This window comes from Pseudomonas gozinkensis (genome assembly GCF_014863585.1).
GTDB lineage: Bacteria > Pseudomonadota > Gammaproteobacteria > Pseudomonadales > Pseudomonadaceae > Aquipseudomonas > Aquipseudomonas gozinkensis.
The window spans coordinates 1,063,062-1,118,237 of record NZ_CP062253.1; the positions used below are offsets into that span (position 1 = coordinate 1,063,062).

59 protein-coding genes (2 of these 59 running past the window's edge) are annotated in these 55,176 nt (G+C 60.0%); 32 read left to right on the top strand and 27 right to left on the bottom strand.

Translation table 11 applies throughout. The features are described 5' to 3' along the window. The 3 genes in view from IHQ43_RS04575 to IHQ43_RS04585 are tightly spaced (at most 30 nt apart) and all read left to right on the top strand, a layout consistent with a single transcriptional unit that may run on beyond the window. Positions 1-297, top strand: the 3' portion of a protein-coding gene (locus IHQ43_RS04575; protein ID WP_007953590.1) for a hypothetical protein. 144 nt of this gene lie to the left of the window's left edge; only the last 297 of its 441 coding nucleotides appear in the window; its start codon lies beyond the left edge, outside the window; it ends in the stop codon at positions 295-297. Between the two features lies 1 nt (position 298). Continuing rightward, complete coding sequence (locus IHQ43_RS04580; RefSeq protein WP_011332468.1) at positions 299-910, top strand: superoxide dismutase; 612 nt, start codon at positions 299-301, stop codon at positions 908-910. 30 nt (positions 911-940) lie between these two features. After that, on the top strand, positions 941-1,834 hold the full coding sequence (locus IHQ43_RS04585; RefSeq protein WP_085608078.1) for a ZIP family metal transporter: 894 nt from the start codon (positions 941-943) through the stop codon (positions 1,832-1,834). 38 nt (positions 1,835-1,872) lie between these two features. Here the strand turns inward: IHQ43_RS04585 and IHQ43_RS04590 are convergent, their stop codons facing one another. The 10 genes from IHQ43_RS04590 to IHQ43_RS04635 form a co-directional block, all read right to left on the bottom strand. Next, entirely contained in the window at positions 1,873-2,148 is a 276-nt protein-coding gene (locus tag IHQ43_RS04590) for an HPr family phosphocarrier protein (protein ID WP_192563532.1), read from the bottom strand. A gap of 15 nt (positions 2,149-2,163) precedes the next feature. Continuing rightward, positions 2,164-3,021: an RNase adapter RapZ gene (rapZ, locus tag IHQ43_RS04595; protein ID WP_192563533.1), complete on the bottom strand. Its 858-nt coding sequence runs from the start codon at positions 3,019-3,021 to the stop codon at positions 2,164-2,166. 2 nt (positions 3,022-3,023) lie between these two features. Next, on the bottom strand, positions 3,024-3,488 hold the full coding sequence (gene ptsN / locus IHQ43_RS04600) for a PTS IIA-like nitrogen regulatory protein PtsN (RefSeq protein WP_007953580.1): 465 nt from the start codon (positions 3,486-3,488) through the stop codon (positions 3,024-3,026). An 11-nt stretch (positions 3,489-3,499) separates the two neighbouring features. Next, complete coding sequence (gene hpf, locus IHQ43_RS04605) at positions 3,500-3,808, bottom strand: ribosome hibernation-promoting factor, HPF/YfiA family (protein ID WP_007953578.1); 309 nt, start codon at positions 3,806-3,808, stop codon at positions 3,500-3,502. 73 nt (positions 3,809-3,881) lie between these two features. Further along, positions 3,882-5,375: an RNA polymerase factor sigma-54 gene (locus IHQ43_RS04610; protein WP_192563534.1), complete on the bottom strand. Its 1,494-nt coding sequence runs from the start codon at positions 5,373-5,375 to the stop codon at positions 3,882-3,884. 459 nt (positions 5,376-5,834) lie between these two features. Continuing rightward, entirely contained in the window at positions 5,835-6,560 is a 726-nt protein-coding gene (gene lptB / locus IHQ43_RS04615) for an LPS export ABC transporter ATP-binding protein (protein ID WP_007953572.1), read from the bottom strand. Beyond that, on the bottom strand, positions 6,560-7,105 hold the full coding sequence (lptA, locus tag IHQ43_RS04620) for a lipopolysaccharide transport periplasmic protein LptA (protein ID WP_192563535.1): 546 nt from the start codon (positions 7,103-7,105) through the stop codon (positions 6,560-6,562). Before lptA ends, lptB begins: the two co-directional genes overlap by 1 nt. Continuing rightward, a complete protein-coding gene (gene lptC, locus IHQ43_RS04625; protein ID WP_007953568.1) occupies positions 7,092-7,664 on the bottom strand; it encodes an LPS export ABC transporter periplasmic protein LptC in 573 nt (190 codons plus the stop codon). Before lptC ends, lptA begins: the two co-directional genes overlap by 14 nt. An 8-nt stretch (positions 7,665-7,672) precedes the next feature. Further along, positions 7,673-8,197 (bottom strand): KdsC family phosphatase, encoded by a 525-nt coding sequence (locus IHQ43_RS04630; RefSeq protein ID WP_039769294.1) that lies wholly within the window; start codon positions 8,195-8,197, stop codon positions 7,673-7,675. Next, positions 8,198-9,172 (bottom strand): KpsF/GutQ family sugar-phosphate isomerase, encoded by a 975-nt coding sequence (locus IHQ43_RS04635; RefSeq protein WP_011332477.1) that lies wholly within the window; start codon positions 9,170-9,172, stop codon positions 8,198-8,200. A gap of 275 nt (positions 9,173-9,447) precedes the next feature. Between IHQ43_RS04635 and IHQ43_RS04640 the strand changes: the two genes are divergently transcribed. The 10 genes from IHQ43_RS04640 to hisC all read left to right on the top strand — a co-directional run bounded on the left by IHQ43_RS04640 (position 9,448) and on the right by hisC (position 17,400). Next, positions 9,448-10,260: an ATP-binding cassette domain-containing protein gene (locus IHQ43_RS04640; protein ID WP_007953564.1), complete on the top strand. Its 813-nt coding sequence runs from the start codon at positions 9,448-9,450 to the stop codon at positions 10,258-10,260. Further along, positions 10,260-11,057: a lipid asymmetry maintenance ABC transporter permease subunit MlaE gene (gene mlaE / locus IHQ43_RS04645; protein WP_007953561.1), complete on the top strand. Its 798-nt coding sequence runs from the start codon at positions 10,260-10,262 to the stop codon at positions 11,055-11,057. Before IHQ43_RS04640 ends, mlaE begins: the two co-directional genes overlap by 1 nt. Further along, the gene (gene mlaD / locus IHQ43_RS04650) at positions 11,057-11,524 is read left to right on the top strand and encodes an outer membrane lipid asymmetry maintenance protein MlaD (RefSeq protein WP_007953559.1); all 468 of its coding nucleotides are present in this window, start codon (positions 11,057-11,059) and stop codon (positions 11,522-11,524) included. Before mlaE ends, mlaD begins: the two co-directional genes overlap by 1 nt. A gap of 11 nt (positions 11,525-11,535) precedes the next feature. Beyond that, the gene (locus tag IHQ43_RS04655; RefSeq protein WP_007953558.1) at positions 11,536-12,186 is read left to right on the top strand and encodes an MlaC/ttg2D family ABC transporter substrate-binding protein; all 651 of its coding nucleotides are present in this window, start codon (positions 11,536-11,538) and stop codon (positions 12,184-12,186) included. Next, positions 12,183-12,488, top strand: coding sequence for an STAS domain-containing protein (locus IHQ43_RS04660; RefSeq protein ID WP_085698468.1), 306 nt, complete (start codon positions 12,183-12,185; stop codon positions 12,486-12,488). Before IHQ43_RS04655 ends, IHQ43_RS04660 begins: the two co-directional genes overlap by 4 nt. 115 nt (positions 12,489-12,603) lie before the next feature. Next, positions 12,604-12,843, top strand: a complete 240-nt coding sequence (locus IHQ43_RS04665) for a BolA family protein (RefSeq protein WP_192563536.1) — start codon at positions 12,604-12,606, stop codon at positions 12,841-12,843. Positions 12,844-12,865: 22 nt separating this feature from the next. Further along, positions 12,866-14,131, top strand: coding sequence for a UDP-N-acetylglucosamine 1-carboxyvinyltransferase (murA, locus tag IHQ43_RS04670; protein WP_192563537.1), 1,266 nt, complete (start codon positions 12,866-12,868; stop codon positions 14,129-14,131). Positions 14,132-14,258: 127 nt separating this feature from the next. Next, positions 14,259-14,894 carry an ATP phosphoribosyltransferase gene (hisG, locus tag IHQ43_RS04675; RefSeq protein WP_007953554.1) on the top strand — a complete coding sequence of 212 codons (636 nt, stop codon included), beginning with the start codon at positions 14,259-14,261 and terminating at the stop codon, positions 14,892-14,894. 125 nt (positions 14,895-15,019) lie between these two features. Beyond that, positions 15,020-16,345, top strand: a complete 1,326-nt coding sequence (hisD, locus tag IHQ43_RS04680) for a histidinol dehydrogenase (protein ID WP_007953552.1) — start codon at positions 15,020-15,022, stop codon at positions 16,343-16,345. A 2-nt stretch (positions 16,346-16,347) separates the two neighbouring features. Further along, positions 16,348-17,400: a histidinol-phosphate transaminase gene (hisC, locus tag IHQ43_RS04685; protein WP_192563538.1), complete on the top strand. Its 1,053-nt coding sequence runs from the start codon at positions 16,348-16,350 to the stop codon at positions 17,398-17,400. A gap of 48 nt (positions 17,401-17,448) precedes the next feature. Here hisC and IHQ43_RS04690 read toward each other — a convergent pair whose 3' ends face one another. From IHQ43_RS04690 to algW, 3 genes are all read right to left on the bottom strand, one after another. After that, the gene (locus IHQ43_RS04690) at positions 17,449-18,168 is read right to left on the bottom strand and encodes a DUF4198 domain-containing protein (RefSeq protein WP_192563539.1); all 720 of its coding nucleotides are present in this window, start codon (positions 18,166-18,168) and stop codon (positions 17,449-17,451) included. Between the two features lie 12 nt (positions 18,169-18,180). Then, the gene (locus tag IHQ43_RS04695) at positions 18,181-20,286 is read right to left on the bottom strand and encodes a TonB-dependent siderophore receptor (protein WP_192563540.1); all 2,106 of its coding nucleotides are present in this window, start codon (positions 20,284-20,286) and stop codon (positions 18,181-18,183) included. Positions 20,287-20,374: 88 nt separating this feature from the next. Then, entirely contained in the window at positions 20,375-21,532 is a 1,158-nt protein-coding gene (gene algW, locus IHQ43_RS04700) for a Do family serine endopeptidase AlgW (RefSeq protein WP_192563541.1), read from the bottom strand. Positions 21,533-21,635: 103 nt separating this feature from the next. Between algW and IHQ43_RS04705 the strand changes: the two genes are divergently transcribed. The 3 genes from IHQ43_RS04705 (at position 21,636) to cysN (ending at position 25,369) form a co-directional block, all read left to right on the top strand. Continuing rightward, entirely contained in the window at positions 21,636-22,394 is a 759-nt protein-coding gene (locus IHQ43_RS04705) for a Nif3-like dinuclear metal center hexameric protein (protein WP_192563542.1), read from the top strand. 149 nt (positions 22,395-22,543) lie between these two features. Continuing rightward, positions 22,544-23,461 (top strand): sulfate adenylyltransferase subunit CysD, encoded by a 918-nt coding sequence (cysD, locus tag IHQ43_RS04710; RefSeq protein WP_007912374.1) that lies wholly within the window; start codon positions 22,544-22,546, stop codon positions 23,459-23,461. 9 nt (positions 23,462-23,470) lie between these two features. Further along, positions 23,471-25,369, top strand: coding sequence for a sulfate adenylyltransferase subunit CysN (cysN, locus tag IHQ43_RS04715; RefSeq protein ID WP_192563543.1), 1,899 nt, complete (start codon positions 23,471-23,473; stop codon positions 25,367-25,369). A 198-nt stretch (positions 25,370-25,567) separates the two neighbouring features. On the opposite strand, the gene IHQ43_RS04720 is transcribed toward cysN, so the two are convergent. From IHQ43_RS04720 to IHQ43_RS04730, 3 genes are read right to left on the bottom strand one after another with little or no spacing between them, the layout of a single operon-like run. Continuing rightward, on the bottom strand, positions 25,568-26,473 hold the full coding sequence (locus tag IHQ43_RS04720) for an acyltransferase (RefSeq protein WP_192563544.1): 906 nt from the start codon (positions 26,471-26,473) through the stop codon (positions 25,568-25,570). Between the two features lie 4 nt (positions 26,474-26,477). Continuing rightward, a complete protein-coding gene (gene pta / locus IHQ43_RS04725) occupies positions 26,478-28,577 on the bottom strand; it encodes a phosphate acetyltransferase (RefSeq protein ID WP_192563545.1) in 2,100 nt (699 codons plus the stop codon). 60 nt (positions 28,578-28,637) lie between these two features. Continuing rightward, entirely contained in the window at positions 28,638-28,976 is a 339-nt protein-coding gene (locus IHQ43_RS04730) for a DUF3565 domain-containing protein (RefSeq protein WP_230735472.1), read from the bottom strand. Here IHQ43_RS04730 and IHQ43_RS04735 point away from each other — a divergent pair. The 3 genes from IHQ43_RS04735 (at position 28,945) to IHQ43_RS04745 (ending at position 31,295) form a co-directional block, all read left to right on the top strand. After that, on the top strand, positions 28,945-29,430 hold the full coding sequence (locus tag IHQ43_RS04735) for an FKBP-type peptidyl-prolyl cis-trans isomerase (protein WP_085698479.1): 486 nt from the start codon (positions 28,945-28,947) through the stop codon (positions 29,428-29,430). The genes IHQ43_RS04730 and IHQ43_RS04735 overlap by 32 nt on opposite strands. Before the next feature lie 122 nt (positions 29,431-29,552). Then, positions 29,553-30,035, top strand: a complete 483-nt coding sequence (locus IHQ43_RS04740) for a glutathione peroxidase (protein WP_007959082.1) — start codon at positions 29,553-29,555, stop codon at positions 30,033-30,035. Positions 30,036-30,191: 156 nt separating this feature from the next. Further along, positions 30,192-31,295: an NADH:flavin oxidoreductase gene (locus IHQ43_RS04745; RefSeq protein WP_192563546.1), complete on the top strand. Its 1,104-nt coding sequence runs from the start codon at positions 30,192-30,194 to the stop codon at positions 31,293-31,295. On the opposite strand, the gene IHQ43_RS04750 is transcribed toward IHQ43_RS04745, so the two are convergent. Then, complete coding sequence (locus IHQ43_RS04750) at positions 31,264-32,484, bottom strand: glycosyltransferase family 4 protein (protein WP_192563547.1); 1,221 nt, start codon at positions 32,482-32,484, stop codon at positions 31,264-31,266. The genes IHQ43_RS04745 and IHQ43_RS04750 overlap by 32 nt on opposite strands. 86 nt (positions 32,485-32,570) lie before the next feature. Between IHQ43_RS04750 and IHQ43_RS04755 the strand changes: the two genes are divergently transcribed. Continuing rightward, complete coding sequence (locus IHQ43_RS04755; RefSeq protein ID WP_192563548.1) at positions 32,571-33,434, top strand: DUF5677 domain-containing protein; 864 nt, start codon at positions 32,571-32,573, stop codon at positions 33,432-33,434. 25 nt (positions 33,435-33,459) lie between these two features. Here IHQ43_RS04755 and cysZ read toward each other — a convergent pair whose 3' ends face one another. Then, positions 33,460-34,191 carry a sulfate transporter CysZ gene (gene cysZ / locus IHQ43_RS04760; protein ID WP_192563549.1) on the bottom strand — a complete coding sequence of 244 codons (732 nt, stop codon included), beginning with the start codon at positions 34,189-34,191 and terminating at the stop codon, positions 33,460-33,462. Positions 34,192-34,501: 310 nt separating this feature from the next. Between cysZ and trxB the strand changes: the two genes are divergently transcribed. Further along, positions 34,502-35,464, top strand: coding sequence for a thioredoxin-disulfide reductase (gene trxB / locus IHQ43_RS04765; RefSeq protein ID WP_007957204.1), 963 nt, complete (start codon positions 34,502-34,504; stop codon positions 35,462-35,464). 185 nt (positions 35,465-35,649) lie between these two features. Here the strand turns inward: trxB and IHQ43_RS04770 are convergent, their stop codons facing one another. The 6 genes from IHQ43_RS04770 to IHQ43_RS04795 all read right to left on the bottom strand — a co-directional run bounded on the left by IHQ43_RS04770 (position 35,650) and on the right by IHQ43_RS04795 (position 38,637). Continuing rightward, positions 35,650-35,988: a HopJ type III effector protein gene (locus IHQ43_RS04770; protein ID WP_192563550.1), complete on the bottom strand. Its 339-nt coding sequence runs from the start codon at positions 35,986-35,988 to the stop codon at positions 35,650-35,652. After that, on the bottom strand, positions 35,981-36,277 hold the full coding sequence (locus tag IHQ43_RS04775; protein ID WP_192563551.1) for a DUF1244 domain-containing protein: 297 nt from the start codon (positions 36,275-36,277) through the stop codon (positions 35,981-35,983). The genes IHQ43_RS04770 and IHQ43_RS04775 overlap by 8 nt, the downstream gene beginning before the upstream one ends. A gap of 68 nt (positions 36,278-36,345) precedes the next feature. Continuing rightward, the gene (gene folX / locus IHQ43_RS04780; RefSeq protein WP_090281808.1) at positions 36,346-36,717 is read right to left on the bottom strand and encodes a dihydroneopterin triphosphate 2'-epimerase; all 372 of its coding nucleotides are present in this window, start codon (positions 36,715-36,717) and stop codon (positions 36,346-36,348) included. Beyond that, positions 36,718-37,278: a GTP cyclohydrolase I FolE gene (gene folE, locus IHQ43_RS04785; protein ID WP_007957209.1), complete on the bottom strand. Its 561-nt coding sequence runs from the start codon at positions 37,276-37,278 to the stop codon at positions 36,718-36,720. 22 nt (positions 37,279-37,300) lie between these two features. Next, positions 37,301-38,011, bottom strand: a complete 711-nt coding sequence (gene folM, locus IHQ43_RS04790; RefSeq protein ID WP_192563552.1) for a dihydromonapterin reductase — start codon at positions 38,009-38,011, stop codon at positions 37,301-37,303. Positions 38,012-38,067: 56 nt separating this feature from the next. After that, on the bottom strand, positions 38,068-38,637 hold the full coding sequence (locus IHQ43_RS04795) for an antibiotic biosynthesis monooxygenase (RefSeq protein ID WP_192563553.1): 570 nt from the start codon (positions 38,635-38,637) through the stop codon (positions 38,068-38,070). A gap of 225 nt (positions 38,638-38,862) precedes the next feature. Between IHQ43_RS04795 and IHQ43_RS04800 the strand changes: the two genes are divergently transcribed. Continuing rightward, positions 38,863-39,822 (top strand): MerR family transcriptional regulator, encoded by a 960-nt coding sequence (locus tag IHQ43_RS04800; protein WP_192563554.1) that lies wholly within the window; start codon positions 38,863-38,865, stop codon positions 39,820-39,822. Between the two features lie 3 nt (positions 39,823-39,825). Here the strand turns inward: IHQ43_RS04800 and IHQ43_RS04805 are convergent, their stop codons facing one another. Continuing rightward, positions 39,826-40,431, bottom strand: a complete 606-nt coding sequence (locus IHQ43_RS04805) for a hypothetical protein (RefSeq protein WP_192563555.1) — start codon at positions 40,429-40,431, stop codon at positions 39,826-39,828. A gap of 54 nt (positions 40,432-40,485) precedes the next feature. Further along, positions 40,486-40,962 carry a PAS domain-containing protein gene (locus IHQ43_RS04810; RefSeq protein ID WP_192563556.1) on the bottom strand — a complete coding sequence of 159 codons (477 nt, stop codon included), beginning with the start codon at positions 40,960-40,962 and terminating at the stop codon, positions 40,486-40,488. A gap of 153 nt (positions 40,963-41,115) precedes the next feature. Here IHQ43_RS04810 and IHQ43_RS04815 point away from each other — a divergent pair, with 153 nt between their 5' ends. Continuing rightward, entirely contained in the window at positions 41,116-41,571 is a 456-nt protein-coding gene (locus IHQ43_RS04815; RefSeq protein ID WP_192563557.1) for a flavodoxin, read from the top strand. Here the strand turns inward: IHQ43_RS04815 and IHQ43_RS04820 are convergent. After that, complete coding sequence (locus tag IHQ43_RS04820; RefSeq protein WP_192563558.1) at positions 41,561-42,448, bottom strand: LysR family transcriptional regulator; 888 nt, start codon at positions 42,446-42,448, stop codon at positions 41,561-41,563. The genes IHQ43_RS04815 and IHQ43_RS04820 overlap by 11 nt on opposite strands. Positions 42,449-42,543: 95 nt before the next feature. On the opposite strand from IHQ43_RS04820, the gene IHQ43_RS04825 reads away from it, so the two are divergent. The 9 genes from IHQ43_RS04825 to IHQ43_RS04865 form a co-directional block, all read left to right on the top strand. Next, positions 42,544-42,930 carry a CidA/LrgA family protein gene (locus IHQ43_RS04825; RefSeq protein WP_074691777.1) on the top strand — a complete coding sequence of 129 codons (387 nt, stop codon included), beginning with the start codon at positions 42,544-42,546 and terminating at the stop codon, positions 42,928-42,930. After that, on the top strand, positions 42,920-43,606 hold the full coding sequence (locus IHQ43_RS04830; protein WP_192563559.1) for an LrgB family protein: 687 nt from the start codon (positions 42,920-42,922) through the stop codon (positions 43,604-43,606). The genes IHQ43_RS04825 and IHQ43_RS04830 overlap by 11 nt, the downstream gene beginning before the upstream one ends. 132 nt (positions 43,607-43,738) lie before the next feature. Then, positions 43,739-44,521 (top strand): class II aldolase/adducin family protein, encoded by a 783-nt coding sequence (locus IHQ43_RS04835; protein WP_192563560.1) that lies wholly within the window; start codon positions 43,739-43,741, stop codon positions 44,519-44,521. Then, positions 44,521-45,423, top strand: a complete 903-nt coding sequence (locus IHQ43_RS04840; protein ID WP_192563561.1) for an alpha/beta fold hydrolase — start codon at positions 44,521-44,523, stop codon at positions 45,421-45,423. The genes IHQ43_RS04835 and IHQ43_RS04840 overlap by 1 nt, the downstream gene beginning before the upstream one ends. Before the next feature lie 152 nt (positions 45,424-45,575). Continuing rightward, positions 45,576-46,487: an SDR family oxidoreductase gene (locus IHQ43_RS04845; RefSeq protein ID WP_192563562.1), complete on the top strand. Its 912-nt coding sequence runs from the start codon at positions 45,576-45,578 to the stop codon at positions 46,485-46,487. A 544-nt stretch (positions 46,488-47,031) separates the two neighbouring features. After that, entirely contained in the window at positions 47,032-48,825 is a 1,794-nt protein-coding gene (locus IHQ43_RS04850; protein ID WP_192563563.1) for a DUF1302 domain-containing protein, read from the top strand. A 23-nt stretch (positions 48,826-48,848) separates the two neighbouring features. Beyond that, on the top strand, positions 48,849-50,216 hold the full coding sequence (locus IHQ43_RS04855) for a DUF1329 domain-containing protein (protein WP_192563564.1): 1,368 nt from the start codon (positions 48,849-48,851) through the stop codon (positions 50,214-50,216). Positions 50,217-50,355: 139 nt separating this feature from the next. Next, positions 50,356-52,911, top strand: a complete 2,556-nt coding sequence (locus IHQ43_RS04860) for a LuxR C-terminal-related transcriptional regulator (RefSeq protein WP_192563565.1) — start codon at positions 50,356-50,358, stop codon at positions 52,909-52,911. A gap of 141 nt (positions 52,912-53,052) precedes the next feature. Continuing rightward, a protein-coding gene (locus IHQ43_RS04865; protein ID WP_192563566.1) for a dermonecrotic toxin domain-containing protein crosses the window boundary here: on the top strand, positions 53,053-55,176 show its 5' portion. The gene runs 1,308 nt beyond the window's last position; only the first 2,124 of its 3,432 coding nucleotides appear in the window; the start codon lies at positions 53,053-53,055; its stop codon lies beyond the right edge, outside the window.

The window sequence follows — 55,176 nt, forward strand, 5'->3', positions numbered from 1 at the left end:
GCGGCCTGCGTCATCTCCCACCACAACCTGGCGGATCTGCATCTGCGTCTGAATCAGCCGGAGGAGAGCGCCGAATACCTGTGCGCGATCCATCAACGGCTGTTGCAGACCATGCAGGACGAACGCCTGCGCCCGGCGCTGCGTGAAGCGGCGCTGCGCCAGAGCAGCAAGACCTACGTCGAGTTGCTCAATTTCATCAGCGAACACGGCGAATACCCGCGCACCCAGCGCTTGCTGCACCCGGATACCGGCAATGCGCGCCGCGCGCCTGCCCCACATCACCATGGAGTCCACTGAAATGGCTTTTACCCTGCCAGCCTTGCCTTACGCCTACGACGCACTGGAACCACACATCGATGCGCAGACCATGGAGATCCACTACACCAAGCATCACCAGACCTACATCAACAACCTGAACGCAGCGGTCGAGGGCACTGAGTTCGCGGAGTGGCCAGTGGAAAAACTGGTCGCCAGCGTCCAGCAACTGCCGGAAAAACTTCGCGCGGCGGTAATCAATCAGGGCGGCGGTCACGCCAACCATTCGCTGTTCTGGGAAGTGATGGTGCCTGGCGGTGGCGGCAAGCCGGACGGCGCGCTGGCCAAGGCGATTGATGAGCAACTGGGTGGCCTCGACAGCTTCAAGGAGGCCTTCACCAAAGCCGCGCTGACCCGTTTCGGCAGTGGCTGGGCATGGCTCAGTGTCACTCCGGACAAGAAACTGGTGGTGGAAAGCAGCGGCAACCAGGACAGCCCGCTCATGAACGGCAACACGCCGATTCTCGGGCTCGACGTTTGGGAGCACGCCTACTACCTGCGTTATCAAAACCGCCGTCCGGAGTACATCAGCGCGTTCTACAACGTGATCAACTGGCCGCAAGTCGCTGCGCGCTATCAGGCCGCGCTGGTTTGAGTCTCCAATAAAAACAATCCAAGGCTGACTATGGGCACTGAAACACTGGCGATCGGAAGTGGGCGTATGTTTCGTTACGCAATCGGATCGTTGCTGCTGTTGGCGGGCATGACCTTGTTGGTCGCCCACGGACTGGAATGGCTGAATCTGGAACCAAGGCTGTCGCGGGCGTTGCAGGGCGGTGCGATTTGCGCCCTCGGTACCGCGCTCGGCGCAGTTCCGGTGCTGGTGATCCGCAACATGCCTCAGGCGTTGGGCGATACGCTGTTGGGTTTTGGCGCCGGTGTGATGCTGGCGGCGACCGCGTTTTCGCTGATCGTGCCGGGAATCGCCGCCGCCGAAAGTCTGGGGCTGAGTCCATGGGGCGCCAGCGGCCTGATCTGCTTCGGCATCATGCTCGGGGCGTTCGGCCTGTATCTGGTTGATCGCCGGGTGTCGGGCGCCTCGCCGGAAATGCTCATCGGCACGGTCGAGCATCCGGTGATTCCGCCGCGGATCTGGTTGTTCGTGTTCGCCATTATTGCCCATAACATCCCGGAAGGTATGGCGGTCGGAGTATCTGCCGGCGGTGGAATGCCCGATGCAGACAGTCTGGCGATGGGCATTGCCTTGCAGGATGTGCCGGAAGGGCTGGTGATTGCACTGGTGCTGGCAGGGGCCGGGATGTCGCGGGTCAAGGCGTTCTTGATTGGCGCAGCTTCAGGGCTGGTCGAACCGGTGTTCGCGCTGCTCTGTGCGTGGCTGGTCAGTCTTGCCGAACTGTTGTTGCCTTTGGGATTGGCGTTGGCGGCAGGTGCGATGCTGCTGGTGGTGACGCACGAGGTCATCCCGGAGTCGCGACGCAATGGTCACGAGAAGCTGGCAAGCCTGGGATTGTTGATCGGCTTCTGTCTGATGATGGTGATGGATACGGCGTTGGGTTGAACCGGAGGAGGGAGCGGGCTCCCTCGCCTCAAGCGTGTTCAACCACCTTCATCGAAGTAGTTATTGATCAGCGCGACCAGCGCGTCCATGGCTTCCTGTTCCTGATGGCCATCGGTACTCAGGTGGATTTTGGTGCCCTTGCCGGCAGCGAGCATCATCATCGCCATGATGCTTTTGCCATCAACCGTGGTTTCCGGGGTGCGGCCCACTCTGATCGTGCAGTCGGGATACTGACCCGCCACGCCAACGAACTTTGCAGACGCACGGGCATGCAGGCCCAGCTTGTTGATGATTTCTATTTCCCGAGCAGGCATCGCGGTGTAAATCCTTTAGCTGAGGTCGCGGTGGCGAACCTGGACGTTCTTCAGGGTCTTCTGCAGCGCCTGGCCAAGACGTTCGGTCAGGTAAACGGAACGGTGATGCCCGCCGGTGCAGCCTATGGCAATGGTGACGTAAGCACGGTTGCTCGCCGCAAAGCGGGGCAACCATTTGTGCAGATAAGCGTAAATATCCTGGTACATCTCCTCGACCTCCGGCTGGGCCGCCAGATATTCGGCGACCGGCTGATCGAGACCGGATTGCGCGCGCAGTTCCGGTTTCCAGTAGGGGTTCGGCAGGCAGCGTACATCGAACACCAGATCTGCATCTACCGGCATGCCGCGTTTGAAACCGAAAGACTCCACCAGAAACGCGGTGCCCGGCTCCGGCTGGTTCAGCAGGCGTAACTTTATCGTGTCACGTAGCTGGTACAGGTTGAGATTGGTGGTGTTGATCTTCAGGTCGGCGAGATCGGCAATCGGCCCGAGTAGGGCGCTTTCATCCTGAATGGCTTCTGCCAGCGAACGATTGGCGTTGCTCAGTGGATGGCGGCGGCGCGTTTCAGAGAAACGCTTGAGCAGGGTTTCCTCGTCGGCATCCAGATACAGAACATCGCATTGAATGTGCTTGGCGCGCGCGTCTTCAAGCAGTTCAGGAAAACGGGTCAGATGGCTGGGCAGATTGCGTGCATCGATCGAAACTGCCACTAGCGGCTGCGCCAGCTCGGTATGGATCAGCGCGCGTTCGGCCAGCTCTGGCAGCAGGCCTGCCGGCAGGTTATCGATGCAGTAGTAGCCGTTGTCCTCAAGGACATCCAGGGCGGTACTTTTACCCGAGCCGGAACGGCCACTGACAATGATCAAGCGCATGATTACGGCCTGTTCTGTTCTTCCAGTACAACCTGGTACAAGGCTTCGTTGCTTGGTGCGCTGCGCAGTCTGTCGCGCACGTCCTTGCGGTCGAGCATGCTGGCGATCTGGCGTAACAGCTCCAGGTGCGCATCGGTGGCGGCTTCCGGTACCAGCAGGACGAACAGCAGGTCCACAGGCGCGCCGTCGATAGCGTCGAAATCGATAGGGGCATCAAGGTGCATCAGCGCACTGATCGGCGCTTCACAGCCCTTGAGGCGGCAGTGAGGAATGGCGATGCCGTTGCCAAAACCGGTGGAACCCAGTTTTTCACGGGCAATCAATGCCTCGAAGACATCTTGCATCTCCAGATCCGGGACTTCCCGGGCGATCAGGTTGGCAATTTGTTCGAGGGCTTTCTTTTTACTGCCGCCCGGCACGTTCACCAGGGAACGGCCGGGGGTCAGGATACTTTCAAGTCGGATCATGGGGGTGGGCGTTATCGACCGGTAGCGCCCTGAAGCAGGCTCTGGGTCTTTTCCTTATGCTTTTTGAGTTGTTTATCAAGCTTGTCGGTCAGCGCGTCGATCGCAGCGTACATGTCGGTATGTTCCGCATTTGCGACGACCTCATTGCCGGGAATATGCAGCGTGGCTTCGATTTTCTGCTTCAGCTTTTCGACGCACATCGTGACTTGCACGTTGGTGATCTTGTCGAAATGTCCCTCAAGCCTCTTGAGCTTTTGCTCAACGTACTCACGGAGAGGTTGGGTAACTTCCAGTTGGTGTCCACTGATGTTGACTTGCATACAGCTTCTCCTTCGTTGCCAGTGCATAAAGCGGCAGGCCGAAGAGCCTGCCACTGGAACGCTGTAACGTGGCTTACATCAACCGCTTGCGTTCGCTCGAAGGCGCGATCCCAAGGGATTCGCGGTACTTGGCGACGGTGCGGCGAGCCACCTGAATGCCTTGTGCCTCCAGTAAACCAGCGATCTTGCTGTCACTCAACGGCTTTTTCTGATTTTCCGCGGCAACCAGTTTCTTGATGATCGCGCGGATCGCCGTGGACGAGCATTCACCGCCTTCGGAGGTGCTCACATGACTGGAGAAAAAGTATTTCAGTTCATATATGCCCCGCGGGGTATGCATGAATTTCTGCGTGGTCACCCGGGAAATCGTCGACTCGTGCATGCCAACCGCTTCGGCGATGTCATGCAGGACCAGCGGCTTCATGGCTTCGTCGCCGTACTCCAGAAAACCGCGCTGATGTTCGACGATCTGGGTGGCCACTTTCATCAGGGTTTCGTTGCGGCTCTGCAGGCTCTTGATGAACCAGCGGGCTTCCTGCAACTGATTGCGCATGAAGGTGTTGTCGGCGCTGGTGTCTGCGCGGCGCACGAAACCGGCGTATTGGGCGTTGACCCGCAGACGGGGCACCGACTCCTGGTTCAGCTCAACCAACCAGCGTTCGTTGTCCTTGCGCACGATCACGTCAGGCACTACGTATTCGGCTTCGGTGGACTCGATCTGCGAGCCAGGTCGCGGGTTCAGGCTCTGTACCAGTTCGATGACCTGGCGCAGTTCGTCTTCCTTGAGCTTCATGCGCCGCATCAGCTGGCTGTAGTCACGGCTGCCGAGCAGGTCGATGTAATCGGTGACCAGGCGCTTGGCTTCGGTCAGCCAAGGGGTCTTGGCCGACAGCTGGCGCAATTGCAGCAACAGACATTCGCCCAGGTTGCGAGCACCAATGCCGGCCGGTTCGAACTGCTGAATGCGGTGCAGGACAGCTTCAATCTCGTCCAGCTCGATGTCGAGTTCCGGATCGAAGGCGTCGAGGATTTCTTCGAGGGTTTCGTCGAGGTAGCCCTGATTGTTGATGCAATCGATCAGGGTCACGGCGATCAGGCGATCGGTGTCGGACATCGGTGCCAGGTTCAACTGCCACAGCAGATGACTTTGCAGGCTCTCGCCGGCGGAGGTGCGGGTGGTGAAGTCCCACTCGTCATCGTCGCTGCTCGGCAGGCTGCTGGCGCTGGTCTGGTAGACATCTTCCCAGGCGGTGTCGACGGGCAGTTCGTTGGGGATTCGTTCGTTCCATTCGCCGTCTTCGAGATTATCGACGGTCGGCGCGGTTTCCTGGTAGGAGGGTTCCTGAATCTCGGTGTTGGGCTTCTGTTCGGCGTTGTCGGCCATGGGATCGGAGTTGTCGAAGTCGTCGCCGTCTTCCTGGCGTTCGAGCATCGGATTGGATTCCAGAGCCTCCTGGATTTCCTGTTGCAGATCCAGGGTCGACAATTGGAGCAGGCGGATGGCCTGTTGCAGCTGCGGTGTCATCGTCAGCTGCTGGCCCATTCTCAAGACTAGCGATGGTTTCATGGCAGGGGCTTAACACCTTATTCGCCGGCGCTATGCGCCATCCACTACAGGGCGCCGGAGCGCCAAACTTAAGCAAATTATATGCCCGAAACCGAAGTGTTTGCCTAGAGCGCTGTAACAATAAAAAGCGATAAAACTTTGTTGACGCGGCGATCCGGGCAGTGGTGAAAACCTTTGGAGCGTCGTGTTTGCCTAGAGCGCTGTAACAATAAAAAGCGATAAAACTTTGTTGACGCGGCGATCCGGGCAGTGGTGAAAATCTTTGGAGCGTCGTGTTTGCCTAGAGCGCTGTAACAATAAAAAGCGATAAAACTTTGTTGACGCGGCGATCCGGGCAGTGGTGAAAATCTTTGGAGCGTCGTGTTTGCCTGGAGCGCTGTAACAGTAAAAAGCGATAAAACCTTGTTGACCCATCCCGCTGGGTGGCGCCCGATCGAGCCGATCGGGCATCTGCGTGGCTTACAGGCGGAACTCGTGACCCAGATAAACTTCCTTCACCAGATCGTTGGCGAGGATGGTCGCGGAGTCGCCTTCGGCAATCAATTGGCCGTCGTTGACGATGTAGGCGGTTTCGCAGATATCCAGCGTCTCGCGGACGTTGTGGTCGGTGATCAGTACACCGATGCCCTTGGCCTTGAGGTGGTGGATGATCTGCTTGATGTCGCCGACCGAGATCGGGTCGACACCGGCGAACGGTTCGTCGAGCAGGATGAATTTCGGTGCGGTGGCCAGAGCGCGGGCAATTTCCACGCGGCGGCGCTCACCACCGGACAGGCTCATGCCGAGGTTGTCGCGGATGTGGCTGATGTGGAACTCCTGCAGCAGGCTTTCCAGCTCCTTGCGACGGCCGGCCTTGTCGAGCTCCTGACGGGTCTCGAGGATAGCCATGATGTTGTCGGCCACCGACAGTTTGCGGAAGATCGACGCTTCTTGCGGCAGATAGCCGATACCGGCCTTTGCACGACCGTGCATCGGCTGGTGACTGACGTCCAGGTCGTCGATCAGTACGCGACCCTGATCGGCCTGAACCAGGCCGACGATCATGTAGAAGCACGTGGTCTTGCCGGCGCCGTTCGGGCCGAGCAGGCCGACGATCTGGCCGCTGTCGATCGACAGGCTGACGTCACGCACAACCTGGCGGCTTTTATAGGCCTTGGCCAGGTGCTGAGCTTTCAGAGTTGCCATTACTGGGTTTTCTCGTCGGTTTTCTTCTTCGGCTGGATCACCATATCAATGCGCGGACGCGCTTCGGTGACCTTGCTGCCGGTGGCTCGACCGGCGCTGGCCAGTTTTTTCACCGTGTCATAGACGATCTTTTCGCCTTGAGTGGTGTTGTTGTCCTTGTCGACGACTTTTGCCTTGTCGATCAGTACAACGCGGTTTTGCTGTGCGTGGTACTGAATGGTCACGCCCCAGCCCTGTACGGGTTTGGCATCGCCGGCAGTCTGCAATTGCTCGAAGTAGGCCAGGTTGCCCACCGAGGTCACGACGTCGATGTCGCCGTTGGGCGCACGGGTCATGGTCACGGTATTGCCTTTGACGATCATCGAACCCTGGGTGATGATCACGTCGCCCTTGTAGGTCGCGATGCCATTCTTGTCATCGAGCTGAGCGTCGTCGGCCTGGATGCGGATCGGTTGCTGACTATCGTTCGGCAGAGCCCAGGCGCTCACGCTTCCCAGTGCTGCGCCCAGACCGAGCAAAATAGGGAGGGTTTTAACGAGCCTCATACTGTCCTCTTACGTTCGATAGCAGGTGTATCCTGCTTTCCTTCAAATACGCTTTCATTCCCACGCCGGTCGATACACCGCCAGCGCCGTCGATTCTAACGGGTTGCTGGGTCTGCGCATATTGCTGCTGTGGGAACACGGTCATGCGTGTGCTGGTAATCAGGGTGTCGCGGTTCTTTTCATCGGTGCGCTTGACCCGAACCGAATCGATCAGCTCGACTTCGGTGCCGCCAGAGTTCACTTCGCCGCGCTCGCTGGTCACGTGCCATGGGAAATCGGTGCCACGGAACATGTTCAGGTCGGGTTTGGTGACCAGTGTAATGTCGGTCGCCTTGACGTGCTCAGCCTTGTCGGACGTCATTTCGTACTGCACTTTGCCGTCTTCGAGGTACTGGATCGTGTGGGTATTGGTCGCATACCAGTCGATCGGGCTTTCCTCTGCCGAAACCGGCGGTTTGTCGAGGAAGCGTTCCGGACTGATGTTCCAGTAGCCGACCGCACCGAAAATCGCTGCGATGCAACCGAACAGCAGGATGTTGCGAAACTTTTTGCTAAACATGGTTGGACTCACAGGTACGCGTTGTTGGCGGCGTCGAGGCTGCCTTGGGCGCGCAGGATCAGTTCGCAGAATTCGCGGGCGGCACCTTCGCCGCCACGGGCCTGAGTGACACCGTGAGCGTGTTCGCGCACGAAGGGGGCGGCGTTGGCGACGGCCATGCCCAGCCCTACGCGGCGGATCACCGGCAAGTCAGGCAGGTCGTCACCGAGGTAAGCCACTTGTTCATAGCTTAGGCCCAGTTGCTCCAGAAGGCCGTCAAGAACCACCAGTTTGTCCTCGCGTCCCTGAAACAGGTGCGGGATGCCCAGGTTTTTTGCTCGACGCTCGACCACCGGGGTCTTGCGACCGCTGATGATGGCGGTCTGTACGCCGGCATTCATCAGCATCTTGATGCCCTGGCCATCGAGCGTGTTGAAGGTCTTGAACTCGCTGCCGTCTTCAAGGAAGTACAGGCGTCCGTCGGTGAGGACACCGTCGACGTCGAAAACCGCCAGTTTGATGGCTTTGCCGCGTTGCAGCAGATCGGTGCTCATTTACATCACTCCTGCGCGCAGCAGGTCGGAGAGGTTGAAGGCGCCGATCGGGCGATCCTCTTCGTCCACGACAACCAGCGCGTTGATTCGGTGGTCTTCCATGATTTTCAGGGCTTCGGCGGCGAGCATCTCGGCGCGGGCGGTCTTGCCGTGCACGGTCATCACCTGGTCGATGGTGGCGCTGTGAATATCAATGCTGCGATCCAGGGTGCGACGCAGGTCGCCGTCAGTGAAGATCCCGGCCAGTTTGCCGTCGGCTTCAAGAATGACGGTCATGCCCAGACCCTTGCGGGTCATTTCCATCAGTGCGTCCTTGAGCAGGGTGCCACGCTGTACCTGCGGCAGTTCCTGCCCGGCGTGCATGACGTTTTCCACTTTCAGCAGCAGGCGTCGGCCCAGTGCGCCGCCCGGGTGGGAAAAGGCGAAGTCTTCTGCGGTGAAACCGCGTGCTTCCAGCAGCGCCACGGCCAGAGCGTCGCCCATGACCAGCGCAGCGGTGGTCGAGGAGGTCGGCGCCAGGTTCAGTGGGCAGGCTTCGTGCTCGACGTGAACGTTGAGATTGACCTCGGCGGCCTTGGCCAGTGGCGATTGCGGGTTGCCGGTCACGCTGATCAGCTGGATGCCCAGGCGCTTGATCAGTGGCAGCAGGGTGACGATTTCGTTGGTGGAGCCGGAGTTCGACAGGGCCAGGATGACGTCGTCACGGGTGATCATGCCCATGTCACCGTGGCTGGCCTCGGCCGGGTGCACGAAAAACGCCGGTGTGCCGGTGCTGGCCAGGGTCGCGGCGATTTTGTTGCCGATGTGCCCTGACTTGCCCATGCCGACCACGACGACACGGCCCTTGCTGGCCAGAATCATCTCGCAAGCGCGTACGAAATCGGCGTCGATATGGGGCAACAAGCCTTGTACGGCTTCCACTTCGAGGCGGATGGTGCGTTGTGCCGATTGAATCAGGTCGCTGGTTTGGCTCATGTCAGAAATCGTATAGCCCGATGAAAAGGCGGCGATTATAGCGGTTATGTTGAAAAGCCTCACGCAAGTTCGTCGTGCTTTGTCATTCCTGGTTACCAAAACTCTGCAAATAAGGCTTCAAGCCCTTCAACTCGCAGAATGCGGGCCCGTGCAGGCCTTGGGCGCTTGCCCTTTGCAGTGATATAGTTCGCCGCCAGTTCGGCCTGCCCGGGATGTAGGGGCTTTCCCAAGAAAGCCAGGCGTCCGAGTGAGAGGCTGCATCGCAAGGAGTTTAGATGAGTGCCGATAACGCCTACGCGGTCGAGCTGAAGGGAGTCTCCTTCAAGCGCGGTGCGCGGAGCATTTTCAATAACGTCGATATCCGCATCCCGCGCGGCAAGGTCACCGGCATCATGGGGCCTTCCGGGTGTGGCAAGACCACGCTGTTGCGCCTGATGGGCGCCCAGTTGCGGCCATCCAAAGGCGAGGTCTGGGTCAACGGCCAGAACCTGCCGAAGCTGTCGCGCAGCGATCTGTTCGATGCGCGCAAGCACATGGGCGTGCTGTTTCAGAGCGGTGCGCTGTTCACCGATCTCGACGTGTTCGAGAACGTCGCCTTCCCGCTGCGTGTTCATACCGACCTGCCGGACGAGATGATCCGCGACATCGTGCTGCTCAAATTGCAGGCAGTGGGTCTGCGCGGTGCCATCGAATTGATGCCCGACGAGCTGTCCGGCGGCATGAAACGCCGTGTCGCGCTCGCCCGGGCCATTGCCCTCGATCCGCAGATCCTCATGTACGACGAACCGTTCGTCGGCCAGGATCCGATCGCCATGGGCGTGCTGGTTCGCCTGATCCGCCTGCTCAACGATGCCCTGGGGATCACCAGCATCGTGGTGTCCCACGACCTCGCCGAAACCGCGAGCATCGCTGACTACATCTATGTGGTCGGTGATGGCCAGGTATTGGGGCAGGGCACGCCGGACGAACTGATGAGCTCGGATGATCCGCGTATTCGTCAATTCATGACCGGTGAACCCGATGGCCCGGTGCCGTATCACTTTCCAGCGCCGGATTACCGCGCAGATCTTCTGGGGAAGCGCCGCTGATGCGCAGAATTACTTTAATGGAGCGTGTGCGCCGTTTCGGCCTGGCCGGGATCGACAGCGTTGCGGTGTTCGGGCGTTCGACACTGTTCCTGTTTCATGCCTTGCTCGGGCGTGGCGGCATCGGCGGCGGTTTTGGTCTGCTGGTCAAGCAGTTGCATTCCGTCGGCGTGATGTCGCTGGTGATCATCGTGGTGTCCGGGATCTTCATCGGCATGGTGCTGGCGCTGCAGGGCTTCAACATCCTCTCGAGCTACGGCTCGGAACAGGCTGTCGGGCAGATGGTGGCGCTGACCCTGTTGCGTGAACTGGGGCCAGTCGTGACCGCGCTGTTGTTTGCCGGGCGTGCCGGTTCGGCGCTGACGGCGGAAATCGGCAACATGAAATCCACCGAACAGCTGTCCAGTCTGGAAATGATCGGGGTCGACCCGCTCAAGTACATCATCGCTCCGCGTCTGTGGGCCGGTTTCATTTCCCTGCCGGTCCTGGCGATGATCTTCAGCGTGGTCGGCATTTGGGGCGGCTCGTGGGTCGCTGTCGACTGGCTGGGTGTCTACGAAGGTTCCTACTGGTCGAACATGCAGAACAGCGTGAGCTTCGGTGACGATGTGCTCAACGGCATCATCAAAAGTGCAGTATTCGCTTTTGTCGTCACCTGGATCGCCGTATTTCAAGGCTATGACTGCGAACCCACTTCCGAGGGGATCAGCCGTGCCACCACCAAGACCGTGGTTTACGCCTCGCTGGCAGTCCTCGGCCTGGACTTTATTCTGACCGCTTTGATGTTTGGAGATTTCTGATGCAAAACCGCACCCTGGAAATCGGTGTCGGCCTGTTCCTGCTGGCAGGGATCCTGGCTTTGTTGCTGCTGGCCCTGCGGGTCAGTGGCCTGTCTCCGACTTCGACCACCGATACCTACAAGCTTTACGCGTATTTCGACAATATCGCCGGTTTGACGGTCAGAGCCAAAGTGACCATGGCGGGTGTGACCATCGGCAAGGTCACCGCGATCGACCTGGATCGCGACAGCTTCACCGGTCGGGTGACCCTGCAAGTGGATAAAAGCGTCGACAATCTGCCGACCGACTCCACAGCATCTATCCTGACAGCGGGTCTGCTGGGCGAGAAGTACATCGGTATCAGCGTGGGCGGGGAAGACACCCGGCTCAAGGATGGTGGAACCATCCACGACACCCAGTCGTCTCTGGTACTGGAAGACCTGATCGGTAAATTCCTGCTCAATACCGTTAGCAAAGACGCCAAATGAGGAGCTTTTGAATGATCTCTACCTTGCGACGTGGCCTGTTGGTGTTGCTTGCAGCGCTGCCGCTGGTGGCCAATGCCGTGGCGGCGCCTTCGGCGCATGACCTGGTTCAGGACACCACCAACCGGATGCTGGCTGATCTGGCCGCCAACAAAGAGAAGTACAAGCAGGATCCGGCTGACTTCTACACCGCGTTGAACACCATCGTCGGGCCGGTCGTGGATGCCGAAGGCATTTCCAAGAGCATCATGACGGTCAAGTATTCGCGCAAGGCAACTCCGGCGCAGATGAAGACCTTCGAGGAAAACTTCAAGCGCGGTCTGTTCCAGTTCTATGGCAACGCGTTGCTCGAGTACAACAACCAGGGCATCACCGTCGATGCGCCCAAGGACGAGTCGGGCGACCGTACCAGCGTCGGCATGACCGTCAAAGGCAACAACGGCGCGATCTATCCGGTTTCGTACACCCTGGAGAAGATCAACGGCGAGTGGAAACTGCGCAACGTGATCATCAACGGCATCAACATCGGCAAGCTGTTCCGTGACCAGTTCGCCGACGCCATGCAGCGCAATGGCAACGACCTGGACAAGACCATCAACGGCTGGGCCGGGGAAGTCGCCAAGGCCAAGCAGTCGGCCGAGCAGAACGAGAAGCCTGCCCAATGACCGAGTCGGCCATTCGTCTGGACGAAGCCAGTGAACTGCAGCTCAGCGGCGTGCTGGATTACCGCACTGCCCCGGACCTGCGCGAGCAGGGCCGGGCGCTGATCAAGTCGTGCAATGCCCCGGCATTGGTGATCGACTGTTCGGCGGTGGAGAAGTCCAGCAGCGTCGGTCTGTCGCTGCTGCTGTGCTTCATTCGCGATGCAAAGGCCGCCGGAAAGGCTGTCAGCATTCGCGGGATGCCCGAAGACATGCGCGAAATTGCTCAGGTCAGCGAACTGACCGAGCTGTTGGCGCAACCCTGAACCCGCATCAATAGAGAAGCCCCCCGTCAGAGTCCTGCGCAGCGGGGTTCGCAGGCGCGGGGCTTTTTTGTATGATGTCCGACCCGTGCGCACAGGGCGCCGATTGAGGTTGAGCATGCAGGCCGTAGAAGTGAAGAGCTTCCTTGAAGGAAAGCTGCCCGGAACCCGGGTGGAAGTTGAAGGCGAAGGCTGCAACTTTCAGCTGAACGTGATTAGCGATGAACTGGCGGCGTTGAGCCCGGTCAAGCGTCAGCAAAGCATCTATGCCCATTTGAACCCATGGATCGCCGATGGCAGCATCCACGCGGTCACTATGAAATTTTTCAGCAGCGCGGCCTGGGCCGAGCGCACCTGAGCCCTAGGGCGTCGAGATTGTTATGGATAAATTGATTATTACCGGTGGCGCTCGTCTTGATGGCGAGATCCGCATTTCCGGGGCGAAGAACTCCGCCCTGCCGATCCTGGCCGCCACCCTGCTGTGCGATGGCCCGGTGACCGTTGGCAACCTGCCGCACCTGCACGACATCACCACCATGATCGAGCTGTTCGGTCGCATGGGCATCGAGCCTGTGATCGACGAGAAGCTCAGCGTCGAAATCGACCCGCGCACCATCAAGACCCTGATCGCTCCGTACGAACTGGTGAAAACCATGCGTGCCTCGATCCTGGTGCTGGGCCCGATGGTTGCGCGTTTCGGTGAAGCCGAAGTCGCACTGCCTGGCGGTTGCGCCATCGGTTCGCGCCCGGTCGATCTGCACATCCGTGGCCTGGAAGCCATGGGCGCGGTCATCGATGTCGAAGGCGGTTACATCAAGGCCAAGGCCCCTGAAGGCGGCCTGCGCGGCGCACAATTCTTCTTCGATACCGTCAGTGTGACCGGTACCGAGAACATCATGATGGCTGCCGCTCTGGCCAAGGGCCGCAGCGTGCTGCAGAACGCCGCCCGCGAGCCTGAAGTGGTGGACCTGGCGAACTTCCTCAATGCCATGGGCGCCAAGATTTCCGGCGCCGGCACTGACACCATCACCATTGATGGCGTCGAGCGTCTGGGTTCGTGCTTCTACAAAGTCATGCCTGACCGCATCGAAACCGGCACCTACCTGGTGGCCGCTGCGGTCACCGGTGGCCGTGTGAAGGTCAAGGACACCGATCCGACCATTCTCGAAGCCGTTCTGGAAAAACTCCGTGAAGCCGGCGCAGAAATCACCTGTGGTGAAGACTGGATCGAGCTGAACATGCACGGCAAGCGCCCGAAAGCGGTCAACGTGCGCACTGCGCCGTACCCGGCGTTCCCGACCGACATGCAGGCGCAGTTCATCTCGCTCAACGCCATTGCCGAAGGCACTGGCGCGGTCATCGAGACGATCTTCGAAAACCGCTTCATGCACGTGTACGAACTGCACCGCATGGGCGCGCACATCCAGGTCGAAGGCAACACCGCCATCGTGACCGGCATCGAAACACTCAAGGGCGCGCCAGTGATGGCAACCGACCTGCGTGCTTCGGCGAGCCTGGTGATTTCGGCACTGGTGGCACAGGGCGATACCCTGATCGACCGCATCTACCACATCGATCGTGGTTACGAGTGCATCGAGGAAAAACTGCAGATGCTGGGCGCCAGGATCCGTCGCGTTCCGGGCTAATCGCTGCATCTGGACACAGGGAAGTGTCCGTTGAATTCGTTTTGATCGGGGGGGGCAACGCCCTCGAAGTATGTCCGGCGCCGATTGCGACCGGACATGAGTACCTTGATAAGGACTGACGTTTCCCATGTTGACCATCGCACTGTCCAAGGGCCGCATCCTTGACGACACCCTGCCGCTTCTCGCCGAAGCGGGCATCGTGCCGACCGAGAATCCGGACAAGAGCCGCAAGCTGATCATCCCCACGACCCAGGAAGACGTTCGCCTGTTGATCGTGCGGGCCACCGACGTGCCGACCTATGTCGAGCATGGTGCGGCCGACCTCGGCGTTGCCGGTAAAGACGTGCTGATGGAATACACAGGGCAAGGCCTGTACGAGCCGCTGGATCTGCAGATTGCCCAGTGCAAGCTGATGACCGCCGGCAAGGTCGGTGCTGTCGAGCCCAAGGGCCGTCTGCGCGTCGCCACTAAATTCGTCAACGTCGCCAAGCGTTACTACGCCGAACAGGGCCGTCAGGTCGACATCATCAAACTGTACGGCTCGATGGAACTGGCACCGCTGATCGGTCTGGCCGACAAGATCATCGACGTGGTCGACACCGGCAATACCCTGCGAGCCAACGGCCTGGAACCCCAGGAGCTGATCGCCACGATCAGCTCGCGTCTGGTGGTCAATAAAGCTTCGATGAAAATGCAACACGCCCGAATCCAGGCGTTGATCGACACCCTGCGCAAGGCAGTGGAGTCTCGACACCGCGGCTGATGTACCTGCGCGACGTTAAGTCGCGCCCGTCTATCCGCCTCATAGCCAGAATCTCAGGTGCCCAAGCGGAAACGACTGCTAAGTTAGGGCGCCTGAGTTTTTGCCATTCCTATGAGGCTCTCGCTATGACCGCACCGACTGCAATTCGCCGACTCAACGCTGCTGACCCGGATTTCGCGCATCATCTGGATCATCTGCTGAGCTGGGAAAGTGTGTCTGACGACTCGGTCAATCAGCGGGTGCTGGACATCATCAAGGCTGTGCGCGAGCGCGGTGACGCGGCGCTGGTCGAGTTCACCCAGAAATTCGACGGCCTCGAAGTCGCCTCGATGGCGGACCTGATCCTGCCGCGCGAGCGTCTGGAACTGGCCCTGACCCGCATCACTGTCCCACAACGCGAAGCGCTGGAAAAAGCCGCGGCCCGCGTGCGCAGCTATCACGAGAAACAGAAGCAGGACTCCTGGAGCTACACCGAAGCCGACGGCACGGTGCTGGGCCAGAAAGTCACGCCACTGGATCGCGCCGGTCTGTATGTACCGGGCGGAAAGGCGTCGTACCCGTCGTCGGTGTTGATGAACGCGATTCCGGCCAAGGTTGCCGGCGTGACCGAAGTGGTCATGGTGGTGCCGACCCCGCGCGGTGAAGTCAACGAGCTGGTGCTGGCGGCGGCGTGCATCGCCGGCGTCGACCGGGTGTTCACCATCGGTGGTGCGCAAGCAGTTGCCGCATTGGCCTATGGCACCGAAAGCGTGCCGCAGGTGGACAAGGTCGTTGGTCCGGGCAACATCTATGTCGCCACGGCCAAGCGTCACGTGTTCGGTCAGGTCGGCATCGACATGATCGCCGGCCCGTCGGAAATCCTCGTGGTGTGCGACGGCCAGACCGATCCGGACTGGATCGCCATGGACCTTTTCTCTCAGGCCGAGCACGACGAAGACGCTCAGGCGATTCTGGTCAGCCCGGACGCCGAGTTCCTCGACAAGGTCGCCGCGAGCATCGACAAACTGCTGCCGACCATGGATCGCGCGACCATCATCGAAACCTCGATCAATGGCCGAGGCGCCCTGATTCACGTGCGGGACATGGCCCAGGCCATCGAAGTCGCCAACCGCATCGCGCCGGAACACCTTGAGCTGTCGGTCGCAGACCCGCAGGCTTGGCTGCCGCAGATCCGCCACGCCGGCGCGATCTTCATGGGGCGTCACACTTCCGAAGCGCTGGGCGACTACTGCGCCGGTCCGAACCACGTGTTGCCGACCTCCGGCACCGCGCGTTTCTCCTCGCCGCTGGGCGTTTATGACTTCCAGAAACGCTCGTCGATCATCTTCTGCTCCGAGGCCGGCGCTTCGGAGCTTGGCAAGACCGCATCGATCCTGGCCCGTGGCGAATCGCTGAGCGCCCACGCGCGCAGCGCCGAATACCGCATCAAAGACGAAGTGAAGGGGAACTGAACATGAGCAAATTCTGGAGCCCGTTCGTCAAGGATCTGGTGCCTTACGTGCCGGGCGAGCAGCCGAAGCTGACCCGCCTGGTCAAGCTCAACACCAACGAAAACCCGTACGGCCCGTCGCCAAAAGCCCTGGCGGCGATGCAGACCGAACTCAACGACAACCTGCGTCTGTACCCGGATCCGAACAGCGACCTGCTGAAAAACGCCGTCGCCAAGTACTACGGCGTACAGAGCAATCAGGTGTTCCTCGGCAACGGTTCGGACGAAGTGCTGGCGCACATCTTCCACGGCCTGCTGCAACACGATCAGCCGATCCTGTTCCCGGACATCAGCTACAGCTTCTATCCGGTCTACTGCGGCCTTTACGGCATCAAGTTCGACGCGGTACCGCTGGACGCACAGTTCCGGATCAACCCGGCCGACTACGCCAAACCGAACGGCGGGATCATCTTCCCCAACCCGAACGCACCGACCGGTTGCCTGCTGGCGCTGGAAGCCGTCGAGCAGATTCTCAAGGCCAGCCCGGATTCGGTCGTGGTGGTCGACGAGGCCTATATCGACTTCGGCGGCGAAACCGCGATCACTCTGGTGGATCGTTATCCGAACCTGCTGGTGACCCAGACGCTGTCCAAGTCCCGTTCGCTGGCGGGCCTGCGGGTCGGTCTGGCGGTCGGGCATCCGGAGCTGATCGAGGCGCTGGAGCGGATCAAGAACAGCTTCAACTCCTACCCGATCGACCGCATGGCGAATGTCGGCGCGGCGGCGGCGTTCGAGGATCGCGAGTACTTCGACAAGACCTGCGCGCTGGTCATCGAAAGTCGCGAATGGGTGGTCGCGCAGTTGCAGGCAAAGGGTTTTGAAGTGCTGCCGTCAGCGGCGAACTTCATCTTCGCCCGGCATCCGCAACACGATGCGGCGGGGCTCGCGGCCAAACTGCGTGAGCAGGGTGTGATCGTGCGCCACTTCAAGCAGGAACGAATTGCCCAGTTCCTGCGGATCTCGATCGGTACGCCGGAGCAGAATCAGGCGTTGATCGACGGTCTCGGCGAGCTCTGAAACGACGCTGATCCCTGTGGGTTCAGTCCCGCAGGGATCAGCGTTGGTTTATTCGTGATGCGGTTCGCCCAGGAACGTCAACGAACTGAACAACCCCCTGCTGTTCACTTCAGCACTGTCCTTCACCGGCACTTCCACCTGCGCCGCAATCACATTCAACCCTTCATTACGCACCAGCACCTGCGCGCGACCGTCCTTGTCGGTTTCAGTGCTCAAGGTATTCGGCGCGCTGCGGTAATCACCGATCAACTTCACGCCCGCTGCCGGTTTGCCATCGATCAATACTCGCACCGGCAATGATTTCCCCGGGCCAACGTTCAGCGGATCGACCTCTGGCAGGATCAGCAATTTGATCTGATCCAGTTTCGGCAACTTCGCCCCCGGCTGGTAAATCGCCAGACTGTATTTGAAGGTCTCCGTCGCCTCGACAGCCCCTGGCACTTCGCTGCGCCCCTTGTTGATCCACTTCTTGTCAGACGTCTGCGCCCACATGCCGTTGTTCAGCGCAACGGCCATTACCGCAGGCGACCTCAAGGGTTTCAAGCGGGCGTGATCCGCGAGGCGTTCAACGCTGACCGGAATCATTTTGCCGCTCGCGTCATAAGCCCACGCGCCGCCGATCTTCTGCGCCTTGAACGCGTTATCTTCGGCGCCGTGGCCATAGACCACTTCGATATTGCCGCGGCGTTGCTCAGTCCACAGGCCATGCGCCGAGACCTGGCCGGCGAACAGCGCGGCGAAGAGTACAAGGGTTTTGCCGTATTGCATGGTGACGTCCTTTTACAGGTTGAGTGTCAGGCTGACGGTGAAATTGCGCGGCTCGCCGGGGTTGACCCAGTAGTTGCTGTAGGAGCGCTCGTAATATTTTTCGTCGAAGAGGTTGTTCAGATTCAGACCGACCGTGACGTTGTCGCTGGCCTTGTAATGGGCCAGCAGGTCGACGGTGTGATAGGCCGGCAATTCGAAATCGCCACCGGCTTCACCGGAGCGGTCGCCGACGTAGGTGAACGCGGCGCCTACGTCCGAGCCGCGCAGATGGCCAACCTGAAATTCATAGACCCCAAGCAGGCTGCCGCTGCGCTTGGCTACGCCGAGGATGCGGCTGCCAGTGGGAATCACCACGTCGCCTTGGGTCACTTCGGCATCGATCCAGGCGAAGGCGCCTATGACCCGCACCGCGTCGGTCACTTGCCCGGTCACTTGCAGGTCGAAACCGCGACTGCGCGCCTTGCCCATGGCGCGGCTGTTGTCGGTGGCCGGGTCGAGGGCGAGAACGTTTTCCTTGTCGATGTGGAAGAAGGCGAGGGTGCTGCTCAGGCGTTCGTCGAACAGTTCGTTCTTGATGCCGACTTCGTAACCGACACCCTCTTCGGGGTCGAAGGATTTGCCAGAGGCGTCGAGACCGTTGTTCGGTTTGAATGAGGTCGAGGCGTTGGCGAATACGCCGGTGTTCGGCGTCAGTTGATAGAGCAGACCAGCGCGTTGGGTGAGGGCGTCGTGACGCTGGCTGCTCCTGGCGTTACGGCTGTGGTCGTCGATGCGCTGGTCGAAATGCTCGAAACGTGCGCCGATCATGCCGCGCAGTTTGTCGGTGAAGACAATCTGATCCTGCAGGTTCAACGCGTGGCTTTCGACGTGTTCGAAAAAATCCGTGCCCGAGCGAGCGCCGTTGGGTTTCGGCTGGCCGTAGATCGGTTTGTAGATGTCGATGGCGTAAGGCCCGCCGGCAATGGTGGTGACGCGCTCGTTCTTGCGGAAGTTTTCGTATTCGCTGCCGATCAGCAGTTCGTGCTGCCACGGGCCGAGGTCGAACAGGCCGCGCAGTTCCAGTTGCGTGATGCTGTCGTGCCAGTTGGTATCGCGTTCGCGATAGCGGCGGTTGACGGTGTGGCCGTCGGCGTTCAACGGGCGGTTTTCGGAAGCGTCGCCCCAGAGTTTGCCTTCCTTGTAATGGCTGGCCAGACGCAGCTTCCAGTTGTCGTTGAGATGATGTTCGAGGGTCGCTTGCAGCAAGTTGTTGTGGTTATCGATGTTGCCGTCGTTGGGCTCGCCGAGAAAGGTCGAGCGCGAGACGCCGCTCCACGTGTTGTTCGGTGCGACGATGCCACGGTCGAAAGTGGAGTTGTGGCGGACGATTTCGCTTTCCACCAGCAGCGATGTGTCCGGGTTCAGTTGCCAGCTGATTGAGGGCGCGACGAATACCCGGTGGCTGTCGACGTGATCGCGGAAGCTGTGGTTGTCCTCTACGGCAAGGTTGATTCGTGAGAGCACATTGTTCTGATCATCCAGCGGCGTGTTGACGTCGAGTGCGGTGCGATAGCGATCCCAACTGCCGGCGCTGGTTTGCAGGGTGGTGAAGGCTTCCGGCTGCGGCTTTTTGGTGACGATGTTCACCGTGCCACCGGGATCGCCCCGGCCATAAAGACTCGCTGCCGGGCCCTTGAGCACTTCGATGCGCTCGACATTGGCGGTATCCGGCGTGCTGGGATAACCCCGGTTGGCGCTGAAACCGTCCTTGTAAAATTCGGAGGTGGTAAAGCCGCGCACGCTGTACTCGTAGAGCGTCAGGCCTCCGAAGTTGTTCTGCTTCGACACGCCGCCAGCAAAATCCAGTGCGCGCTCGACGCTGGTGCTGCCCAGGTCCTTGAGCACGCTGGCGGGTACCACGCTGATCGCTTGGGGAATATCACGAATCGCTGTATCGGTTTTGGTCGCGCTGGAGGAACGTGTTGCGCGATAACCCTTGACCGGGCCTGTCGGTGACTCGTAGTCGGAAATGACGCTGATGGCGTCGAGTTCGAGTGGGGTGGGTTCTTCGGCGAAGGCTGGATCGACCAGCAAACCGAGACTCAGGCCGAGGAGGGAGGCCTTTGTTCGAGACGACATGTTATGTTGTTCCAATTGTCATAATTGAAACAATATAACATGCCTGTTGAGAATGTCTTTTATTCGTGCCCCTGGCGCGAACGAAGTTTTATTCTTCTTTTTCTTTCATCGGCGCGGGTGGTGGACGCAGACCAATCTCAGCCGTCAGCTTCAACTCCTTGCCATTGCGCATGACCTGAATCGTGACCTTGTCGGTCGGCTTGATCCGCGCCACCTGGTTCATCGACTTGCGACCATCACCGGCCGGTTCGCCGTCGATGCTCAGAATCACGTCACCCAGTTGCAGGCCGGCTTTCTGTGCCGGGCCGTCGCGGAAAATGCCCGCCACCACGATCCCCGGACGGCCGGACAGGCCAAACGACTCGGCCAGTTCCTGGGTCAGCGGTTGCACTTCAATCCCCAGCCAGCCACGAATGACTTGTCCGTGCTCGATGATCGACTTCATGACTTCCATCGCCAGTTTTACCGGGATCGCAAAACCGATGCCCTGGGAGCCGCCGGACTTGGAGAAGATCGCGGTGTTGATGCCGGTCAGGTTGCCGTTGGCGTCGACCAGCGCACCACCGGAGTTGCCCGGGTTGATCGCCGCGTCGGTCTGGATGAAGTCTTCGTAGTTGTTCAGGCCCAACTGGTTGCGGCCGGTGGCGCTGATGATGCCCATGGTCACGGTCTGGCCGACGCCGAACGGGTTGCCGATGGCCAGTGCGACGTCGCCGATGCGGATGTTGTCGGAGCGGCCGACGGTGATCGACGGCAGGGTTTTCAGGTCGATCTTCAGGACGGCGAGGTCGGTTTCCGGGTCGCTGCCGATCACCCGCGCCAGTGTTTCACGACCGTCCTTGAGCGCCACGACGATCTGGTCGGCACCGCTGGTGACGTGGTTGTTGGTCAGGATGTAGCCTTCCGGGCTCATGATCACGCCGGAGCCGAGGCTCGATTCCATGCGCTTCTGCTTCGGCGAATTGTCCCCGAAGAAACGGCGGAACTGCGGATCCTCGAACAGCGGATGGCTCGGCTTGTTGATGACTTTGGTGGTGTAGAGGTTGACCACCGACGGCGCGGCGATGGTCACCGCGTCGGCATAGGACACCGGCCCCTGCTGCACACTGGTGGTTTGCGGGGCCTGTTGCAGGTTGACGTCGAGGCTCGGAAGCCCGACCCACTGCGGGTAACGCTGAATAATCAACAGAGCGATAAGCACGCCGGCCAACAACGGCCAGCCGAAAAAACGCAGCGCCTTGAGCATTAAGCACGTCCTGGAAAAGTTGCAGGCGGGGTCAGACCGCCCATAATGTCGCGCATTATACGAGGCCGCGCGCGCCTCTGAACGGGATTTTCAGGAGTCTTTCATGGCCGTTGCCCTCAGTACCCTGGTCGAAGAAGCCGACCGTTACCTCGGCAGTGCGAAAATTGCCGATTATTGCCCCAACGGCCTGCAGGTCGAGGGCCGTCCGCAGGTGATGCGCATCGTCAGTGGCGTTACCGCCAGTCAGGCGTTGCTCGATGCCGCCGTCGAGGCCGACGCCGATCTGGTGCTGGTGCATCACGGTTATTTCTGGAAGGGCGAGAACCCGTGCATTACCGGGATGAAGCAGCGCCGATTGAAGACGCTGCTCAAGCACGATATCAGTCTGCTCGGTTATCACCTGCCGCTGGATCTGCACCCGGACGTCGGCAACAACGTGCAACTGGCCCGTCAGTTGGATATCACCGTCGAAGGGCCGCTGGATCCGGATAATCTGAAGATCGTCGGTCTGGTCGGTTCCCTGAGCGAACCGATGACCCCGCGTGACTTCGCCCGCAAGGTGCAGGAGGTCATGGGTCGTGAACCGCTGCTGGTCGAAGGCAGCGCGATGATCCGTCGGGTTGGCTGGTGCACCGGTGGCGGTCAGGGTTACATCGACAATGCGATCGCGGCCGGTGTCGATCTGTTCCTCAGTGGCGAAGCCTCCGAGCAGACGTTCCACAGCGCCCGGGAAAACGACATCAGCTTCATCGCCGCCGGTCACCATGCCACCGAACGCTATGGTGTGCAGGCGCTGGGTGACTATCTGGCGAAGCGCTTTGCCCTGGAGCATATCTTCATCGACTGCCCGAATCCGATCTGACTTTTCCTTCAAGAGAACCCGAACGGGCAGGCATATTCATATACCCTTTCGATCTAGTTGGCGTCCTGATTAGAAGGGGGCGCTGTGCTAGGATTCCCCGCTCGAACACGGCCCGCTGGCCGTTCATAAGAAAGCTTTCGTGAGTAGCCATGGTCGACAAACTGACGCATCTGAAACAGCTGGAGGCGGAAAGCATCCACATCATCCGCGAGGTGGCCGCCGAGTTCGACAACCCGGTGATGCTGTACTCCATCGGTAAAGACTCCGCCGTGATGCTGCATCTGGCACGCAAGGCGTTCTTCCCGGGCAAACTGCCGTTTCCGGTGATGCACGTCGACACCCGCTGGAAATTCCAGGAAATGTACAAGTTCCGCGACAAGATGGTCGAAGAGCTTGGCCTGGACCTCATCACTCACATCAACCCCGATGGCGTGGCGCAGAACATCAACCCGTTCACCCACGGCAGCGCCAAGCACACCGACATCATGAAGACCGAGGGCCTGAAGCAGGCACTCGACAAGCATGGTTTCGACGCAGCTTTCGGTGGTGCCCGTCGCGATGAAGAGAAGTCCCGCGCCAAGGAGCGCGTCTACTCGTTCCGCGACAGCAAACACCGCTGGGACCCGAAGAATCAGCGTCCCGAGCTGTGGAACGTCTACAACGGCAAGGTCAACAAGGGCGAATCCATTCGTGTGTTCCCGTTGTCGAACTGGACCGAGCTGGACATCTGGCAGTACATCTACCTCGAGGGCATCCCGATCGTGCCGCTGTACTTCGCCGCCGAACGCGAAGTGATCGAGAAGAACGGCACGCTGATCATGATCGACGACGAGCGCATCCTCGAGCACCTGTCTGATGAAGACAAAGCGCGCATCGTCAAAAAGAAAGTGCGTTTCCGTACCCTTGGCTGCTACCCGTTGACGGGCGCGGTGGAGTCCGAGGCCGAAAGCCTGACGGACATCATTCAGGAAATGCTCCTGACGCGAACTTCCGAGCGCCAGGGCCGGGTCATCGACCACGATGGCGCAGGCTCGATGGAAGACAAGAAACGTCAGGGTTATTTCTAAGGGGTTGTCATGTCGCACGCATCTGATTTGATCAGCGAGGACATCCTCGCCTACCTGGGCCAGCACGAACGTAAAGAGCTGCTGCGCTTTCTGACCTGCGGTAATGTCGATGACGGCAAGAGCACCCTGATCGGGCGCCTGCTGCACGACTCGAAGATGATCTACGAAGATCACCTCGAAGCCATCACCCGCGATTCGAAAAAAGTCGGCACCACCGGTGACGACATCGACCTGGCATTGCTGGTCGACGGTCTGCAGGCCGAGCGTGAGCAGGGCATCACCATCGATGTCGCCTACCGCTATTTCTCCACCGCCAAGCGCAAATTCATCATCGCCGACACCCCCGGCCATGAGCAGTACACCCGCAACATGGCCACGGGTGCGTCCACCTGTGACCTGGCGATCATCCTGGTCGACGCCCGTTACGGCGTACAGACCCAGACCCGTCGCCACAGCTTCATCGCCTCGTTGCTGGGCATCAAGCATATCGTTGTCGCCATCAACAAGATGGACCTCAAGGGCTTCGATCAGGGCGTGTTCGAGTCGATCAAGGCCGACTACCTGAAGTTCGCCGAAGGCTTGAAAATGAAGCCGACGAGCATGCACTTCGTGCCGATGTCCGCTCTGAAGGGCGACAATGTGGTGAACAAGTCCGAGCGCTCGCCGTGGTACACCGGCCAGTCGCTGATGGAAATTCTCGAGACCGTGGAAGTGGCGGGCGATCGCAACTTCACCGATCTGCGTTTCCCGGTGCAGTACGTCAACCGTCCGAACCTGAACTTCCGCGGTTTCGCCGGCACTCTGGCCAGCGGCATCGTCAAGAAGGGCGACGAAGTCGTGGTCCTGCCGTCGGGCAAGAGCAGCCGCGTGAAATCCATCGTCACCTTCGAAGGTGAACTGGAACACGCAGGCCCGGGTCAGGCGGTGACGCTGACCATGGAAGACGAAATCGACATCTCCCGTGGCGACCTGCTGGTTCACGCCGACAACGTTCCGCCGGTCACCGACAGCTTCGAAGCGATGCTGGTGTGGATGGCTGAAGAGCCGATGCTGCCGGGCAAGAAATACGACATTAAACGCGCCACCAGTTACGTGCCGGGCTCCATTGCCAGCATCGTCAACAAGGTCGACGTCAACACGCTCGAAGAGGGCCCGGCGAGCGCGTTGCAGCTCAACGAAATCGGCAAGGTGAAGATTGCGCTCGACGCGCCGATCGCCCTCGACGGTTACGACAGCAACCGCACCACCGGCGCGTTCATCGTCATCGACCGTTTGACCAACGGCACCGTCGGCGCCGGCATGATCGTCGCTCAGCCGGTGACCCATGGCACGGCTACGCACCACGGTAAGCAGGCCCATGTAGCGACCGAAGAACGCGCTCAGCGTTTCGGCCAGCAACCGGCCACCGTACTGTTCAGCGGCCTGTCGGGCGCTGGTAAGAGCACGCTGGCCTATGCGGTCGAGCGCAAGCTGTTCGACCTTGGTCGTGCGGTGTTTGTACTCGACGGTCAGAACCTGCGTCACGATCTCAACAAAGGTCTGCCGCAGGATCGTGCCGGCCGCACCGAAAACTGGCGTCGTGCCGCGCACGTGGCTCGTCAGTTCAACGAAGCCGGCCTGCTGACGCTTGCTGCGTTCGTGGCGCCGAGTGCCGAAGGCCGTGAGCAGGCCAAGGAACTGATTGGTAAGGAGCGTTTGCTGACGGTCTATGTCCAGGCTTCGCCGACCGTGTGCGCCGAGCGTGATCCGCAAGGTCTGTACGCTGCCGGTGGCGACAACATTCCGGGCGAGTCCTTCCCGTACGATGTGCCGCTGGACGCCGATCTGGTGGTCGACACCCAGTCGCTGTCGCTGGATGAAAGCGTCAAGCAAGTGCTGGATCTGCTGCGCAAGCGTGGCGCGATCTAAGCGCTGAGCAGAAGTGAAAAACCCGCCGATGAGTGATCATCGGCGGGTTTTTTATTGGGCTGTGATCGTTCCCACTCTCTGCGTGGGAATGCCTCATTGGACGCTCCGCGTCCGCTTCGGCAGGGACGCAGAGCGTCCCGGGCTACATTCCCACGCAGAGCGTGGGAACGATCAGTGCCTCGACGTGTGGACGATCACTTAGCGGCGATCCGGATACTCGCGGTGCATCTGCGCAAGCAGCGCATCCTTGTCCTGCCACAGCTGATTGATCCAGCCCTGGAATTGCAGGCGGTATTCGCCGTCCTGGTCGTAGTTCTTGCCGATGAACTGCGGCGGGATCTTCAATTCTTCAAAGTGCACCACTACGTCCCGCACATTGCCGCACAGCAGATGCCAGAAACCAGGGCGCCCGCCGGGGTAGTGGATGGTCACGTTGACGATCGATTCCAGCTGTTCGCCCATCGCATCCAGCACGAACGCAATGCCGCCGGCCTTGGGCTTGAGCAGGTATTTGAACGGTGATTGTTGCTGCGCATGCTTGCCTTCGGTGAAGCGTGTGCCTTCGACGAAGTTGAAGATGCCTACCGGGTTGTCGCGGAATTTCGCGCAGGTCTTGCGGGTGGTTTCCAGGTCCTTGCCTTTCTTTTCCGGGTGCTTTTCCAGGTACGCTTTCGAATAGCGCTTCATGAACGGAAAGCCCAGGGTCCACCACGCCAGACCGATCACCGGCACCCAGATCAGTTCCTGCTTGAGGAAGAACTTCAGCGGCTGAATGCGGCGGTTGAGCACGTATTGCAGCACCAGAATGTCAACCCAGCTCTGGTGGTTGCTGGTGATCAGGTATGAGTGTTGATAGTCCAGGCCTTGCAGACCGCTGAGGTGCCAGCGGGTGCGGCGCACCAGGTTCATCCAGCCCTTGTTGTTGCTGATCCAGGCTTCGTGGGTGTGGCTCATCAGCCAGCGCGAGGCACGGCGTGCGAGGTCGAGCGGCAGCACTTTGATCAGCGCCACGAGAAACAGGAACGAGCACAGCAGAATGGTGTTCAGCGCCAGCAACAGCGCCGCGATCACGCCGCGCAGAGGGGCAGGTAGAAAAGCCAGCATCGGGTCAGATATCCAGAGGTCGGTTGGCAGCCTGAATCGCGGTCAGGGCGATGGTGTAGACGATGTCGTCGACCTGCGCGCCGCGCGGCAGATCGTTCACCGGTTTGCGCAGGCCTTGCAGCATCGGGCCGAGGCTGACGCAATCGGCGCTGCGCTGCACGGCTTTGTGCGTGGTGTTGCCGGTGTTCAGGTCGGGGAACACGAACACCGTGGCGCGACCGGCCACCTGGCTGTTCGGCGCCAGTTGCCGGGCCACGGTTTCGTTGGCAGCAGCGTCGTACTGCAACGGCCCGTCGATCAGCAGCGAGTGTTGTTGTTCGTGGGCGAGCAGGGTGGCCTCGCGGACTTTCTCGACTTCTTCGCCGGTGGCCGATTCGCCGCTGGAGTAGCTGATCATCGCCACGCGCGGAGTGATGCCGAACGCGGCGGCCGAGTCGGCGCTTTGCAGGGCGATCTCGGCCAGTTCGCTGGCGCTCGGATGCGGGTTCATCACGCAGTCGCCGTAGACCAGCACTTCCTCGGGGAACAGCATGAAAAACACCGACGACACCAGCGTGCAGCCCGGTGCCGTCTTGATCAGTTGCAAGGCCGGGCGGATGGTGTTGGCGGTGGTGTTGATGACGCCGGACACCAGACCGTCCACCTCATCGAGCGCCAGCATCATGGTGCCGATCACCACGGTGTCTTCCAGTTGCTGTTCGGCCATCGGCGCGTTGAGGCTTTTGCTCTTGCGCAGGGCGACCATCGGTTCGACGTAACGCTCGCGAATCAGGTCCGGATCGAGGATTTCCAGCCCCGGTGGCAACACGATGCCCTGGGCCCGAGCCACGGCTTCGACGTCTGCCGGTTTGGCCAGCAGCACGCAACGGGCGATCCCGCGCTCCTGACAGATCGCCGCCGCCTGCACGGTGAACGGCTCACTGCCTTCGGGCAGGACGATACGTTTGTTGGCGGCTTGGGCGCGTTGAATCAATTGATAACGGAACACCGCCGGCGACAGGCGCATTTCCCGTGGTGTGCCGCAACGCTGGTGCAGCCATTTGGCATCCAAGTGGCTGGCGACGAAGTCGGTGATGATCTCCGCGCGTTCGCGGTCATCGACGGGAATTTCCTTGTTCAAGCCGTTGAGCAGGTTGGCGGTGTCGTAGGAACCGGTGCTCACCGACAGTACCGGCAGACCGGCCTGCAGCGCACCACGGCACAGGTCCATGATGCGCGGGTCCGGCAAGGTGTCGCTGGTCAGCAGCAGGCCGGCCAGCGGTACGCCGTTGATGGCTGCGAGGCTGACGGCGAGGATGATGTCGTCACGATCGCCGGGGGTCACCACCAGTACGCCAGGCTTGAGCAGATCCACGGTGTTGCGCATGGTGCGCGCGCAAATGATGGTTTTGGTCATGCGCCGGGTTTCGTAGTCGCCGGCGTTGAGCACCTGGGCGCCCATCAGGTCGGCGACGTCGCGGGTGCGCGGGGCGTTGAGTTCCGGCTGGAACGGAATGCAGCCGAGCAGACGGAAGTCACCGCTGCGCAGCAATGGCGAATGCTCTTTCAGACGCGCGGCGAAGGCGTCCATGCTCTCGTCGGTCTTGACCTTGTTGAGAATCACGCCGAGGACTTTCGGGTCTTTCGGCCCCCCGAACAATTGCGCCTGCAACTCGACGCGGCCGGACAGTTCGGTCAGCACTTCGTTTTCCGGGGCCGAGACCAGTATCACCTCGGCATCCAGGCTCTTGGCCAGGTGCAGGTTGACCCGCGCGGCATAGCTGGCGCTGCGGGTCGGCACCATACCTTCAACGACCAGCACGTCTTTGCCGATGGCGGCCTGCTGGTAGAGGGTGATGATTTCTTCGAGTAACTCGTCAAGCTGACCGTCGCCGAGCATCCGCTCGACGTGGGCCAGGCCCAATGGCTGCGGCGGCTTCAGGCCGTGGGTGCGGGCCACCAGTTCAGTGGAACGCTCAGGGCCGGTGTCGCCCGGATGCGGCTGGGCAATCGGTTTGAAGAAACCGACTTTCAGCCCGGCCCGCTCCAGCGTACGCACCAGCCCGAGGCTGATGGAGGTCAGACCCACACCAAAGTCGGTGGGCGCGATAAAAAAAGTTTGCATGCGGATTCTCTAAGGGTGCATGGCAATGGCGATCGTCTCTGTGTGCCGATCTGCCGAAATTCAGTCGCCAAGGTTATCGCTAACCGAGCCTTGTGCGCACCAACCGCAAGCAAAGGGTTGGCCTATTTTTTCAATACGTTGCGCGGCGTCCAGGACCCATGCCCGGGACTGCCAGGGCGGGAGGTGGCGCAGATGCTGCGTGTGGCCGCAGGACAGCTCGGCGACCCAGTGGCCGTCCTCGTCCTGATGGAATCCGGTGACGGTCACGGGCGCCAATCCGTCCCGTCTGTCCGGGTTCTGTTCGCTTTCGGGCAAATCCTTGTTTAGACTTGTCCGTTCTTCATTCTTATGCAAAAGGTCTCGCCCCATGCTGATCGCCGCCAATAAGGCTGTCTCCATCGACTATACCCTGACCAACGACGCTGGTGAGGTCATCGACAGCTCCGCCGGCGGCGCTCCGCTGGTCTACCTGCATGGCGCAGGCAACATCATCCCGGGCCTGGAAAAAGCCCTGGAAGGTAAAGAAGTCGGCAACGAGCTGGAAGTTTCCGTCGAGCCGGAAGATGCCTACGGCGAATACGCCGCCGAACTGGTCAGCACCCTGAGCCGCAGCATGTTCGAAGGCGTTGACGAGCTGGAAGTCGGCATGCAGTTCCACGCTTCGGCGCCGGACGGCCAGATGCAGATCGTCACCATCCGTGATCTGGACGGCGACGACGTCACCGTCGACGGCAACCACCCGCTGGCCGGTCAGCGCCTGAACTTCAAAGTGAAGGTCGTTGCCATCCGTGACGCCAGCCAGGAAGAAATCGCTCATGGTCACGTCCATGGCGAAGGTGGCCATCACCACTGATTTTCTGCGCTAAGCTCAGAGAACTGGAGAGGCGCCCGAGGGCGCCTTTTTAGTCCGCGGCTGTCCTTGGTGGCCTCGCCAAGTGGCTGTTTCGAGTAGAACACGGGAATCTGGAGTTCGTCATGAGTGCTTTTCACGACCTTAAGTTGACAGCCCTGGATGGTCAGGAGCTACCGCTGGCACCCTTCAAGGGCCAAGTCGTGCTGGTGGTCAACGTCGCCTCCAAATGCGGCTTGACCCCACAGTACGCGGCGCTGGAAAACCTTTATCAGCAATACAAAGGCAAAGGCTTCAGTGTGCTGGGCCTGCCGTGCAACCAGTTTGCCGGTCAGGAACCGGGCAGTGAGCAGGAGATTCAGGAATTCTGCAGTCTCAACTATGGCGTGAGTTTTCCGTTGTCGAAAAAGCTCGAAGTCAACGGTCACGACCGTCATCAGCTGTACCGTCTGCTGGCGGGCGAGGGCGCGGAGTTTCCCGGTGACATCACCTGGAATTTCGAGAAATTCCTGCTCGGCAAGGACGGTCGGGTACTGGCGCGGTTCTCGCCGCGCACGGCGCCGGATGATCCTTCGGTGATTACGGCGATTGAAAAAGCCCTGAGCTGAAACACGAAAATCGCAGCCCTCGAGCTGCGATTTTTTCGCCTGCCTTTTGACCCTTAATCATTCAGATCAATAGTGCTACCGGCCGTTTGAAACTCCGCATATTATCGCCGTCATATGAATCGCATGCCCGTCGATCAATTTTTCGTGGAGCCTCCCATGCCCGTGCAAGCCCTGTTCAAACCGTTTCAGCTCGGTGCCCTCGAACTGCCGACCCGCGTGGTCATGGCGCCCATGACCCGTTCGTTCTCCCCGGGCGGCGTACCCAATTCCAAAGTGATCGAGTACTACCGTCGTCGCGCAGCGGCGGGTGTCGGCCTGATCATCACCGAAGGCACCACCGTCGGCCACCAGGCTTCCAACGGTTATCCAAACGTGCCGCACTTCTACGGTGAAGCCGCGTTGGCTGGCTGGAAGAAAGTCGTGGACGCGGTGCACGCCGAAGGCGGCAAGATCGTTCCGCAACTGTGGCACGTCGGCAATGTGCGCCGTCTGGGCACCGAACCGGACGCAAGCGTACCGGGGTATGGTCCGTCGGAAAAACTCAAGGACGGTCAGGTCGTGGTGCACGGTATGACCAAACAGGACATCCAGGACGTGATCGCAGCCTTCGCCCAAGCGGCGAAAGATGCCCAGAGCATCGGCATGGATGGCGTGGAAATCCACGGCGCCCACGGTTACCTGATCGACCAGTTCTTCTGGGAAGGCAGCAACCAGCGCACCGACGAATACGGTGGCAGCCTGGCCAACCGTTCGCGTTTCGCCATCGAGCTGATTCAGGCTGTGCGTACGGCGGTGGGCGAGGGCTTCCCGATTATCTTCCGTTTCTCGCAGTGGAAACAGCAGGACTACACCGCGCGTCTGGTGCAAACCGCCGAAGCGCTGGGTGAATTCCTCAAGCCGTTGTCCGACGCTGGCGTGGACATTTTCCACTGCTCGACGCGTCGTTTCTGGGAGCCGGAATTCGACGGTTCCGAACTGAACCTGGCCGGCTGGACACGCAAGCTGACCGGTAAGCCGACCATCACCGTCGGCAGCGTCGGCCTCGATGGCGAGTTCCTGCAGTTCATGGTCAACACTGACAAGGTCGCGCAACCGGCCAGTCTGGAAAAACTGCTTGAGCGTCTGAACAACGACGAGTTCGATCTGGTGGCGGTAGGGCGTGCGTTGCTGGTCGATCCGGACTGGGCGCAGAAAGTGCGCGAAGGCCGCGAGCAGGACATTCTGCCGTTCAGCCGTGAGGCGTTGATGACGCTGGTTTGATCGTCGTGGGCGGCTTGTCGCGCAGGTCGCGGCAAGCCCCCATCAAATGATTTTCAAACTGTTCGACGATGGCCGCCCAACCCTGGCGGCTGGCGTGTTGGCGTGCGTTCAGGCGTACGCAGCGCAACCTTTCATCCTCTTCCAGCAGCCATGCCGCTGCCTCGCAGAACGCCTCTTCATCCCCGGGCATCGCCAGCACGCCGTTGTAACCATGGCGAATATGCTGGGCCGCAGCGGCCTGATCGTAAGCCACCACCCCAAGGCCCGAGGCCAGCGCTTCCAGCACGACGTTGCCAAAGGTTTCAGTCAGGCTCGGAAACAGAAACACATCCCCCGACGCATAGTGCGCCGCCAGCGCTTCGCCCCGTTGCGAGCCGCAGAAAATCGCCTCGGGCAGTTCCTTTTCCAGTGCCATTCGTTGCGGCCCGTCGCCGACCACGATCAGCTTCAGATTGCGCTGTGGATAAGTGCCGGCGAGCTTTTCGAAACTGCGCTTGAGCAGGCCGAGGTTCTTCTCCGGCGCCAGGCGTCCTACGTGAATCACAGCAATGTCCTGCTCGCCAAGACCCCATTGCTCACGCAAGGCATTCAGGCGTTTGGCCGGGTGAAACAACTGACTGTCGACACCTCGCGACAGCAGCGCCAGGCGTTCGAAGTGCCGACGCTCCAGCTCCAGTCGCTGGCTGAAGCTCGGCACCAGGGTCATGGCCGAACGATTGTGGAACCAGCGCAGATAATGAGTGAGCAAGCGCGTCAGCAAACCCAATCCGTACTGGTGGGTGTATTGCTGGAAATTGGTATGAAAACCGCTGACTACGGCAATCCCCAGACGCCGTGCCGCGCGCAGTGCCGACAACCCGAGCGGACCTTCGGTGGCGATATAGAGCACGTCCGGGCGCTGGCGCGTCCAGCGTCGCAGCAGCTTGTGCATCGACGACTGACCCCATTGCAACCCCGGATACCCTGGCAACGGCCAGCCTCGACACAGCAACAACGAGTCATCTTCACTGCGCTGCGGATCGTCGGCCTGGCGCGGTCGCACCAGTTCCACCCGATGCCCGCGTGCGCGCAAACCGTCGCACAAGCGGCCAAGGGTATTGGCCACGCCGTTGATTTCCGGTGGGAAGGTTTCGCTGATGAGGGTGATATGTAGAGCTGTCGTCATGACCTCAGTGTCGGCTGAGGCCATGTCGTCGGTGTGACAGCTCTATGTTAAATTTATGAAGGTGTAGGTATTGCAGTTCAGATGGTATTGCTACTGATAACAGAGGATGTATGTCGCAAAGTAATAAAATTGAAGAGTTCATGCAGAGGAATCAAAAGCACAAAGAGCATGACGTCGCTATTTCGAAATGTTTGAAAGATACTCGAAAGGTTCTCGATGATTTGGATTTTGGTAGCTCTGATTTGCTGAGCTATATTCCAAAGGTTATGCTGAGCTTCACGCTGCATAGCGTTTATCAGAATGTGGATGTAACGTTGTATGCGCTCAAGTCCCACGCGTACTCTACCGCTGAAGCCCTTTCAAGGGTGGCGATTGAACATTCGGTAAATTTAATTTACCTGCTGAGTGAAAATACCAAGGAAAGAGGGATTTCCTTCATAAAATCCTATTTAGAGCGCACCGAGAAGGCGAGCTCGCAGTGGCAACGCCTGGCTGCAGATCAAGGTGACGAGACGGGAGAGGCGATAGCGTCGCAAAAAGCAGAAACCTGCCGGTTTTATCAGAAGTTATTTATTATTAATCCCGGCTTGGAACACATACCGGGATGGCCTGTGAAAATTTTCGATCTTTTCAAGAGTGTCGGGCTGGAGGGGAGCTATCGCACAATTTATGCGTCGGGTTCAAATTCTGTTCATTCGTTGTCCGAAGATATTTTTAATATTTATCTGAATAATCATCCAGGGTTGCCGCGGGAAGTGGATATGAATGAAGCCAGTGAAGTGGAGCGGATGTCCTTTGCTGTGTTTCTCTCCATGTCCGCCGTTTATTTCTTTAACTTGGCAATAGTCGCGCTGGCGGTAAAAATGGAGGATGAAGTTGCCGCGGAAAGGATTGTTCAAGCCCGTGAGGAAATTGAGGCACTTTTAAGTCAGCATCACGAGGACCTCATTGAAGATCGAGGTCCTTTCACCTGAAGATGCCATCGTCACCGAGTAGGGATCAATTCCGGCGCTCACGCACCCAGAACAGGGTCGCGCCAGCCACGGCCGCCGGCATCATCAGGATGTTCACCACCGGAATCAGCAACACCAGATAGACGATCCCGCCGAAGCTCATGCTCTGCCAGCGCTTCTGTCGCAGCCAGGCGAGCATCTCGTTCCAGCCCAGTTTGTGGTTGTCCGCCGGGTAGTCGATGTACTGGATCGCCATCACCCACACCCCGAACAGCAACCACAGCGGCGCGGCGACGATGTTCACCACCGGGATGAACGAGAGAATGAACAGGCCGATCGCCCGGGGCAGGAAGTAACCGAGCTTGCGCATTTCCCGGGCGAGGGTGCGCGGGATCATGGCGATCAGTTCGCCCCAGCTGAAGGCCGGGAAGTCGTCGGTGCCGCGCACCACCACTTCGACTTTCTCCGCGAGGAAACCGTTGAATGGCGCGGCGATGACGTTGGCCAGCATGGTGAAGGTGAAGAACACCATCAACGCCACCAGCACCACGAACAGTGGCCACAGGATGTAACTGAGGAAACTCAGCCATTCGGGCAGCGACGGCATCAACGTGTCGACCCACAGGCTGAACTGGTGGCCGGCCAGATAGATCAATCCGACGAACAGCACCAGGTTGATGGCCAGCGGCAGCAGCACGAACAGGCGCAGGCCCGGGCTCAAGACCAGTTTGAGGCCTTCGCGCAGGTATTGCGGGCCGGACAGAACAGGGGCGGGCATAAGGTGCTCCGAGCAAGGGAAAACGCGCCGACCTTACCGACTTTGCAGAACCTGTGAAAGCGCGGCAGCGGGATCGACATTCACTGTAACAAAGACGTCCATCTCGTCAGTGTGTCGGCATAGAGACCACCTATGAGCTGGATTGTTAAACCGTATTTCCTTAATCTTGCCCCCCTCGATACGCTGCACCCAACTTTTTACAGGACTGTCGAGCTCACGCCTTCCCCAAGGTTATCCACAGTCCTTTTTTATTCCCGCCGGCAGTCCGGCGTCCGGCCAGGTGTCTTGGCCGGTCAACAGGAGCAGGTTCATGTCTGAAGTCCGTCATTCGCGAGTGATCATCCTCGGTTCCGGCCCTGCCGGTTACAGCGCTGCCGTCTACGCTGCCCGTGCCAACCTCAAGCCGCTGCTGATCACCGGCATGCAGGCCGGCGGTCAACTGACCACCACCACCGAAGTCGACAACTGGCCGGGTGACGTCCACGGTCTGACCGGCCCGGTGCTGATGGAGCGCATGCGCGAGCACGCCGAGCGTTTTGAAACCGAGATCGTGTTCGATCACATCAACGCTGTGGACTTCGCTTCCAAGCCATACAGCCTGACCGGCGACAGCGGCACCTACACCTGCGACGCGCTGATCATCGCCACCGGCGCCAGCGCTCGTTACCTGGGCCTGCCGTCGGAAGAAGCGTTCATGGGCAAAGGCGTTTCGGCCTGCGCGACCTGCGACGGTTTCTTCTATCGCAACAAGCCGGTGGCTGTGGTCGGTGGCGGCAACACCGCTGTCGAAGAAGCGCTGTACCTGGCCAACATCGCCAGCAAGGTCACCCTGATCCACCGTCGCGAAACCTTCCGCGCCGAGAAGATCCTGATCGACAAGCTCAACGCCCGAGTGGCCGAAGGCAAGATCGAGCTGAAACTGAACGCGACCCTGGACGAAGTGCTGGGCGACAACATGGGCGTGACCGGTGCGCGCCTGAAGAACAACGACGGCAGCTTCGACGAGATCAAGGTCGACGGCGTGTTCATCGCGATCGGCCATACTCCGAACACCTCGCTGTTCGAAGGTCAGCTGGAGCTGAAGGACGGCTACCTCGTGGTTCAGGGCGGCCGCGAAGGTAACGCCACCGCGACCAGCGTCGAAGGCATCTTTGCTGCCGGCGACGTGGCCGACCACGTTTACCGTCAGGCCATCACCTCGGCCGGCGCCGGCTGCATGGCGGCACTGGACACCGAGCGTTACCTGGACGATCTGCAGAACGTTTCGTTCTAAGAACGCAGGCACAAAAAAACCGGCCTATTGGCCGGTTTTTTTGTGCCCGCTACTTTGCGGTAAATACTGTTCTCTGTGGGAGCGAGCTTGCTCGCGATGACGGCTTCACATTCAACTCATGTATTGACTGAAACTCCGCTATCGCGAGCAAGCTCGCTCCCACAGGGATAGTGTTGTTTCGGAATTTACCGACGGGTCAGGGGCTGCGCGGTGAACTTCACGCCGGCCAGACCGTGCTGGATCAGCGCACGGATATTGCCGTGATCGCTGCCTTCAGGCGTTGCCACGACCGAACGATAGTGCTCGCCGAACGCCAGCAGCGCTTCTTCATCGCTCAAGCCTTCCAGCAGCGCCAGACCCAATGTCTTGCACGAACCTTCGTTCTGCCCGGCCGCGTTTTCCACGCCGCCGTTGTTGAACGCCTGAGGCTGGTAGTCGTAACCGGTGGCGATGAAGGACAAGGTGTCGGCAAAAACGTGTTCGCCGCTCTTGAGGCGGGCACGCAGGGTGTTCAGGTCACTCATGGGTTTTTCCTTTGGCGAACGCCGCTTGTTGTTCGGCGCTGGCTTCTTGCTGATATTGGGCTTTCCAGTCGGCGTACGGCATGCCGTAAACCACTTCACGGGCATCGTCGAGGCTGACCTCGATCCGGCGCTCGTCGGCCTCGGCCTTGTACCACTTGGACAGGCAGTTGCGGCAGAACCCGGCGAGGTTCATCAGGTCGATGTTCTGCACGTCCTTGCGGCTGTCCAGGTGGGCGACCAGCCGGCGGAAGGCGGCGGCTTCGAGTTCGAGGCGTTGTTGCTCGGTCATGATGGGCTCTGTGCAGTCAAATCGTGGCGCGGATGATAAAAGTCTGACGCCCGGAGCGCCAGACACGTTCAGCGGCTGGCGGCGAGGGTGATCGACACCGACTCGGCAAAACGCAACGCATGCGGCTTGTCGACTTCGACTTCGGCGTACAGCACCGATTCGTTGGTCATCACCAGATCCAGCAGTTCCTGGGTCAGGCGTTCGAGCAGCGCGAAGCGGTTGCCTTCCACATGGGCGATGATCGCCTTGGTGATGGTGCGGTAGTTCAGCGCGTGGTCGATGTCGTTGTCACGCACCGCTTCCTGCGCGGCGTACAGGATGGTCAGGTTGATCAGCACATCCTGCTTGTTGAGGATTTCGTCCTCGTTGATCCCGATAAAGGTGCGCAGGCGCAGATCCTTGACCCGGATGCGCGCCATTCCCGGTTGAAGTTGTGGCATTTACTTGCTCCGTCCAATCAATTGCAGGAACTCCTGACGGGTGTTGCTCGACTCGCGGAAGGCGCCGAGCATGACCGAGGTGTTCATGGTCGAATTCTGTTTCTCGACACCGCGCATCATCATGCACATGTGCCGGGCTTCGATGACCACCGCGACACCGGCGGCATCGGTGACTTGCTGGACCGCCTCGGCGATCTGGCGGGTGAGGTTTTCCTGGATCTGCAGGCGGCGGGCGAACATGTCCACCAGCCGTGCGATCTTCGACAACCCCAGCACCTTGCCCGTCGGAATATAAGCCACATGGGCCTTGCCGATGAAGGGCAGCAGGTGATGTTCGCACAACGAATAGAGCTCGATGTCGGCGACGATGATCATCTCGTCGGTGTCGGAGGCAAACAGCGCGCCATTGACGATTTCGTCGACGCTTTGTTCGTAGCCGTGACACAGATACTGCATGGCCTTGGCTGCCCGCACCGGTGTGTCGAGCAGTCCTTCGCGGTCAGGGTTTTCACCGAGACCGATCAGGATCTCGCGGTAATTCTCGGGCAGGGAACGGGTCATGGAGCATCCTCGCGGGGGCGTATTACTTGACGTGCCGCCCGCCGTTGACGGTCAGGGTCGTGCCGGTGACATACGGGTTGTCGAGCAGATAACGCAGGCTCTGATAAATCACTTCGCTGCCGGGTTCGATACCCAGCGCGGACTTGGCCAGCGCCTTGGCGCGGTATGCCGCGTCGTCGTCGGGATTGAACAATAGCAGGGCTGGCGCAATGCCGTTGACCTTGATTGCTGGCGCATAGCGCGCTGCGAAGGACAACGTGAGACTGTCGAGCCCGGACTTGCTGGCGCAATAACCGATGTGTTTGCTGCTGCCCTTGCGGGTGACGTCATCGCTGATGTGGATGATGTCGGCAGGACTCGAACGTTGCAGCAGTTCGGCGCAATGCAGGTTGATCAGGTACGGCGCCAGCATGTGAATGTTGAACATCCGGCTGAAGGCTTCGGCTTCGCCGTCGTCGGTTTCCGCCAGCCACTCCGAGGCGTTGTGCACGATGGCGCGCAGGCTGTCGGTGTGGGTCTTCAATTCTTTGATGAACGCGAGGATCGAGGCCTCACTGGAAAAGTCCGCGTGCAACCCGATGGCGCCCAGATCCCGCAACGTCTTCACACCCGGTCGTTCGCTGCGGTAGGTGAAGATCACCCGATGACCGTCTTCCAGCAGACGCTGCGCACAATGCAGGCCGATCCGCTGGCCGGCGCCGGTAATGAGGATGGGAGCTGTGGGAGAAGTCATGTACGGCTCGCGTCGAAGTCAGAGCAAAAACTATAACAGCGACGCGAGCGACGGCTTCAGCGATTTTGCGCGGAGGGTGCGGCAGGCAGCGGGCGTGCCGGGGCAGGGTTGAGCCAGCCGGCCAGCAGGCGGGTCGACAGCGGGATGAAGAAGTAGACCATCAACGGGGTCAGGCACAGCGTGCTGACGAAAACCTTCGGCAACAGGCTCATTTCAGCGAGCAGCGGGCCCAGCACGAAATTGAACAGCAGCGACACCGGGAAGAACGCCACCCAGATCGCCACGGCCTGTTTCCAGCGCGGTGGGCGATGGCCGGCAGCACCGAACCAGCCTTCGATTCCGCTGACTCGATGTTCCGTGGGGTGAGCAAACAGATCGCTGCCGCGGGCCAGCCACGCCGTGCGCGATGCCGAGTGTTCCCAGGCGTGCAGGGTCTGTTCGTCGACGAAGCGGAAAATGATCTGGAATTCATCGTCGCCGGGAGGCGGGGCGAGTACGCCGGAGCCGAGGTAACCGGGGAAGTCGGTGGCCAGTTGTTCGCCTTCTCGCAACCAGGCGATCAGATCCTGATAACGACCATTGGCAACACGACGCGCGACCATCAGCGTGACGGGGGAAGTAGACATTGTGTATCTCCGTATTGCATTTGCGTCGCTCCGGGTAGGAGTTTCGCCTGACGCAGCGCCGGGGTAGAGGGCTGCGTTTTTTGACAAGCAAGGATTATTCCTCATTTTCGTGACGAACCAGAGACTTTCGTACCATTTCATGGCTTGAACCGTTTGGGGGCATCAGGAGTAGAATGGGATCCAACTGCGCCCACAAACTCTTCCAACAAGGACGTGTCCGAGCAAATGCCTGTCATTACTGACGTTCGCCCTGCTATGCAGGCATCTGTTGCGCTTGAGCGCGAAGAGCTTTTCCCGATACGTGAAGTGGCGCGTCTGACCGGCGTGAACCCGGTCACGTTGCGCGCCTGGGAACGCCGCTATGGTTTGATCCAGCCAACGCGCACCGAAAGTGGGCATCGTTTGTATTCGATGACCGATATCGAGCGTGTTCGCAGCATCGTCGACTGGATCGACCGCGGTGTCTCGGTGAGCAAGGTCGGCAAGATCCTCGCCAAGACCGAGCCGATGAAGGTGCTGAGTTACTTCATTCCCGATGATCTGGTGCAGGCGGACTACATCCAGTGGCAAGAGCAGGTCCAGCAGGCGGTCAGTTCATTCGATGATCAGTTGCTCGACCGGGTTTACGGACAGATTTTCTCCTCCTATACCTTGCCCGTAGTGTTTCAGGACATCCTGATGCCGCTGTGGCTGCAAATGCTGCAGCGTCAGGACGCATTCGGACAAACCAGCGAGTGGTTGTTCTTCGATGGTTTTCTGAGAGCGAAGGTGCTGCAGCGCATCGTCGTGCTGCGGGGCTCGCAACCGCGCAAGGTGATTGTCAGCGCACTGGCCGGTCAATGCCGTGAACTTGAATTGCTGGTAGCGGCGTTGTTTCTCAGTGGCCATGAAGCGGGCGTTCGGGTATTGACTACCGGTCAGCCGTTCGATGAGTTGACACTGGTGTGCGAAAAGACCAGGCCTCAGGCGCTGGTGCTGTTTTCCAATCACGCGCCGACCGCAGAACTGCCAAGACGTTTGAGCCGTCTGGCCCTGAGCCTTGATTGTCAGTTGATGCTGGCGGGCGATGCGGCCGATCTGGCGCAGGACAGCCTGGCGGGATCATCGGTCGGCTGCCTGGGCAATGAAGGATCGACCATGCGCCAGCGCATGAATCAGTTCCTCGCAGGAACGCTGGATACCTGAGAATCAGGTGTGCAGGGCGGGGTGGGTCAGACGATGCTGCTGCAGGATGAACTGGCGCAGACGTTCGGTTTCGTCGGCGTCGCTCTGGCTCAAGTCGTAGGCGTAGAAACCGCTTTCGGTTTCCCGTTCGAAGGTGCCGCGCAGGGAAATCCGCTCATAGCCTGACGGGCTGAACCACAAGGCGAAATGCTTAGGTGGCTTGGTCTTGTTGCGCACTTCCAGCAACACGCCTTTGTGCGAAACCTCGTGAACCCACAGCGTACCCGGCTGGCCTTTGGCATTTTCCAGTGCCACCGGTTCTTCCAGGGTCAGGCGCCATGGCCGCACCATTGGCCCATCTTCATAGATGCTGGGTACGCCCAGGCGCAGGTGCAGGGCATGGAACTCGTCTTCCACCAGATGCAGCGGAAAAGTCATCTGCTGATTTTCGAAGTTGGCCTGGATGGTGACTTGCTCATGGGCCGCCAGGCGCGTGAGCAGATCACGGATCTGCGAACCACCATTGACCAGCAGGCTCGACGTCGCATCCCGCACATTGAGCTGCGGGTTGTGTTGCATGGTCTGGATGAAATCCAGCTCATCCTGGGTCAGGAGGGCGTCACGCTGCATGGCTAACTCGAAATGAATAATTACAAAGTCATTGGTGATTGTAGTTAATGACAATTAGTTCGCTGTTTTGTTTGCGCCGTTCGTCGCTTTCAAGGCTGCGAGTTCGGCTTCGAGTGCCGCAACCTTGGCTTCCAGTTGTACAACCCGCTGCTGTGCCTTGACCTGAACCGTGACGTCTTTTTGCACGCCTACGACGTAGGTCAGCCCGTCTTCGGCATTTTTTACTGTCGACAGGGACAGCTCGTTCCAGAAGGGCGTGCCGTCCTTGCGGTAGTTACGCAGGATTTCGCGGCATGAACCACCGCTTTTCAGTGCCTCGCGGATCACTCCGAGACCGGCCTGGTCGCGATCCCCGGCCTGCAGGAAACGACAGTCCTGATAGAGAATTTCTTCGCGGGTGTAGCCGGTCATTTTTTCGAATGCCGGATTCACGTAGATCAGGATGTTGTCCTGATCGCCTTCCTTTTCTGCCACCACGATCCCGTCGTTCGATGCGTTGATCACCATTTGCAGTAGATTGGCATTGATCATCTATGAAGCCTTACAAGGATTTCGGTGGCAGGCATTCTAGAAGATCGACCGGCGCTGTCTACTGGCCATCAGCGCTTATCGAGAGCCAATCGCAACATGTCGCCACTGGCTGTTACTATCGCCGCTCTTTTTTTCAGTTTCAGGATCAGATTGATGAAAGTCGCCATCCTCTCCGGCTCGGTGTACGGCACGGCCGAAGAAGTCGCTCGCCACGCTCAGAGCCTGTTGAAAGCCGCCGGTTTTGAAACCTTCTATAACGCGCGCGCCAGCCTTGCCGATCTCCAGGCCTTCGGACCTGAAGCCTTGCTCGGGGTGACTTCGACCACCGGCATGGGCGAGCTGCCGGACAACCTGCAACCGTTGTATTCGGCGATTCGCGACCAGTTGCCGGCGGCCTGGCGTGGTTTGCCAGGCGCGGTGATCGCTTTGGGCGACGCCAGCTACGGCGACACCTTCTGCGGCGGCGGCGAGCAATTGCGCGAATTGTTCGGCGAACTGGGTGTGCGCGAAGTGCAGGACATGCTGCGCATCGACGCCAGTGAAAGCGTCACCCCGGAAACCGACGCCGAGCCTTGGCTGGAACAGTTGATCGCCACGCTCAAGGGCTGATCCCGCGCTCGCGCAACAACTCCAGCCATGCTTGTGCAGCCTTCGACAGGTAGGCACCCCGACGCCAGATGAAAGCGATGTCCCAGCGCAAGTAATCCGGTGCTTTCAAGGTCAGGCGCACCACGCCTGGCCGCACCAGACCGCGCGCCACCACGCTGGGCAGCAACACCACGCCTTGTCCGGCGGCGACCAGCGCCGCGAGAAAATCCGCCTGGCCACTGCGCCCGCCTTCCTTGGGGGTGAAACCCATCTGCTGGCACGCCTGTAGCAACCGATCGTTGAGCACAAAACTGCGCTGATACAAAAGGAACGGCGTATCGGCCAATTCCTCCAGACCGATGCCACCCTTCGTTGCCAGTGGGTGATCCACCGGTAGCAGCGCATCGAGCGGCTCATCGCAGAACGGCTGGAAGTCGAACTGCGGATCTTTCGGCAGCAGACTGCCGCCCAACTCCAGCTCCCCGCTGAGCACCGCCTGTTCAATGTTGCGGCTGCCGCCCTCAAGCAACTGCACGCTGATGTTCGGATAACGCCGGCGGTATTCGGCGAACAGCCCGGCAAACAACGCATCGCTACCGAGCAATGGCAGCCCGAGACGTAACTCGCCGCGTGCCAGATGGCTGAGGTCATCCAGTTCACTGAGCAATTCATTGCGCAACCGCAGCATGCCTTCGGCCCGTTGCAGCACCACGCTGCCGGCGGCGGTCAGGCGTATCTGCGAGCCGAGTCGTTCGAGCAGCGGGGTGCCGAGGCTCTGTTCGAGCTGTGCGATCTGCTTGCTCACGGCGGACTGACTGATGTGCAGGGTTTTCGCGGCTTGGGTGAAACCGCCCTGATGCATGACTTCGACGAAGCTTTTGAGCTGTTTGAATTCCATGGCCTGATTCCAGATTGGAATGACTTTGAGTCTAACAATTCGCTTCGGAGATGGCAGGCGGGTTCGTAAAATAGGCACCTGAAAGGAGCCAGCCGATGAAAGCCTCGACCCTTAAATACCTCTCCCGCCTGCTGGCCGAACTGGCCGTGCTGCTCGCTCTCTACCTGCTCGGCTGCCAGATCGCTGCGTGGCTGGCCTGGCCGATTCCCGGCGGCGTAATCGGCATGGCGCTGTTGCTGCTGGGTTTCGCGTTCGGCTGGGTCAAGCCGGCGGCGCTGCAAATGGGCGCAGGATTGCTGATGGCCGAGATGTTGCTGTTCTTCATTCCGGCGCTGATGAGTCTGCTGGATTACGGCGCGTTGCTGCGCGATGACGGCTGGCGGATCTTGTTGGTGATCGCGGCCAGTACGCTGATGGTGATGCTGGTGACCGCGTTCACCGTGGAACTGGCCGTGCGCCTGAGGCGGTCCCATGAAGCTTGAGTTGATGCCGATGTTCTGGCTGGCATTCACGTTGCTGGCCTATCTGTTCAGTCGCTGGCTGTATCGCCGGACGGGGCGTTACGTGCTGTCACCACTGATTCTGGTCCCCGCGTTGCTGCTGGCGCTTGCTGTGCCGCTGCACACCGCTTACGCCGAATATTCGAGCAACACCCATTGGCTGATGCGGGTGCTCGGTCCGGTCACCGTGGCGTTTGCGGTGCCGATCTGGCAACAGCGGCGATTGCTGGTGCGGCATTGGTCGGCGTTGCTGCTGGGCATGCTGGCCGGCAGTGCGGCGTCGATTGCCACTTCGTTCGGCCTCGCAAAAGCGCTGGCGCTGGACAGTTCGGTGACGCTGTCGCTGGTGCCGCGCTCGATCACCACGCCATTCGCCATGCCGTTGGCGCAAGACCTCGGTGGCGTGCCGGAACTGACAGCGGTGTTCGTGATGTTCACCGGGGTGTTCGGCGCCATGCTCGGCGGCGTGCTGCTCAAGTGGCTGCCGCTGCGCAGCGCCCTGGCGCGCGGTGCATTGTTCGGCGTCGGTGCGCACGGTGCCGGGGTCAGCCGGGCCCATGAAGTGGGCGGCGAAGAAGGCTCGGTGGCGGGGCTGGTGATGGTGCTGACCGGGCTGCTCAATCTGTTCGCAGCGCCTTTGTTGGCGTCGTTGCTTTGACATGGATCCAAGCTGTTTGCGTAGCTGACTCGTTCAGTCATCAAGCTGGCTGCCAATGCAACTACGCGACGGTCCGGGGCTGACTAGACTGCTGACACACGCAAAAACAATAAGAACGCAGAGGTGCATACAGTGAGCGTAGCCCCCGTCCCTTCGTCCGTGAATGTCAAAGACCAGGTCAGTGCCGCGGAATGGCAGACCCGGGTCGATCTGGCCGCCTGTTATCGTCTGGTCGCGCTGCATGGCTGGGACGATCTGATCTTCACCCACATTTCCGCCAAGGTGCCGGGCACCGAAGATTTCCTGATCAATCCCTTTGGCCTGATGTTCCATGAGATCACCGCGTCGAGTCTGGTGAAGGTCGATCAGGCCGGCAACAAGCTCATGGACAGCCCTTACGAAATCAATCCCGCCGGCTACACCATCCACAGCGCCGTGCACGAAGTCCGGCACGACGTGGCTTGCGTGCTGCACACCCACACCGCCTCGGGTGTCGCGGTGTCGGCGCAGAAGCAGGGCGTGTTGCCGATCAGTCAGCAATCGTTGTTCGTGCTGTCGAGCCTGGCCTTTCACGCCTATGAAGGTGTGGCGCTTAACCATGAAGAGAAAGCGCGGTTGCAGGCGGATCTGGGTGACAACAATTTCCTGATGCTGCACAACCACGGTCTGCTGACCTGTGGCGCCACCATCGCCGACACGTTCCTGATGATGTTCACCTTTCAGCGTGCGTGCGACATCCAGGTCATGGCGCAGACCGGCGGTGCCGAACTGATCGCCATCGAACCGCAGATCCTGGCAGGCGCCAAGGCGATGATCGCCGGCGTCACCAAAAGTGCTCAAGGCATGGGTGGCGCGCTGGCCTGGCCGGCGCTGCTGCGCAAACTCGATAAACAAGACCCGGGGTATAGACTCTAATGCCTCTCACCGAGATCCCTCTGAGTGTCTGGCGCAAACGCAGCCAGACGTTTGTCTTCCGTGGTCAGCCGATCCGTTACTGGACGGCCGGGCAGGGCGAACCGCTGCTGCTGATCCATGGTTTCCCGACGGCCAGTTGGGACTGGCATTACCTGTGGCAGCCGCTGTCCCAGCGCTACCGGGTGATTGCCTGCGACATGCTCGGCTTCGGCGACTCGGCCAAACCGCTCAATCACACTTACAGCCTGCTGGAGCAGGCCGATCTGCAACAGGCCTTGCTGGCGCAACTGCAGATCGAGCAACCGGTACACGTTCTGGCCCACGACTACGGCGACAGCGTTGCCCAGGAACTGCTGGCCCGGCATTACGAAGATCAGATCGAGGTCGCCAGTTGCGTGTTCCTCAACGGCGGTCTGTTTCCGGAAACCCATCGGCCATTGCTGACGCAAAAACTCCTGCTCAGCCCGCTGGGCTGGATGATCGGCCGGGCGTTCACCCGTGATGCGCTGGTGAAAAGTTTCCATCAGGTTTTCGGCCCAGACACCCGGCCCAGCGAAAGCGAAATGGATGATTTCTGGAGTCTGATCGAATGCAATCGCGGGCCACGAGTCATGCACAAGCTGATTCACTACATTCCCGAGCGCCGGGTTCAGCGTGATCGCTGGGTCGCGGCGATGCAGCGCGGCGAGGTGCCGTTGAGGGTGATCGATGGCGAAGTCGATCCGATTTCCGGGGCGCACATGGTCGAGCGCTATCGCGAACTGATTCCCGACGCGGACACCGTACTGTTGCCGGGCATTGGTCACTACCCGCAAACCGAAGCGCCGGTGCAGGTGCTCAAGCACTACCTCGAGTTTCGCGATCACTTCGTGTTGCCGCCGCGCAAGGTGGCATGCTCCTGAAAACGTGCCGCAGGCGCCTGGCGCCTCGGCATGTTTTCATCATCCCCCAGCCTTATCGCGCACCATTCAGCCCCAGCCGTGTTCGTTGTGACCGCACGCTCTGTGCCTGACACTCGGGGACACTGTCCCTCAGGCCTGCTGGAGTTGCCCCGATGAATGAGTCTGTGCGTTTCGAAGATAAAGTCGTGATCGTCACCGGAGCCGGTGGTGGCCTGGGGCGGGCTCATGCTTTGCTGTTCGCCAAACAGGGCGCCAAAGTGTTGGTCAACGACCTCGGTGGCTCGACCCAGGGCGAAGGCGCCAACGCTTCGGCCGCTGATCGCGTGGTGGCGGAAATCCGCGAAGCCGGCGGCATCGCCGAAGCCAACCATGACTCGGTCACCGACGGCGACAAACTGGTGCAGAACGCGCTCGATGTGTTCGGCCGCGTCGATGTGGTGGTCAACAACGCCGGGATCCTGCGCGACAAGACCTTCCACAAAATGGAAGACGCCGACTGGGATCTGGTCTATCGCGTCCACGTCGAAGGCGCCTACAGGGTGACACGCGCGGCTTGGCCACATCTGCGCGAGCAAAACTACGGCCGGGTGATCTTCACCGCCTCGACCTCGGGCATCTACGGCAACTTCGGCCAGTCCAACTATGGCATGGCCAAACTCGGCCTCTACGGCCTGACCCGCACCCTGGCCATCGAAGGTCGCAAGAACAACATCCTGGTCAACGCCATCGCCCCCACCGGCGGCACGCGCATGACCGAAGGCCTGATCCCGCCGCAAGTGTTCGAGCAACTCAAACCGGAACTGGTCAGCCCGCTGGTGGTGTACCTGGGCAGCGAACAATGCCAGGAAACCTCGGGCCTGTTCGAAGTCGGCGGCGGCTGGATGGGCAAGGTGCGCTGGGAGCGCAGCCTGGGCGCCGGGTTCGATCCTCGCGTCGGTTTTTCCCCGGAAGACGTCGCGGCGCACTGGCAGCAGATCTGTGATTTCGAAGGCGCGGCGCATCCGAAGGACAACATCGAAGCGCTGAAGGAAATGATGGGGAATCTGCAGAAGTATTCGCTCTGATTCCTTGAGGTATTCAGCAGGACTTTCCCAGTCCTGCTTTCCCCTTCGAGCGCTCGCCTCGAGAGCCTCTGCCGCTGTTTTCCCGCCCAAAACACCGCCCATAAAAAAGGCCGCTGCAAACGCAGCGGCCAAGGTAAGACGTTGGATCAAGGAGCTACAAATCAACGTCAGTGAACACCGGGGCGATGGATCGAAAAACGCTTCGCGCCATCAGAAATCGGTTGCCGACGACTCGGTCGCGGACTTTGTGCTTGCTGGCTGTGTGCCGTGAAAGCCCGCTCAGAATAAGGGCAGGCGCCTCAGGGAAAAATAGCGATTCCGGACATGCACTGTTACGGGGCATGTAACAGTGACGCGCACTGGCCTGGTCATTATCCGTTGCGTTGATAGTGGTTCATCCAGCCGGTTCATGGCTGGCGCAAAGCCTTGTCGCAGGCGGGGATTCATCCTTTCGAGCGACAGCGTGAATACCTCCTTGGTGCGCTTATCCTCGCCGTGGCGCGGCAGTAGGGTGGGGCCTTCTGTCACTCACCGGGGAAGACGCATGACAAAAACAACAATGCGCGCCATCTTCACGCCGCAAGCGCTGGCCGCTGCGGTGGCCTTGGGTTGCTGCGCCCAGGCGCACGCGGTCGCTTTCAATATCGGCGAAATCGAAGGCACCTTCGATTCGTCGCTGTCGGTCGGTGCGAGCTGGGGCATGCGCGATGCCGACAAGTCGCTGGTCGGTACGGTCAACGGCGGGACCGGCCAGTCCTCCACCGGTGATGACGGGCGTTTGAACTTCAAGAAGGGCGAGACCTTTTCCAAGATCTTCAAAGGCATCCACGATCTCGAACTGAAGTACGGCGATACCGGTGTGTTCGTGCGCGGCAAGTACTGGTACGACTTCGAACTCAAGGACGAAGACCGCGAGTTCAAGCCGATCAGCGACAAGGGCCGCAAGGAGGGCGCGAAGTCGTCCGGCGCGCAGATTCTCGATGCGTTCGTCTATCACAACTATTCCATCGCCGACCTGCCGGGCACCTTGCGCGCCGGCAAGCAGGTGGTGAGCTGGGGCGAAAGTACCTTCATCGGCAACTCGATCAACAGCATCAACCCGATAGACGTCTCGGCGTTTCGCCGGCCCGGTGCGGAGATCAAGGAAGGGCTGATTCCGGTGAACATGCTGTTCGCCTCTCAGGGGCTCACCGATCAACTGACGGTCGAGGGCTTCTATCAACTGGAATGGGATCAGACCGTCCTCGATAACTGCGGCACCTTTTTCGGTGTCGATGTGGCGGCGGACGGCTGCAACAACGGCTACACCGTCGGCAGCCCGGCGATCGCCCCGTTGGCGCCGCTGGCGGCAGCTTTCGGCCAGCCGATCCAGGTGACCCGCGAAGGTGTGATCGTGCCCCGTGGCGGCGACCGCGATGCGCGGGATTCCGGGCAATGGGGCACGGCGTTGCGCTGGCTCGGCGATGACACCGAGTACGGCCTCTACTTCATGAACTACCACAGCCGCACGCCGACGGTCGGCACCAGCACGGCCGGTTTGTCGACCCTCTCGGCGTTGCCCGGCATGGTCGCGACGGCCAACCGCCTGGCACCCGGCAGTGGTTCGGGACTGGCGCAAAGCGTGATGCTCGGGCGCGGCCAGTACTACCTCGAATACCCGGAAGACATCCGCCTGTACGGCGCGAGTTTCTCCACTACGCTGCCGACCGGTACGGCCTGGACCGGCGAGATCAGCTATCGGCCCAACGCGCCGGTGCAGGTCAACACCAACGACTTGACCCTGGCCCTGCTCAATCCGATTGCCGGCGGTGCCGCGTCGCCGCTGGCCACCTCGCCGGGCGCCGACAACAAGGGCTACCGGCGCAAGGAAGTGACGCAGATCCAGAGCACGCTGACGCACTTTTTCGATCAGGTATGGGGCGCTCAACGTCTGACGGTGGTGGGCGAAGCGGCGGTGGTGCGGGTCGGTGGCCTGGAGTCGCGCAGCAAGCTGCGTTACGGCCGTGACTCGGTGTACGGCCAGTACGGTTTCGGCGGTGACACCGACGGTTTCGTCACCTCCACCTCCTGGGGCTATCGCGCCCGGGCGATCCTCGATTACGCCAACGTGATTGGCGGGATCAACCTCAAGCCCAACCTGTCCTGGTCCCACGACGTTGCCGGTTATGGCCCCAACGGTCTGTTCAACGAAGGCGCCAAAGCCGTCAGCGTCGGGGTCGATGCCGACTACCGCAACACCTATACCGCGAGCCTGAGTTACACCGACTTTTTCGGCGGTGACTACAACACCCTCGAAGACCGTGACTTCGTGGCCCTGAGCTTCGGTGTGAACTTCTGATCTGCCCGAGAAGGATGAATGCAATGCGCAAGATGATTCTGCAATGCGGTGTCCTGGCCCTGAGCCTGTTGGCCGCCAATGTGATCGCGGCGGTGTCGCCGGACGAAGCCAACAAGCTCGGCACCAGCCTGACGCCGCTGGGGGCCGAGAAGGCCGGCAACGCTGACGGGTCGATTCCGGCCTGGACCGGCGGTATCCCGAAAAATGCCGGTGCGGTCGATAGCAAGGGCTTCCTGGCTGACCCGTTCGCCAGCGAAAAACCGCTGTTCACCATCACCGCTGCCAACGTCGACAAGTACAAGGACAAGCTGTCCGACGGCCAGGTGGCGATGTTCAAGCGCTATCCCGAGACTTACAAGATTCCGGTCTACCCGACCCATCGCACCGTGGCCGTGCCACCGGAAATCTACGAGTCGGCCAAGCGCAGTGCGCTCAACGTCACGACGATCAACGACGGTAACGGTCTGGCCAATTTCACCGGCAATCGCTACTACGCCTTCCCGATTCCAAAGAACGGGGTCGAGGTGCTGTGGAACCACATCACCCGCTATCACGGCGGCAACGTCAAACGGATCATCACTCAGGTGACCCCGCAGACCAACGGCAGCTACACGCCGATCCGCTTCGAAGAGGAGATCGCCGTGCCGCAACTGATGAAGGATCTCGATCCGGAAAAAGCCGCCAACGTGCTGACCTTCTTCAAGCAGTCGGTGACTGCGCCGGCGCGCCTGGCAGGTAACGTGCTGCTGGTACACGAGACTCTCGATCAGGTGAAGGAACCGCGTCTGGCGTGGATCTACAACGCCGGCCAGCGCCGGGTGCGTCGTGCGCCGCAGGTTGCCTATGACGGGCCGGGCACCGCTGCCGACGGTCTGCGCACCTCGGACAACTTCGACATGTTCTCCGGCGCACCGGATCGTTATGACTGGAAGCTGATCGGCAAGAAGGAAATGTACATTCCATACAACAGCTACAAGCTCGACTCGCCGAGCCTCAAGTACGACGACATCGTCAAGGCCGGGCACATCAACCAGGACCTGACGCGGTATGAACTGCACCGGGTCTGGGAAGTGGTCGGCACAGTCAAACCGAACGAGCGGCACATCTACGCCAAGCGCCACATGTACATCGACGAGGACAGCTGGCAAGTGGCGCTGGCCGATCACTACGACGGTCGCGGGCAACTGTGGCGAGTGGCCGAGGGACATGCTCAGTATTACTACGACCACCAGGCCCAGGCCTACACCCTCGAAGCGCTCTACGACATCATTGCCGGCCGATACATTGCCCTGGGAATGAAGAACGAAGAGAAGCACAGCTTTGAATTCGGCTTCGAAGCCAAGGCCGCCGACTACACCCCGGCGGCCCTGCGTTCGGAGGGCGTACGGTAAGGGTTTCGATACATGGGCAGGATAAAAGGCGACCGCACGGTCGCCTTTTTTATGGACGCCAATCAGCGTACTGAATACTCGTCAACAAGCAGCGGGGAGAGGGCTAGGGTGAGCGTAGAACGATAAAAAGGCGTACCCGATGACCGCCATGACCCACGCTCCGGATCGTCCGGGATTTTTGCCCAGACTCTCCGCTCATCATCTTCCGCGTCCACGGCTGACTGCATCACTGCTCGACTCTGCGGCAAGGGTTCGGCTGATCTGCGCACCGGCCGGCAGTGGCAAGAGCACGCTGTTTACCGAATGCCTGTTGCAGGCGCCTGCCGAATGTACGGTGTGCTGGCTGCCGTTGGCGGGCATGTCGATGAGTGTCGAGGTATTTTGCGAGCGGCTGGCGCAGGCTCTGGGGCTGGTGGCTGTGGATGAGTCGTCGCTGATGCATGAGCTGACGCGCTGGTCCTCGCCCGTCTGGCTGTTTATCGACGATTACTGTCGTATCGAGGAGCCCGCGCTGGATGCTCTGATCGATCGCATGCTGGCGCTCGCCAGTCCCGCCGTCACCTGGTGGATCGGTACGCGCCGACGTCCGCGCTGCAACTGGCCGCGCCTGCTGCTCGATGACGCCTTGTACGAATGCGAAAGCGCGGCGCTGGCGTTGAGTCGCGGCGAGATCGCACAACTGTTGCGTCATCTGCCGCCAGCCCAGGCCGATGACGTGGCCGGGCGGATCCTCCAGCGCAGCGGTGGGTGGTGCGCCGGGGTGCGGATACTGTTGATGCAAAAATGCGACTGGTCGCAAAAGACCTTGCCGCAGCAACGCATGGACACTTTGCTGGAATATCTGCAACACGAGATGTTCAGTGGATTGAGCCCGGAGCTGGCCGAGGTCTGGCGCGTGCTGGCGCATTTGCCGCGGTTCAACGCCAGCCTGTGCGATCACCTGTTCGGTGCAGGCGAAGGCGCACAGTGGATGCGTACTTTGCAAACGCTCGGGTGTTTTATCGAGCCTTGGCAAGGGGCGCCGGACTGGTTGCAAGTGTGCGCTCCGCTGTCGCGTCTTATGCGCGAAGAACCCTGGTCTGCCGGACGTTCCTGGCATCGTCGGGCCTGCCAGTGGTTTGCTGCCGGGCAGCATTGGAAATGCGCCTTCGAACAGGCGTTGCTGGCCGAAGAGTACGAGGTCGCGGTGAGCCTGCTGCAACACTTCAGTTTCGAGCATTTGTTCGAGGAGCAGACGGTCGTGCTGTTGTTGCGTCTGTACGAGCAACGCGGCGAGGAACTGCTTCTGGGTTCGGCACAACTGGTCGGGCTGATCACGGCGGCGCTGCTGTTCTCCGGTCGCTTTGCCCAGGCGGCGGACTGCATCGGACAACTGGCGCGTTTTTTACCGCCTCCGTCGGCGGGTCAGCAACGGCAACTGATCGCCCGCTGGCAGGCTCAGCAAGGCTGGCTGTTGCACCTGCAAGGACGGATGGAGGAGGCGCGCGAGCATTTCGAGCAAGCCTTGAACGATCTGTCACCGCAAGCCTGGACGGCACGCCTGCTGTGTCTGTCGGGCCGCACTCAGCAGGCGTTGCTGTGCGGTGATCTGGAGTTGGCTCACTCGATCAATCGTGAAGCTCTGTGTCTGGCCCGGGCTGAGGGGTCATTGTTGTTCGAAGCGTTGCTGGAACTTGATCATGCCCAACTGCTGGAGCAGCGTGGTGGGGCTGCCCGAGCCGAAGAGTTGCTGGCCAATCTTTGCGAAATGCTCTGCTCGTCCGTCGAGCGACCGACGCCGCTGCTGGGGCGCATCGCCCTGCGTCGCGGGCGGCTGGCGCTGAGCATGGGACAGCAGGATCGGGCAGCCGGGTTCTTTCAACAAGGGCTCGACGACTGTCTGCGCAGCTTTGACAAGCGCGTGCTTTACGGCTTTCTCGGTCGGGCGCAACTGGCCGCCGATCAGGGGGATTACTCGCAGGCGTTCATGCACCTGCGCGATGCCGAACGGCTGATGCAGCAGCGACAGATTCCGGACACGGTTTATCGCGGGGCCTTGTTGCACGCCAGCAGTGAATTCTGGCTGCAACAAGGGCGGCCGGAACTGGCTCGCGAGGCGCTGAGTCGCGTACTCCGGCACTATCGCGGTCCCCACGCGCGACAGGCACCGCCGGCAACGCTGGAGCTGATCCCACGCATCGAGTGTTTGCTGATTCTGGCCGAAATCCGCTTGCGGCAGGCGCAACGGCCTCTGGTTCGGTTGCTTGCATTGCTGGAGTCGGCGCAGTCTCGCGGGATGGTCAGGCTGGAGGCCGAGTTGCTGATGACGCTGACCGAAGCGGCGTTGATCCTTGGAGAGCCGGACCAGGCCAGAAAGTGCTTCGAACAGGGCATTCAGATCATTCAACGCTGCAACCTGCAGCAACAGTTGACCGGGCTGTATGGTCGGTGCACGGAGATTCCCTTGCACTGGCGCGTCGCTGGAACGGCGGCGGAGCGGGCGGGCGAACAATGCATGTCGGTCAATCCCCTCAGTCAGCGAGAACTTAAAGTTCTGGAGCTGATTGCCTTTGGCGATTCCAATCAGCAAATTGCCGAGAAGTTGTTCATCTCATTGCATACAGTAAAAACTCATGTTCGACGCATACATGGAAAGCTGGGGGTTGAACGCCGGACTCAGGCAGTTGCGAAGGCAAAGTTGCTGAGTTTATGTTGAATCGTTCAAGTCTGGATATTGCTGTTTGTATATATTGAAATAGGTGGGGCCTTTCGATTTTTAATCGGGTAAGTACTCTGGGCACTTGTTGTGGAAGTGGCATCAAGTTGCTTTCGATTCAATAAAAACAGAGTGTGTCCGATGAGTGTGATATCCAAGAGTTCAATGGTTGAAGCGGTGCTGAAAAACCCTGATGGGCGACTGGCACTGGATGAAGCAAGGCGTGCAGGAGATGAATTGAGGATGTTGCTGGAGCGTTCTCCTTCCTTGAGAGACGTTGTACGTATCAATCTCTCTGAACGGTTCGTGCGGCTGGGCAGGTTTTTTGATGTGGAGAGTCTTTATATTGCGGCAGGTGATATTAAGGATGATATCCATAACAGACCTTCTGGTTCGATACTCGACGTGTTCATGCAGTGTCTGGAGCGTGGATTTTATCCGGCCTATATTCAGGGAAGTGATTTTGTCTATTCCGGGCCGCAGACGGTAGATGCACGATCGAGAATCGAATCCATCAGGATTACGGAAGTTGAGGCTGTTCTGCTTCAGGCTTTGCAACAGGTGGCAAGTTATCAGGCGAGTGCACTTCGACAATACTGGAGCAGTCCGGCCCACAGCGAATCCGAAGAGTCGACATCTCACAAGCAATTGCTGGAAACGGCTTTCGCTGAAGCCTTGCGGGCCGAGTTGGCCCTGACGGAAGTAGCCGGTTCGCTCAAGAGCTACCAGGCGCTGCGCGCCGCCGAGTTACTGCAGGCCCGGTCACCCGGTGGATTCAAGATCAGTCTCCGCTCGGCGTCCGGACTGACGCGGGATCTGGTATCTGGCTTCGTCATGTCCTATTCCTCCATCGCTACTTCCCGGATCAAGCTGTCCGGCGACGCTTATGGCTGGTTCCTTTATACGCCGGACAACGGTTTTGAATATTACTCAAGCAGTTCCGATATGCATGCAGGATTGTGCAGCCGATTGGCAGTTGCACCTGATGCGATTACGTATCCTGCATTGTCGGTAAGCGTGTTCTCGCACTGTGTGGACAGTCGGCTCAAGGATCAGGAGGCTCAGTTTGCTGCGCGGATCAGATCCAGTGAGCAACGCGCAGAGGGATTTGTCCGCGAACTGGAAAACATTCAACAGGTTCATGCGATGCATGCCGATCTGTACCAGCGGATCAGGGCATTGCAAACGCTGGTCAAGCGCCAGGAGTGGCCAGACTGGTTGAAATCGGCCAGTGCAACAGTCCGAAATACCTACGAAACCCTCGAGGCTTCGAAGGAAGGGTATGAGCTCGAGTATGTCCGGGTGTTCGATACGCTGTTCTCGCTGCGTGATTTCACCGTGGACCGCTTCGGCGCCTGGTGTGAGAGCACATTGGGCATGCGCCTGGATCCGGATGCGATCAACGTCCACAGCCTGTACCGGATCAACGTCGGTGGTCGCACGATCGAGCAGGAGGATACTCGCACGTTGACCGAGTTCATCGTCATCGGCCTGCATGATGCCGCCAACCGCGCGACCTTGCGTATCGAAGGTGCTCCGGCTGACAGCGGGCTGACCGTCACCAGACTGGAGGGCTGGTTGGCCAACCGGGATCTGCGTGTGGAGTTCAGCAGATCCCTGCCTCACGATACTCCGCAAGCGTTTCGCGAGGCCTGGTACAACTATCTGCACAGTCAGGCGGAGTTCGCACTCTACGTCGCCCGACATTCTGCCCGTTTCAGTGAAGCTGACGTTGAATTGATCAAGCGCACTTTGCAGGGTGATCCTTCCGTGGAAATTCGCGGAGTGAAACTGAAGTACCGGCCATCGATCTTGCAGAACGTGCTGCTGTTCATGCCGCGCACAACCAAGACCCGTTATGCGTTGATCAAGATGCCTCACGGCCAGTTCGAATGGGTGAAGTTTGCCGACATCTTCCAGTTCAATCGCTGGCTGGAGTCCATGTTGTCCGATAACCGTGCCTATGCCGAATCGTTGATCTCGCCTGACGAACTGCTGGCTGCCGGCCAGTTGATGGGGGGCGGGGATACACCGCTGCACTACCTGTATGAACTGGATCCGGTGCCTGGACTCATTGGACTCAATACCGGTGAGCCGTTATTCAGTCATGGCGAAGTGGCGTATGCGAGTGAGGCCGCCCGGGTTCGTGCGTTGGCGCCGGCTGCCTACGCCTATGCCGGTGCGCAGGCGCGGCAAAGTTATGCCCGCCTCAGTACTGAACTCAGGGCATTGTCGATGGTGGATTCCCGGGAAAACGGCTATCCG

Coding starts and splice junctions, on each gene's coding strand:
- IHQ43_RS04580 (WP_011332468.1), top strand. CDS start 299: ATGGCTTTTACCCTGCCAGCCTTGCCTTACGCCTACGACGCACTGGAA.
- IHQ43_RS04585 (WP_085608078.1), top strand. CDS start 941: ATGGGCACTGAAACACTGGCGATCGGAAGTGGGCGTATGTTTCGTTAC.
- IHQ43_RS04590 (WP_192563532.1), bottom strand. CDS start 2,148: ATGCCTGCTCGGGAAATAGAAATCATCAACAAGCTGGGCCTGCATGCC.
- rapZ (WP_192563533.1), bottom strand. CDS start 3,021: ATGCGCTTGATCATTGTCAGTGGCCGTTCCGGCTCGGGTAAAAGTACC.
- ptsN (WP_007953580.1), bottom strand. CDS start 3,488: ATGATCCGACTTGAAAGTATCCTGACCCCCGGCCGTTCCCTGGTGAAC.
- hpf (WP_007953578.1), bottom strand. CDS start 3,808: ATGCAAGTCAACATCAGTGGACACCAACTGGAAGTTACCCAACCTCTC.
- IHQ43_RS04610 (WP_192563534.1), bottom strand. CDS start 5,375: ATGAAACCATCGCTAGTCTTGAGAATGGGCCAGCAGCTGACGATGACA.
- lptB (WP_007953572.1), bottom strand. CDS start 6,560: ATGGCAACTCTGAAAGCTCAGCACCTGGCCAAGGCCTATAAAAGCCGC.
- lptA (WP_192563535.1), bottom strand. CDS start 7,105: ATGAGGCTCGTTAAAACCCTCCCTATTTTGCTCGGTCTGGGCGCAGCA.
- lptC (WP_007953568.1), bottom strand. CDS start 7,664: ATGTTTAGCAAAAAGTTTCGCAACATCCTGCTGTTCGGTTGCATCGCA.
- IHQ43_RS04630 (WP_039769294.1), bottom strand. CDS start 8,197: ATGAGCACCGATCTGCTGCAACGCGGCAAAGCCATCAAACTGGCGGTT.
- IHQ43_RS04635 (WP_011332477.1), bottom strand. CDS start 9,172: ATGAGCCAAACCAGCGACCTGATTCAATCGGCACAACGCACCATCCGC.
- IHQ43_RS04640 (WP_007953564.1), top strand. CDS start 9,448: ATGAGTGCCGATAACGCCTACGCGGTCGAGCTGAAGGGAGTCTCCTTC.
- mlaE (WP_007953561.1), top strand. CDS start 10,260: ATGCGCAGAATTACTTTAATGGAGCGTGTGCGCCGTTTCGGCCTGGCC.
- mlaD (WP_007953559.1), top strand. CDS start 11,057: ATGCAAAACCGCACCCTGGAAATCGGTGTCGGCCTGTTCCTGCTGGCA.
- IHQ43_RS04655 (WP_007953558.1), top strand. CDS start 11,536: ATGATCTCTACCTTGCGACGTGGCCTGTTGGTGTTGCTTGCAGCGCTG.
- IHQ43_RS04660 (WP_085698468.1), top strand. CDS start 12,183: ATGACCGAGTCGGCCATTCGTCTGGACGAAGCCAGTGAACTGCAGCTC.
- IHQ43_RS04665 (WP_192563536.1), top strand. CDS start 12,604: ATGCAGGCCGTAGAAGTGAAGAGCTTCCTTGAAGGAAAGCTGCCCGGA.
- murA (WP_192563537.1), top strand. CDS start 12,866: ATGGATAAATTGATTATTACCGGTGGCGCTCGTCTTGATGGCGAGATC.
- hisG (WP_007953554.1), top strand. CDS start 14,259: ATGTTGACCATCGCACTGTCCAAGGGCCGCATCCTTGACGACACCCTG.
- hisD (WP_007953552.1), top strand. CDS start 15,020: ATGACCGCACCGACTGCAATTCGCCGACTCAACGCTGCTGACCCGGAT.
- hisC (WP_192563538.1), top strand. CDS start 16,348: ATGAGCAAATTCTGGAGCCCGTTCGTCAAGGATCTGGTGCCTTACGTG.
- IHQ43_RS04690 (WP_192563539.1), bottom strand. CDS start 18,168: ATGCAATACGGCAAAACCCTTGTACTCTTCGCCGCGCTGTTCGCCGGC.
- IHQ43_RS04695 (WP_192563540.1), bottom strand. CDS start 20,286: ATGTCGTCTCGAACAAAGGCCTCCCTCCTCGGCCTGAGTCTCGGTTTG.
- algW (WP_192563541.1), bottom strand. CDS start 21,532: ATGCTCAAGGCGCTGCGTTTTTTCGGCTGGCCGTTGTTGGCCGGCGTG.
- IHQ43_RS04705 (WP_192563542.1), top strand. CDS start 21,636: ATGGCCGTTGCCCTCAGTACCCTGGTCGAAGAAGCCGACCGTTACCTC.
- cysD (WP_007912374.1), top strand. CDS start 22,544: ATGGTCGACAAACTGACGCATCTGAAACAGCTGGAGGCGGAAAGCATC.
- cysN (WP_192563543.1), top strand. CDS start 23,471: ATGTCGCACGCATCTGATTTGATCAGCGAGGACATCCTCGCCTACCTG.
- IHQ43_RS04720 (WP_192563544.1), bottom strand. CDS start 26,473: ATGCTGGCTTTTCTACCTGCCCCTCTGCGCGGCGTGATCGCGGCGCTG.
- pta (WP_192563545.1), bottom strand. CDS start 28,577: ATGCAAACTTTTTTTATCGCGCCCACCGACTTTGGTGTGGGTCTGACC.
- IHQ43_RS04735 (WP_085698479.1), top strand. CDS start 28,945: ATGCTGATCGCCGCCAATAAGGCTGTCTCCATCGACTATACCCTGACC.
- IHQ43_RS04730 (WP_230735472.1), bottom strand. CDS start 28,976: ATGGAGACAGCCTTATTGGCGGCGATCAGCATGGGGCGAGACCTTTTG.
- IHQ43_RS04740 (WP_007959082.1), top strand. CDS start 29,553: ATGAGTGCTTTTCACGACCTTAAGTTGACAGCCCTGGATGGTCAGGAG.
- IHQ43_RS04745 (WP_192563546.1), top strand. CDS start 30,192: ATGCCCGTGCAAGCCCTGTTCAAACCGTTTCAGCTCGGTGCCCTCGAA.
- IHQ43_RS04750 (WP_192563547.1), bottom strand. CDS start 32,484: ATGGCCTCAGCCGACACTGAGGTCATGACGACAGCTCTACATATCACC.
- IHQ43_RS04755 (WP_192563548.1), top strand. CDS start 32,571: ATGTCGCAAAGTAATAAAATTGAAGAGTTCATGCAGAGGAATCAAAAG.
- cysZ (WP_192563549.1), bottom strand. CDS start 34,191: ATGCCCGCCCCTGTTCTGTCCGGCCCGCAATACCTGCGCGAAGGCCTC.
- trxB (WP_007957204.1), top strand. CDS start 34,502: ATGTCTGAAGTCCGTCATTCGCGAGTGATCATCCTCGGTTCCGGCCCT.
- IHQ43_RS04770 (WP_192563550.1), bottom strand. CDS start 35,988: ATGAGTGACCTGAACACCCTGCGTGCCCGCCTCAAGAGCGGCGAACAC.
- IHQ43_RS04775 (WP_192563551.1), bottom strand. CDS start 36,277: ATGACCGAGCAACAACGCCTCGAACTCGAAGCCGCCGCCTTCCGCCGG.
- folX (WP_090281808.1), bottom strand. CDS start 36,717: ATGCCACAACTTCAACCGGGAATGGCGCGCATCCGGGTCAAGGATCTG.
- folE (WP_007957209.1), bottom strand. CDS start 37,278: ATGACCCGTTCCCTGCCCGAGAATTACCGCGAGATCCTGATCGGTCTC.
- folM (WP_192563552.1), bottom strand. CDS start 38,011: ATGACTTCTCCCACAGCTCCCATCCTCATTACCGGCGCCGGCCAGCGG.
- IHQ43_RS04795 (WP_192563553.1), bottom strand. CDS start 38,637: ATGTCTACTTCCCCCGTCACGCTGATGGTCGCGCGTCGTGTTGCCAAT.
- IHQ43_RS04800 (WP_192563554.1), top strand. CDS start 38,863: ATGCCTGTCATTACTGACGTTCGCCCTGCTATGCAGGCATCTGTTGCG.
- IHQ43_RS04805 (WP_192563555.1), bottom strand. CDS start 40,431: ATGCAGCGTGACGCCCTCCTGACCCAGGATGAGCTGGATTTCATCCAG.
- IHQ43_RS04810 (WP_192563556.1), bottom strand. CDS start 40,962: ATGATCAATGCCAATCTACTGCAAATGGTGATCAACGCATCGAACGAC.
- IHQ43_RS04815 (WP_192563557.1), top strand. CDS start 41,116: ATGAAAGTCGCCATCCTCTCCGGCTCGGTGTACGGCACGGCCGAAGAA.
- IHQ43_RS04820 (WP_192563558.1), bottom strand. CDS start 42,448: ATGGAATTCAAACAGCTCAAAAGCTTCGTCGAAGTCATGCATCAGGGC.
- IHQ43_RS04825 (WP_074691777.1), top strand. CDS start 42,544: ATGAAAGCCTCGACCCTTAAATACCTCTCCCGCCTGCTGGCCGAACTG.
- IHQ43_RS04830 (WP_192563559.1), top strand. CDS start 42,920: ATGAAGCTTGAGTTGATGCCGATGTTCTGGCTGGCATTCACGTTGCTG.
- IHQ43_RS04840 (WP_192563561.1), top strand. CDS start 44,521: ATGCCTCTCACCGAGATCCCTCTGAGTGTCTGGCGCAAACGCAGCCAG.
- IHQ43_RS04845 (WP_192563562.1), top strand. CDS start 45,576: ATGAATGAGTCTGTGCGTTTCGAAGATAAAGTCGTGATCGTCACCGGA.
- IHQ43_RS04850 (WP_192563563.1), top strand. CDS start 47,032: ATGACAAAAACAACAATGCGCGCCATCTTCACGCCGCAAGCGCTGGCC.
- IHQ43_RS04855 (WP_192563564.1), top strand. CDS start 48,849: ATGCGCAAGATGATTCTGCAATGCGGTGTCCTGGCCCTGAGCCTGTTG.
- IHQ43_RS04860 (WP_192563565.1), top strand. CDS start 50,356: ATGACCGCCATGACCCACGCTCCGGATCGTCCGGGATTTTTGCCCAGA.